This is a genomic window from Ruminococcus sp. 1001136sp1 (genome assembly GCF_039841815.1).
Classification (GTDB): Bacteria; Bacillota; Clostridia; order Lachnospirales; family Lachnospiraceae; genus Blautia_A; species Blautia_A faecis.
In genome coordinates this window covers 1-56,821 of sequence record NZ_JBDPGY010000025.1, presented here as the reverse complement: position 1 = coordinate 56,821, position 56,821 = coordinate 1, and the positions used below count along the sequence as shown (strand labels likewise).

At 43.0% G+C, this 56,821-nt stretch carries 53 protein-coding genes, 1 rRNA gene and 2 pseudogenes; 8 read left to right on the top strand and 48 right to left on the bottom strand.

The genetic code is table 11. The features are described from left to right. The 6 genes from ABHC48_RS17835 to ABHC48_RS17810 form a co-directional block, all read right to left on the bottom strand. A 16S ribosomal RNA gene (locus tag ABHC48_RS17835) occupies window positions 1–153 on the bottom strand; the annotation flags it as partial. Between the two features lie 594 nt (window positions 154–747). Continuing rightward, a complete protein-coding gene (locus tag ABHC48_RS17830) occupies window positions 748–1,293 on the bottom strand; it encodes a hypothetical protein (protein WP_347505900.1) in 546 nt (181 codons plus the stop codon). 194 nt (window positions 1,294–1,487) lie between these two features. Further along, complete coding sequence (gene sigE / locus ABHC48_RS17825) at window positions 1,488–2,216, bottom strand: RNA polymerase sporulation sigma factor SigE (protein ID WP_195700292.1); 729 nt, start codon at window positions 2,214–2,216, stop codon at window positions 1,488–1,490. A gap of 15 nt (window positions 2,217–2,231) precedes the next feature. Continuing rightward, window positions 2,232–3,077, bottom strand: coding sequence for a sigma-E processing peptidase SpoIIGA (locus tag ABHC48_RS17820; protein WP_195700291.1), 846 nt, complete (start codon window positions 3,075–3,077; stop codon window positions 2,232–2,234). 251 nt (window positions 3,078–3,328) lie between these two features. Continuing rightward, window positions 3,329–4,057, bottom strand: coding sequence for a type I 3-dehydroquinate dehydratase (aroD, locus tag ABHC48_RS17815; protein WP_334285813.1), 729 nt, complete (start codon window positions 4,055–4,057; stop codon window positions 3,329–3,331). Then, window positions 3,951–4,334, bottom strand: a complete 384-nt coding sequence (locus ABHC48_RS17810; RefSeq protein WP_334285812.1) for a DUF6783 domain-containing protein — start codon at window positions 4,332–4,334, stop codon at window positions 3,951–3,953. Before ABHC48_RS17810 ends, aroD begins: the two co-directional genes overlap by 107 nt. Between ABHC48_RS17810 and ABHC48_RS17805 the strand changes: the two genes are divergently transcribed. Together ABHC48_RS17805 and ABHC48_RS17800 are read left to right on the top strand one after the other, a co-directional pair. Next, on the top strand, window positions 4,254–4,454 hold the full coding sequence (locus tag ABHC48_RS17805) for a DUF6783 domain-containing protein (protein ID WP_306467801.1): 201 nt from the start codon (window positions 4,254–4,256) through the stop codon (window positions 4,452–4,454). The two genes, ABHC48_RS17810 and ABHC48_RS17805, sit on opposite strands and share 81 nt — an antisense overlap. Further along, window positions 4,451–5,320 carry a shikimate dehydrogenase gene (locus tag ABHC48_RS17800; protein ID WP_195700289.1) on the top strand — a complete coding sequence of 290 codons (870 nt, stop codon included), beginning with the start codon at window positions 4,451–4,453 and terminating at the stop codon, window positions 5,318–5,320. Before ABHC48_RS17805 ends, ABHC48_RS17800 begins: the two co-directional genes overlap by 4 nt. Window positions 5,321–5,492: 172 nt before the next feature. Here ABHC48_RS17800 and thrS read toward each other — a convergent pair whose 3' ends face one another. The 12 genes from thrS to ABHC48_RS17740 all read right to left on the bottom strand — a co-directional run bounded on the left by thrS (window position 5,493) and on the right by ABHC48_RS17740 (window position 22,185). Continuing rightward, entirely contained in the window at window positions 5,493–7,430 is a 1,938-nt protein-coding gene (thrS, locus tag ABHC48_RS17795) for a threonine--tRNA ligase (protein ID WP_334285811.1), read from the bottom strand. Window positions 7,431–7,926: 496 nt separating this feature from the next. Further along, window positions 7,927–8,673, bottom strand: coding sequence for a YdcF family protein (locus ABHC48_RS17790; protein WP_195700287.1), 747 nt, complete (start codon window positions 8,671–8,673; stop codon window positions 7,927–7,929). A 207-nt stretch (window positions 8,674–8,880) separates the two neighbouring features. Beyond that, window positions 8,881–9,396: an SEC-C metal-binding domain-containing protein gene (locus ABHC48_RS17785; protein WP_118578503.1), complete on the bottom strand. Its 516-nt coding sequence runs from the start codon at window positions 9,394–9,396 to the stop codon at window positions 8,881–8,883. A gap of 347 nt (window positions 9,397–9,743) precedes the next feature. After that, on the bottom strand, window positions 9,744–10,565 hold the full coding sequence (locus ABHC48_RS17780) for an HAD family phosphatase (protein ID WP_118578516.1): 822 nt from the start codon (window positions 10,563–10,565) through the stop codon (window positions 9,744–9,746). A gap of 250 nt (window positions 10,566–10,815) precedes the next feature. After that, on the bottom strand, window positions 10,816–12,096 hold the full coding sequence (locus ABHC48_RS17775) for an adenylosuccinate synthase (RefSeq protein ID WP_118578517.1): 1,281 nt from the start codon (window positions 12,094–12,096) through the stop codon (window positions 10,816–10,818). A 61-nt stretch (window positions 12,097–12,157) separates the two neighbouring features. After that, window positions 12,158–13,591, bottom strand: a complete 1,434-nt coding sequence (gene purB, locus ABHC48_RS17770; RefSeq protein ID WP_195700286.1) for an adenylosuccinate lyase — start codon at window positions 13,589–13,591, stop codon at window positions 12,158–12,160. Window positions 13,592–13,686: 95 nt separating this feature from the next. Further along, window positions 13,687–14,379: an amino acid ABC transporter ATP-binding protein gene (locus tag ABHC48_RS17765; RefSeq protein WP_195700285.1), complete on the bottom strand. Its 693-nt coding sequence runs from the start codon at window positions 14,377–14,379 to the stop codon at window positions 13,687–13,689. Between the two features lie 70 nt (window positions 14,380–14,449). Further along, window positions 14,450–15,100: an amino acid ABC transporter permease gene (locus ABHC48_RS17760; RefSeq protein ID WP_173716412.1), complete on the bottom strand. Its 651-nt coding sequence runs from the start codon at window positions 15,098–15,100 to the stop codon at window positions 14,450–14,452. Between the two features lie 394 nt (window positions 15,101–15,494). Further along, entirely contained in the window at window positions 15,495–16,382 is an 888-nt protein-coding gene (locus ABHC48_RS17755; protein WP_195700284.1) for an amino acid ABC transporter substrate-binding protein, read from the bottom strand. 132 nt (window positions 16,383–16,514) lie between these two features. Further along, window positions 16,515–17,297 carry a hypothetical protein gene (locus tag ABHC48_RS17750; RefSeq protein ID WP_195589044.1) on the bottom strand — a complete coding sequence of 261 codons (783 nt, stop codon included), beginning with the start codon at window positions 17,295–17,297 and terminating at the stop codon, window positions 16,515–16,517. A 12-nt stretch (window positions 17,298–17,309) separates the two neighbouring features. Beyond that, window positions 17,310–18,587, bottom strand: a complete 1,278-nt coding sequence (locus ABHC48_RS17745; RefSeq protein ID WP_148461294.1) for a DUF5716 family protein — start codon at window positions 18,585–18,587, stop codon at window positions 17,310–17,312. A gap of 4 nt (window positions 18,588–18,591) precedes the next feature. After that, complete coding sequence (locus ABHC48_RS17740; protein ID WP_243284592.1) at window positions 18,592–22,185, bottom strand: DUF5717 family protein; 3,594 nt, start codon at window positions 22,183–22,185, stop codon at window positions 18,592–18,594. A 309-nt stretch (window positions 22,186–22,494) separates the two neighbouring features. Between ABHC48_RS17740 and sigK the strand changes: the two genes are divergently transcribed. After that, a complete protein-coding gene (gene sigK / locus ABHC48_RS17735; RefSeq protein WP_118578536.1) occupies window positions 22,495–23,124 on the top strand; it encodes an RNA polymerase sporulation sigma factor SigK in 630 nt (209 codons plus the stop codon). Between the two features lie 89 nt (window positions 23,125–23,213). Here sigK and ABHC48_RS17730 read toward each other — a convergent pair whose 3' ends face one another. The 9 genes from ABHC48_RS17730 to mtaB form a co-directional block, all read right to left on the bottom strand. After that, window positions 23,214–24,440: a U32 family peptidase gene (locus ABHC48_RS17730; protein WP_118578538.1), complete on the bottom strand. Its 1,227-nt coding sequence runs from the start codon at window positions 24,438–24,440 to the stop codon at window positions 23,214–23,216. Then, entirely contained in the window at window positions 24,433–25,089 is a 657-nt protein-coding gene (locus ABHC48_RS17725) for an O-methyltransferase (protein WP_173735245.1), read from the bottom strand. The genes ABHC48_RS17730 and ABHC48_RS17725 overlap by 8 nt, the downstream gene beginning before the upstream one ends. Further along, window positions 25,086–25,634, bottom strand: coding sequence for an endolytic transglycosylase MltG (locus tag ABHC48_RS17720; protein ID WP_195700283.1), 549 nt, complete (start codon window positions 25,632–25,634; stop codon window positions 25,086–25,088). The genes ABHC48_RS17725 and ABHC48_RS17720 overlap by 4 nt, the downstream gene beginning before the upstream one ends. 9 nt (window positions 25,635–25,643) lie before the next feature. After that, entirely contained in the window at window positions 25,644–25,982 is a 339-nt protein-coding gene (locus tag ABHC48_RS17715; RefSeq protein WP_195700282.1) for a YlbF family regulator, read from the bottom strand. A gap of 11 nt (window positions 25,983–25,993) precedes the next feature. Next, the gene (locus ABHC48_RS17710) at window positions 25,994–27,856 is read right to left on the bottom strand and encodes a ribonuclease J (protein WP_226815527.1); all 1,863 of its coding nucleotides are present in this window, start codon (window positions 27,854–27,856) and stop codon (window positions 25,994–25,996) included. 198 nt (window positions 27,857–28,054) lie between these two features. After that, complete coding sequence (locus ABHC48_RS17705; RefSeq protein ID WP_118578546.1) at window positions 28,055–28,309, bottom strand: DUF1292 domain-containing protein; 255 nt, start codon at window positions 28,307–28,309, stop codon at window positions 28,055–28,057. After that, window positions 28,296–28,745, bottom strand: a complete 450-nt coding sequence (ruvX, locus tag ABHC48_RS17700) for a Holliday junction resolvase RuvX (RefSeq protein WP_118578548.1) — start codon at window positions 28,743–28,745, stop codon at window positions 28,296–28,298. Before ruvX ends, ABHC48_RS17705 begins: the two co-directional genes overlap by 14 nt. Window positions 28,746–28,747: 2 nt before the next feature. Further along, on the bottom strand, window positions 28,748–29,020 hold the full coding sequence (locus tag ABHC48_RS17695; RefSeq protein ID WP_021925017.1) for an IreB family regulatory phosphoprotein: 273 nt from the start codon (window positions 29,018–29,020) through the stop codon (window positions 28,748–28,750). 265 nt (window positions 29,021–29,285) lie between these two features. Then, the gene (mtaB, locus tag ABHC48_RS17690; RefSeq protein ID WP_195700281.1) at window positions 29,286–30,617 is read right to left on the bottom strand and encodes a tRNA (N(6)-L-threonylcarbamoyladenosine(37)-C(2))-methylthiotransferase MtaB; all 1,332 of its coding nucleotides are present in this window, start codon (window positions 30,615–30,617) and stop codon (window positions 29,286–29,288) included. 295 nt (window positions 30,618–30,912) lie between these two features. Here mtaB and ABHC48_RS17685 point away from each other — a divergent pair, with 295 nt between their 5' ends. Then, window positions 30,913–31,149: an HPr family phosphocarrier protein gene (locus ABHC48_RS17685; protein ID WP_021925019.1), complete on the top strand. Its 237-nt coding sequence runs from the start codon at window positions 30,913–30,915 to the stop codon at window positions 31,147–31,149. Window positions 31,150–31,240: 91 nt separating this feature from the next. Here the strand turns inward: ABHC48_RS17685 and thiI are convergent, their stop codons facing one another. Next, window positions 31,241–32,422 carry a tRNA uracil 4-sulfurtransferase ThiI gene (thiI, locus tag ABHC48_RS17680; RefSeq protein WP_118578552.1) on the bottom strand — a complete coding sequence of 394 codons (1,182 nt, stop codon included), beginning with the start codon at window positions 32,420–32,422 and terminating at the stop codon, window positions 31,241–31,243. Between the two features lie 82 nt (window positions 32,423–32,504). Beyond that, on the bottom strand, window positions 32,505–33,659 hold the full coding sequence (locus ABHC48_RS17675; RefSeq protein WP_118578554.1) for a cysteine desulfurase family protein: 1,155 nt from the start codon (window positions 33,657–33,659) through the stop codon (window positions 32,505–32,507). 47 nt (window positions 33,660–33,706) lie between these two features. On the opposite strand from ABHC48_RS17675, the pseudogene ABHC48_RS17670 reads away from it, so the two are divergent. Next, window positions 33,707–33,877: pseudogene (locus tag ABHC48_RS17670) on the top strand (DUF6783 domain-containing protein); the annotation flags it as partial. Here the strand turns inward: ABHC48_RS17670 and ABHC48_RS17665 are convergent. The 10 genes from ABHC48_RS17665 to ABHC48_RS17620 form a co-directional block, all read right to left on the bottom strand. Then, entirely contained in the window at window positions 33,874–34,620 is a 747-nt protein-coding gene (locus ABHC48_RS17665; RefSeq protein WP_195700280.1) for a 16S rRNA (uracil(1498)-N(3))-methyltransferase, read from the bottom strand. The pseudogene ABHC48_RS17670 and the gene ABHC48_RS17665 sit on opposite strands and share 4 nt — an antisense overlap. 2 nt (window positions 34,621–34,622) lie before the next feature. Beyond that, window positions 34,623–35,576 carry a 50S ribosomal protein L11 methyltransferase gene (gene prmA, locus ABHC48_RS17660; RefSeq protein WP_195700279.1) on the bottom strand — a complete coding sequence of 318 codons (954 nt, stop codon included), beginning with the start codon at window positions 35,574–35,576 and terminating at the stop codon, window positions 34,623–34,625. Between the two features lie 145 nt (window positions 35,577–35,721). Next, complete coding sequence (locus tag ABHC48_RS17655) at window positions 35,722–36,402, bottom strand: phosphatase PAP2 family protein (RefSeq protein ID WP_243284591.1); 681 nt, start codon at window positions 36,400–36,402, stop codon at window positions 35,722–35,724. Between the two features lie 160 nt (window positions 36,403–36,562). Then, window positions 36,563–37,750: a molecular chaperone DnaJ gene (dnaJ, locus tag ABHC48_RS17650; protein WP_118578560.1), complete on the bottom strand. Its 1,188-nt coding sequence runs from the start codon at window positions 37,748–37,750 to the stop codon at window positions 36,563–36,565. Window positions 37,751–37,901: 151 nt separating this feature from the next. Continuing rightward, on the bottom strand, window positions 37,902–39,785 hold the full coding sequence (gene dnaK, locus ABHC48_RS17645) for a molecular chaperone DnaK (RefSeq protein WP_195700278.1): 1,884 nt from the start codon (window positions 39,783–39,785) through the stop codon (window positions 37,902–37,904). Window positions 39,786–39,900: 115 nt separating this feature from the next. After that, a complete protein-coding gene (grpE, locus tag ABHC48_RS17640) occupies window positions 39,901–40,563 on the bottom strand; it encodes a nucleotide exchange factor GrpE (protein ID WP_226815526.1) in 663 nt (220 codons plus the stop codon). Between the two features lie 16 nt (window positions 40,564–40,579). After that, complete coding sequence (hrcA, locus tag ABHC48_RS17635) at window positions 40,580–41,620, bottom strand: heat-inducible transcriptional repressor HrcA (RefSeq protein WP_173716405.1); 1,041 nt, start codon at window positions 41,618–41,620, stop codon at window positions 40,580–40,582. Window positions 41,621–42,063: 443 nt separating this feature from the next. Next, window positions 42,064–42,606: a TIGR00730 family Rossman fold protein gene (locus tag ABHC48_RS17630; RefSeq protein WP_118578562.1), complete on the bottom strand. Its 543-nt coding sequence runs from the start codon at window positions 42,604–42,606 to the stop codon at window positions 42,064–42,066. Window positions 42,607–42,698: 92 nt separating this feature from the next. Further along, the gene (locus ABHC48_RS17625) at window positions 42,699–43,268 is read right to left on the bottom strand and encodes a chromate transporter (RefSeq protein WP_173769825.1); all 570 of its coding nucleotides are present in this window, start codon (window positions 43,266–43,268) and stop codon (window positions 42,699–42,701) included. Beyond that, on the bottom strand, window positions 43,265–43,840 hold the full coding sequence (locus ABHC48_RS17620; RefSeq protein WP_187564997.1) for a chromate transporter: 576 nt from the start codon (window positions 43,838–43,840) through the stop codon (window positions 43,265–43,267). Before ABHC48_RS17620 ends, ABHC48_RS17625 begins: the two co-directional genes overlap by 4 nt. A gap of 250 nt (window positions 43,841–44,090) precedes the next feature. Here ABHC48_RS17620 and uvrB point away from each other — a divergent pair, with 250 nt between their 5' ends. Then, a complete protein-coding gene (gene uvrB / locus ABHC48_RS17615) occupies window positions 44,091–46,079 on the top strand; it encodes an excinuclease ABC subunit UvrB (protein WP_173716404.1) in 1,989 nt (662 codons plus the stop codon). A 319-nt stretch (window positions 46,080–46,398) separates the two neighbouring features. Here uvrB and ABHC48_RS17610 read toward each other — a convergent pair whose 3' ends face one another. The 6 genes from ABHC48_RS17610 to ABHC48_RS17585 form a co-directional block, all read right to left on the bottom strand. Continuing rightward, complete coding sequence (locus ABHC48_RS17610) at window positions 46,399–47,988, bottom strand: glycoside hydrolase family 43 protein (protein ID WP_195700277.1); 1,590 nt, start codon at window positions 47,986–47,988, stop codon at window positions 46,399–46,401. A 536-nt stretch (window positions 47,989–48,524) separates the two neighbouring features. Next, the gene (locus tag ABHC48_RS17605; protein ID WP_195700276.1) at window positions 48,525–49,664 is read right to left on the bottom strand and encodes a site-specific integrase; all 1,140 of its coding nucleotides are present in this window, start codon (window positions 49,662–49,664) and stop codon (window positions 48,525–48,527) included. 56 nt (window positions 49,665–49,720) lie between these two features. Beyond that, the gene (locus ABHC48_RS17600) at window positions 49,721–49,918 is read right to left on the bottom strand and encodes a DUF6462 family protein (protein ID WP_195700275.1); all 198 of its coding nucleotides are present in this window, start codon (window positions 49,916–49,918) and stop codon (window positions 49,721–49,723) included. Window positions 49,919–49,992: 74 nt separating this feature from the next. Beyond that, on the bottom strand, window positions 49,993–51,486 hold the full coding sequence (locus ABHC48_RS17595; protein WP_195700274.1) for a hypothetical protein: 1,494 nt from the start codon (window positions 51,484–51,486) through the stop codon (window positions 49,993–49,995). Window positions 51,487–51,591: 105 nt separating this feature from the next. Further along, entirely contained in the window at window positions 51,592–52,092 is a 501-nt protein-coding gene (locus ABHC48_RS17590; protein WP_195700273.1) for a hypothetical protein, read from the bottom strand. A 735-nt stretch (window positions 52,093–52,827) separates the two neighbouring features. After that, window positions 52,828–53,922 (bottom strand): sel1 repeat family protein, encoded by a 1,095-nt coding sequence (locus ABHC48_RS17585; protein WP_195700272.1) that lies wholly within the window; start codon window positions 53,920–53,922, stop codon window positions 52,828–52,830. Between the two features lie 356 nt (window positions 53,923–54,278). Between ABHC48_RS17585 and ABHC48_RS17580 the strand changes: the two genes are divergently transcribed. Together ABHC48_RS17580 and ABHC48_RS17575 are read left to right on the top strand one after the other, a co-directional pair. Beyond that, a complete protein-coding gene (locus tag ABHC48_RS17580; protein ID WP_195700271.1) occupies window positions 54,279–54,551 on the top strand; it encodes a hypothetical protein in 273 nt (90 codons plus the stop codon). Beyond that, window positions 54,536–55,045, top strand: coding sequence for a relaxase/mobilization nuclease domain-containing protein (locus tag ABHC48_RS17575; RefSeq protein WP_195700270.1), 510 nt, complete (start codon window positions 54,536–54,538; stop codon window positions 55,043–55,045). The genes ABHC48_RS17580 and ABHC48_RS17575 overlap by 16 nt, the downstream gene beginning before the upstream one ends. A gap of 52 nt (window positions 55,046–55,097) precedes the next feature. Here ABHC48_RS17575 and ABHC48_RS17570 read toward each other — a convergent pair whose 3' ends face one another. From ABHC48_RS17570 to ABHC48_RS17560, 3 genes and pseudogenes are all read right to left on the bottom strand, one after another. Further along, the gene (locus ABHC48_RS17570; RefSeq protein ID WP_195700269.1) at window positions 55,098–55,271 is read right to left on the bottom strand and encodes a helix-turn-helix domain-containing protein; all 174 of its coding nucleotides are present in this window, start codon (window positions 55,269–55,271) and stop codon (window positions 55,098–55,100) included. Window positions 55,272–55,368: 97 nt separating this feature from the next. Continuing rightward, window positions 55,369–56,106, bottom strand: a complete 738-nt coding sequence (locus tag ABHC48_RS17565; RefSeq protein WP_195700268.1) for a recombinase family protein — start codon at window positions 56,104–56,106, stop codon at window positions 55,369–55,371. An 87-nt stretch (window positions 56,107–56,193) separates the two neighbouring features. Then, window positions 56,194–56,821: pseudogene (locus ABHC48_RS17560) on the bottom strand (Rpn family recombination-promoting nuclease/putative transposase); the annotation flags it as partial.

Here is a 56,821-nt window from a genome sequence, read left to right as displayed (position 1 = left end):
GTATAAGGCAGGTTACCCACGCGTTACTCACCCGTCCGCCACTAGAAACAGATCAAATCCGCCGAAGCCTCAATGAAATGTTTCCCGTTCGACTTGCATGTGTTAAGCACGCCGCCAGCGTTCATCCTGAGCCAGGATCAAACTCTCTGATAAAATGTTTGATTCACTCAAGACAACCAACTAGCTTAGTTATCTCTCGTCATTACTGTTATAAAAAGTTCATTCATTTGAATGATGATTCGTTAAGAATTTTCGAGAATCGTATGTGTTTCACTGTTTAGTTATCAAGGTTGTTTCGCTGTCATCTCTTTGCGACATCCTGTTTACTTTATCATATCTTTCAAATCTTGTCAAGCACTTTTTTCAAAAGTTTTTCAGATTTTCAAGACCCTGTCTAAAGTTGTTGGTTTCTGTCGTTCTGTTCAAACGACTTGGTTACTTTATCATAAGTTTAGTCATTTGTCAACAGTTAATTTAAATTTTCTGAAAATTATTTTATTTTTCAGTATTTCAGAAGCAATTCCTTGCGACAGATTATTTACTATACCACTGCCGCAAGGAATCGTCAAGCACTTTTTACAAAAAAGTTTATATTTTTTTGTTCAAATTATTTGTCGAATCATGTCGAACTCTTTTTCTTGCAAAGCAGCCCATGAATAATTGTAATTTCATAGTATCCTTGCACAAAACTAGCGGAGGATAAAATACTTTCCTCATCTGGAAGCATCTCCCCCGCCACCTTATTTCCTACAGAAATTCCTTCAATTTTTCCACATTCTCCTCTTCAAATTCCTGCAGCCGTTCCATCAGCTTTTTGATGTCTTTCTCCACATCATTTTCGTACTGATGAAGCTTTTTCACGGCTTCGGTAATTCCCATGCTGCTGCCCTGGATCAGCATTTTGGCGATGTGGGAGGTGGAGTCGTCGGCCATGGTCTGGAGGTTAACCATAAGGTAGGTGCGGATTTTTTCAAAGGTGCCAAGACCTTTTTCGTCATATCCGCTCCGATTCAGAATATCCCTGGCTTCATTATGAAACTTTCGATAGCCCTCGATTTGCTTTTCCAGATATGTCTGCAATTTTTCGTCTTCCGTAATCTCAAGCAGCTGCTCCAAGGTGTCTATACCCATCTGGGAATTCTGATACACATAGTTTAGAAATTCTACATCGGCATTCATAAGCGTGTCTCCTTTACTGTAAATCCATTTCTTTACATATGAAATAATAAAACTATCCTCTATGTCTATTGTAGAATTCCCATTTTTGCCGTTATTATTCCAATACACGCCCATATTCTGCCCTTCTTTTCGTTAAATATAGTTTCCAAATCAGCCTCATAGCCTGCTTACTCCATTTTATTACTTTGATATAAAATTTCATTCAAACCATGCTTCCATGGGCAAAGAGGCCACGAATATTTAAGAGGCTGGACAGTATGGACAACAGAAGCAAATCATGCAAAGCTTCAATTTGCAACTACTCACTTTTACTCATACTTTACAATTTCCTTCTTCAGCCTCTTCATGATCCTTTTTTCCAGCCTGGAAATATAAGACTGTGAAATCCCCAGAAGGTCCGCCACTTCTTTCTGTGTTTTTTCCTTTCCCTCCTGTCTTCCAAGCCCGAACCGCAGTTTGATAATCGTCTGCTCCCTTGGAGAAAGTTTGGAAATTGCTTTTCCAAGAAGCTTGATCTCCACCTCGTTCTCCAGCCTCTGGGAGATCACATCATCATCCGTTCCCAAAATATCGGAAAGCAAAAGCTCGTTTCCGTCCCAGTCCACATTCAGAGGCTCATCTATGGAAACCTCCATTTTCGTCTTACTATTGCGTCTGAGATACATAAGAATTTCGTTTTCAATACATCTGGATGCATACGTAGCCAGCTTAATATTTTTTACCGGGTTAAAAGTATTGATTGCCTTAATCAACCCGATAGTGCCAATGGAGATCAGATCCTCCACACTCACACCTGTATTATCAAACTTTTTGGCTATATAGACCACCAGCCTGAGATTGTGCTCGATCAAGGTAGACTTAGCTTCTTTCTCCTCTGGTGTACCCAGTTTTTCAAGGATCCTCGCTTCTCTTTGTGTTTCCAGTGGCGGCGGCAGAATATCACTTCCACCAATATAATAAACCTCTCCCTGTCTGCCGAGCAGGAATCTGGGCATTACCTGAAATGGATAATACGCTGCACTTGCTGATCTGTTCATGAATAAGTCCCCCTCCTAATGCAAAATTCTGGAATTCAACAGTACCTGGTACTCTTTTCCCAAAGCAGAGGGTTCCACGGCCAGCGCCAGCACCGGATTTGCCACATGAATCACCTCCCTGGGAGTGTGAATACAAAGGTCATCTAACACCACTGCCAGCAGCACGCCTTCCTCCCCGATTGTCTTATAGGGCAAAAAGTGCGGATGCAAGTCAGCCGGCTCTGTACCTTCCAGCTCCCCTGGGTTCTCCTTAAGGTGTTTCAGCCTGTCTGCATTTTCCTGCGGAAGCAATGCTTCCAGAACCTCCGGTTTTATAATAAATACCTCCTTCTGGCTGATGGGGTCTACAAGAAAATTTCCTGTATCCCAAAGCCCGAAAAACGGTTGTACATTTCCCCGATAGGACAGGGTAACTGGATAAATATTTTTCCATCTGGCACGGAAAGAATCGCTAAGATAGATCAGTGCATTAAGTCCCATGTAGGCTCCTGCGGCAACAATCAAAAAACGTATGGGTGTCGCCTTTTTTACAGGTGCCGCTTCCATAAGACCTCCCATGAAAAAAGCCATCAGGTAAACAGTCACCAGAGCTTTTACCAGAAGTCCGTTTTTCTTAAGATCCAGTCCAAGAACCAGCATGCCCCAGGCACAGCCGCCATGGAGCAGTACCTTTGCAGGAAAAATCATATCCGGCAGTACATATAAAATGAGGCAGGAAAACAGAGCGCCAACGGCTGCCGCCAGCAAAATCCTTCCACGATTTCTTTTTCGCAGGAAAAGCTTTCCTACAATGCGAAGAAGAACGTAATCCATTAAAAGATTCGTCAGAAAGACGATGTCTATGTATACGTCATAATACATAAAAAGCCCCCTGTGGCCTGTCGTCCGTTACCTTTTGCGGTAACGTCAATCCTTCACTTTGGTAAGTGAACCCATTATACGGTCACAGAGGGCGCAGATTTTGTCAAAAAGGGGCGGGAAATCCTAAGAATTTCTCGCCTCAAATCGACAGCATGATCTTTCATTTTTCGTTATTTTGTTCTAAATTAATTCTGTCAATATTATTTTCAATTAAAGCAATTCATTTTTTCATGCTTCGTGCAAAATTAATTCTACTGCTTTAATTCGTCTTCTTCATTTTTCTCATGTAAAGCATCCAGAAGACTTCTCAGTTCTCCAATCGGAAACTGTCCCGGTGCAGATGCGGCGCCAACTGTTCCAAAGGTAATGCCAGAGCCGAAGTTCTCTCCGGAAATTCGGGTAATAGAACCAATACTTCCCATTGCCATGGATACCAAAGGCTTTTCGCACTCCTGTCTCATAGCATTTGTTGCCTCCATAATTGCTGCCACGTCTTCGAAACCATGAGGCATTACCGCCATTTTCAAAATATCAGCGCCTGATTTTTCCATTTCGCGGAAGCGGTTTAAAAGAACCTCCTGACTGTCTGTTTTGTGGAAATCATGGGAAGAAGCGATCACTTTGACTCCTTCTTTTTGAAGCTCTGCCACCAGCTTTTTCTTCTCTTCCGAATTACTCATAACTTCCACATCAACCAGGTCTGCCTTTTTGCCTTTTGCAATATTTATATTGCAGGCAGCGTAATCCTCCAGAGAAATGGTAATATTTCCGCCTTCCTCACTTGTCCGGATTGTAAAAAGCAGTGGTGTTTCACCAAGAATTTCTGCCAACGCTTCAAGCACATTCTGGCAGGCTTCCGGATTCATCAGTTCTTCAAAGAAATCTGCACGCCATTCCACCAGATCTGCAGCTGCTTTTTGGGCATCCTCTGCTTCCTGGCAGATTTTTTCTCTGGTGGTTCCAGTAAGAGGAACGCAGATTTTCGGGATTCCTGCTCCAATGGTCAGGTTCTTTATCTGAATAGGTTTTGTCATTTCTTGACATCTCCTTTCTCATAGAATAATATATACTTAGTAACGCTTTAATGATTTCCAGTTTTAAACTAAATGAAAGTTCATATTCCAATATCTTAAGGCTGTTCATACTAGAGCGTGTTTGAAAAAGGCTTTCTGCAAGATGTGCGTCACAATTTGTGGGAGATTTCGCTCGGATGAGGGCGCCGTAGCGGGCTACGGCAACCGAATTCGGGTGAAATATACCGCAAAGTGGGGCGTGCAGATTGCGGGAATGATTTTTCAAACACGCTCTACCCCGGATCAGTCACTGCTATTGCCTTGGACTTTCAAAATAATAGAAACTTCAGGAGGTACCTTATGATCACAATTACCGGTCACACACAGCTTACCGCACTTCTTGGAAGTCCGGTGGCACACAGTATTTCACCACTTATGCACAATGAAGCATTCCATCTTCTTGATCTTGATTACACTTATCTTTGCTTCAATGTAAACGAGGAAAATCTGGAAACTGCTGTCATGGGACTGAAAACTTGCGGAATCCGTGGCTTCAACCTTACCATGCCAAACAAAAACAAGATCGTGGAGCTTCTGGACGAGCTTTCCCCTGCTGCCCGACTGATCGGCGCTGTGAACACCGTAGTCAATGACAATGGACGCCTTACCGGCTATAACACTGACGGTGTAGGATACATGCAGGCTGTCAGAGATGCAGGATATGATGTGATCGGAAAAACCATCACCATCATGGGGGCCGGTGGTGCAGCTACTGCCATCTGTGCACAGGCTGCCCTTGACGGGGTAAAAAAAATCCATATTTTTGCCCGTGAGACCAGTCGTTTCTGGAACCGCACACAGAAGCTGGTGGAAAATATCAACGCCACTCTTCCCTGCCAGGCCATTCTTCACGAAAACAAGGATAAAGAAGAACTGGCACAGGCTATCTCCGAGAGTGCGCTTCTTCTCAATGCCACCTCAGTGGGGATGGCTCCTGATACAGAAGGGTCCATTATTGAAGATACCAGTCTTTATCATCCGGATCTGATCGTGTCAGATGTGATCTACAATCCCCGTGAGACGCGCTTCTTGCGCGAAGCAAGAGAGGCTGGTTGCCGCACCTTCAACGGTATGTATATGCTGCTTTACCAGGGGGCTGAAGCGTTCCGTCTGTGGACAGGAAAAGAAATGCCAGTGGAGGAAATTAAGGCGAAATACTTTTCCGAATAATGCATTCATCTGCTATAATTCACAAGATTATATATTTTTTCACCTAATCCAGCTATATTTTATAACAATGTTAATATTTTCAAGAAAGGCGCCGCATCTCACAGCAGCGCCTTTCTTTTATATGGAAATCACGTTCCTATTTATTCACTTAAAACTTTTCGGAAAATCCGGCTTATTTCTGCTCTTCCTGAACCTCTACCTTACGGTTCTCTCTGCTCTTGATCTCAGCTTTGATAGAAGTAATGAACTCTCCAAGATTCTTCGCTCCTTCATCTCCCAGGAAACGGCTTCTTACAGAAACTTTGCCCTCTTCCTCTTCTTTGGCACCAACAACCAGCATATAAGGAATCTTCTGAAGTCTTGCCTCACGGATCTTGTAACCGATTTTCTCAGCACGGGTATCAATTTCGACACGAATACCAGCCTCTTTCAGCTCGTTTACAACCTTTTCTGCATAATCCATATATTTATCAGAAATCGGAAGCACCTTCACCTGTACAGGAGCAAGCCATGTTGGGAATGCACCTGCAAAATGCTCGATCAAAATACCGATAAAACGCTCGATGGATCCAAAAGCAACACGGTGGATCATGATCGGACGATGTTTCTCGCCGTCAGCACCAACATATTCACAATTAAAACGGAGCGGAAGCTGGAAATCAAGCTGGATAGTACCACACTGCCAGGTTCTTCCGATGGAGTCCTCAAGATGGAAGTCAATCTTCGGTCCGTAGAACGCTCCGTCTCCCTCATTTACTACATAATTAAGCCCGAGGTCGTCAAGAGCTCCGCGAAGAGCGTCTGTAGCCATCTCCCAGTCCTCATCACTTCCCATGGAATCTTCCGGACGTGTGGAAAGCTCTACGTGATATTTGAAACCAAACAGCTGATATACCTCGTCAATCAGTTTTGCAACCCCTTTGATCTCCTCACGGATCTGCTCCGGCATCATAAAGATATGGGCATCATCCTGTGTAAAGCAGCGTACACGCATAAGTCCGTGAAGCTGTCCGGATTTTTCATGACGATGTACCAGACCAAGCTCACCCATACGAAGCGGCAGATCACGGTAAGAACGTGGTTCTGACTGGTATACAAGAATACCTCCCGGACAGTTCATTGGCTTGATTGCAAAATCCTGATCGTCAATTACAGTTGTATACATATTTTCTTTGTAATGATCCCAGTGTCCGGATGTCTCCCAAAGATGACGTGCCAGCATGATCGGTGTGGAAATCTCAACATATCCTGCTTTCTGATGGATTTCTCTCCAGTAATCAAGAAGAGTATTCTTCAGAACCATTCCCTTAGGAAGGAAGAACGGAAATCCAGGACCTTCGTCGCTCATCATGAACAGACCAAGCTCTTTACCAAGCTTTCTGTGGTCACGTTTCTTAGCCTCTTCCATACGGGTAATATATTCGTCCAGATCTGCTTTCTTTGTGAAAGAAGTTCCGTAGATTCTGGTAAGCATTTTATTCTTCTCGCTTCCTCTCCAGTAAGCACCTGCAATACTGGTAAGCTTAAATGCTTTTACCGGTTTGGTTGTCATAAGGTGAGGTCCTGCACAAAGGTCAACAAACTCACCCTGCTGATAAAAGCTGATCTCGGCATCTTCTGGAAGATCTTCGATAAGCTCCACTTTATATGGCTCATTTTTCTCTTTGAAGAATGCGATCGCTTCTTCTCTGGATTTGGTAAAGCGGGTGATCGGAAGAGCTTCTTTAACCACTTTCTTCATCTCTGCTTCGATCTTTGCAAGATCCTCTGTGGTGATCGGGTTCTCGCTGTCAATATCATAATAAAATCCGTCTGCAATAGATGGGCCGATTGCAAGCTTTACATCCGGGTACAGTCTCTTGATCGCCTGTGCCATAATGTGGGATGTGGTGTGACGGAAAGCGCCTTTTCCGCCCTCATCCTCAAATGTCAGGATGCTTAACTCGCAGTCCTTGTCAACTACATGTCTAAGGTCAACAACTTCTCCGTCAACCTCGCCTGCACAGGCAGCTCTTGCAAGGCCTTCGCTGATATCAGATGCAATGTCGATAACGGATTTTGCTTCTGCGTATTCTTTTTTAGAACCGTCTTTTAATGTGATAATCATGATTCGTGTCTCCTTTTCTTTTTCTGAAACTGTATCCGGCAGAAAACTGTCTGATACGAAAAAACGTATGGTAACGTTTGACTGAGCACTGAAAACAAAGCATTTCCTGTACTCCCATGCAGGGACGAGACGAGCGGAAGTCACCAAGGTCACACACAAGCGTGGACTTTAACTCATTGCTCGTGAAAAACAAAAAGCCCCTTACAATGCTTTCACACTGTAAGGGACGAATATACTCGCGGTTCCACCCTGCTTGCCATAGCATACGTATCTGTAAACCAGGCCACTTATTTGATGGTAACGGAATCACCGGACCGGATTAGGGCCACTCGGAGGTAGTTTTCAACTGTTTCCTGATAAGGCATTTCCAGCCGCCTGCCTCTCTCTGAAACATTCCACAGTTTACTCTTCTCGTCAACGTGTTTTCTTATCACTGTGTCCCATTATAGCCTTGGGTTTTGGGTTTGTCAATAATCTGCAAAATAAAGATGATAAAAAATTAGATATTTCCCCGAAGTTTTTCTTTTACAAGTGCTGCTACTTCCCGCACCACATAATGCACCTGCATAATAGGATCTGATACCGCCGCAATTCCATAAGGATGTTTATATCCCAGCTTTTCCGCCAATTTTACTGCCCGGTACACGTGAAAATTATTTGACAATATTCCCGTATTTTTCTTACTGCACCCGGTAAGCTCATCGGAAAATTTCAGATTTTCTTTCGTGCTTGTAGACTTCTCTTCCAACACCAGCCGCTCCTGTGAAATACCATGCGCTGTCAGATAATTCTCCATACATTTTGCTTCCGTAATATCCTCCCCCAAGCCCTGTCCGCCGGAAAGGATCAGCGTGGTATCTTCATTCTCCCTGGCATATTTCAGTGCCGCCTTCAGACGAAGTTCCAGGGCCTTGGATGGTACATCTCCTTTTACATGAGCGCCTAACACAACTACATAATCCAGGTTCTTTTTCCCGGAAGACTTCATTCCGGAAATTACACGGCTGCAGATAAATCCAAAACAGACACTTCCGATCAGCACAGCCACCATGATCACAGTTCCCAGCCATCCAGGGAAAATTCCCGGATGATTTCTGCCATAGCGGATCAGTACTGCGCTGCCTTCCAGAACCGCTGTAAGCAGTACCCAGAACCAGGCAAAATCAGCTGTAATGCCAGCATATACCACGATCAGCACATAATAAGCCAGGCTTAAAATCCCGGCGCAAAAACAAAATAAACTCAAATTCTCTTCTCTCTTTCTAAATTCAAATCCACTCTGCGTGTTTCACTCATTACTCGCACAAAGCAAACTGATTCATACTTGTAGAACTCATAAATCAACTAATTTTCCTATAAATATACACGAAACGGATTGCCTGGCAGTTATCCACCATTGCAATCCGTCCCCACAGCCGGAATCCACCGGATACCGGTCAGTATTCACATTCTCTTATTTATTTCTTCCGCAGCAGAATTTATATTTCTTTCCGCTTCCGCATGGACACGGATCGTTACGTCCGATCTTGTGTGCCTTAACAACAGTACCGGATTTCTTCTGCTCAAGATAAAGCTCTTTACGTTTCTCCGGGGTAAAGATCTTGTCCCACTGTGGAAGATTATAAAGCCAGTCAGCCTTAGCGTCTACCATATTCTTGTAAAGAAGCTCTTTGTCAAAGCAAAGACTTACGGTAGTATTCTCATCCATAGTCTCGATCGGATTCTGAACCTTAAGGCTGTCATTGATTCCATCAAGGAAACCAACCATGGTGAGCACTTCCTGATTATATTTCTCAGCCAGCTCTTTAACTGTACCAGTAACTACTTCGTCCGGATTCTCAAGAAGCTGTGCATAAATGTTCTTCTCAATGTTAAAATATTTTGCCCAGAACTGCTGAAGTTTATTACGATCTGCCTGCTGGTCATAGGCAATGGCACGCCACTGCTCTAAAATGGTCTTGTCGCTCATTTCTTATTCCTCTTTTCAACAAAATTTCGTAATTATGCCGTTTTACAGCTGAAAATTATTATACCATCTTTTGCTGAAAAACACAAATCTTATTTTTTCTCCAAAATTTTCTTGCAGATTTTTCATAAAATTCATACTATTTTTCTGTAACATATGTATAAAAAGACTGCAACAGGTTCATACTATGAGTGTTCAGTAAAATGAACCAACAAATTCATTGAACCCCCTTCAATGATGATGCAATACAAAAGATAAGCGAGATTAACTTATATCCTCCCCGAAACGCCCCGGCTTCTGAAGTACTAGCTGAAGCCGGGGCGTTAACTTTCCTGTTTTGCTGTTTTTTTCTATTTTACTCCAAGCTTCTCCAGTTCCTTTGCAGCCTGCTTCAGATCATGGAATTCAATGGCATGAATACCAAGCTTTCTTGCAGCCTCGCAGTTCTCCGGGCGGTCATCCAGGAAAACGCTCTCCTCCGGTTTTAAACCGAATCTGGAAAGAAGTGTCTCATAAATATCAGCCTCCGGTTTGATCTGCTGAACCTCACAGGAGAAAATCACACCATCCATATTTTTCAGAAAAGGCATTTTACCTGGTCTTGTCTGATCCAGCATGAATTGGCTGTAGTTTGACAGAATGTACAGATGATAGCCCTGGCTTTTCAGATAGCTGGTCCAGGTTTCGGCGTAATCCTTAATTCCAATTGTTTTTCCTGATTCTTCGATCACACGCTTTACATCCGCTTCGTACTCGGCCGGAAGTTCTGCGATAAACTGTTTCCGGTATTCTTCTTCAGGAAACAGGCCACGGTCACGCTCATTCCAGATCTGGCTCTTAAAAACCTTCTCAGCAATCAGCTTCTCTTCTTCTGCCGAAAAGTGGAACGCTTTCAGATAGCTTTCCCAATCATAGGAAACCAATACCTGTCCCACATCAAAAATTATGTTTTTCACTTCGCCTGCGACCTCCTTTTCCTCTTTCTTCAAAAGTTTATAAACCATAAGAAATACATAAGCCAGCACTGGCACCAGAATTACAGTACCTACTGCTGCCTTAAAATTCCCCTGTGCGTTGTCGCCGCTGCCAAAAGCAAAGATCATAGGCAGACAGCAAACTGCCAGTAAGACTACCACTCCCAGAATGGCAGCTGCACGTTTAAAATTTTTCATTCTTTATTCCTTTATAAAATCCGTTTTCTTTTTTGTCATCTAGAGCATCGAAAATTAAGTTTCTGCTATATTGGCGCAACAAATAAAAATCAGACAAGTCAATATGGCAGTTACTTAATATTCGATGTACTAGATACAAGATACGCCGGAGAGAACCTCCGGCGCAGTCACATTTCAATTACCGATCACTCTGTAACCAGTAATGTATTCTTACTTACAAGCGTCTGATACGCAGCCGCTTTTTTCCCAATTATTTATTTCTGTAAATAATATCGTTTCTTCCTGGTCCGTTGGAAACCATGGTGATCGGGTATCCGATCTTCTCCTCGATGAATTCGATGTATTTTCTGCAATTCTCCGGAAGATCCTCATAGTTCTTTATTCCACGGATATCGCATTTCCATCCTGGAAGCTTCTCGATCACCGGTTTTGCTTTCTCAAGTCTGGCTGTGGTCGGGAAGTCTGTGGTAATCTCTCCGTCGATATCGTAAGCAACACAAACCGGGATCTCATCCAGATAGCCAAGTACGTCAAGTACTGTAAATGCCACATCTGTAGCCCCCTGAAGACGGCAGCCGTATTTAGATGCAACACAGTCATACCATCCCATACGTCTCGGACGTCCAGTGGTAGCGCCGTATTCTCCGCCATCACCACCGCGTCTTCTAAGCTCGTCAGCCTCTTCTCCGAAAATCTCGGAAACAAATGCACCGGCACCTACTGCGCTGGAATAAGCCTTGCTTACAACAACAATCTTCTGGATCTCATATGGAGGCACACCTGCTCCGATTGCACCATATGCTGCCAGTGTGGAAGAAGAGGTAACCATTGGGTAAATACCATGGTCAGGGTCTTTCAAAGTTCCAAGCTGTCCCTCAAGAAGGATCTCCTTGCCCTCTTTCAGTGCATTATTCAGATACAAGGAAACGTCGCATACATATGGTGCAACCATCTTCTTGTATTCCATCAGCTCTGCAAAAAGCTCATCAACGTTCAGAAGCGGTTTGTGGTATAAGTGCTCAAGAAGAACGTTCTTAGTTTCACAAACGCTTGCCAGTTTCTCCTTCAGGCGATCCTCGTCAAAAAGCTCATTTACCTGAAAACCGATTTTTGCATATTTGTCAGAATAGAAAGGTGCGATACCGGATTTAGTAGAACCGAAAGATTTGCCTCCCAGACGCTCTTCCTCATACTGGTCAAACAGAATGTGGTACGGCATAACCATCTGTGCTCTGTCAGAGATCAGAATCTTCGGTGCCGGAACACCTTTGCTTACAACCTCATTGTATTCTTTGAAAAATACAGGGATATTCAGTGCAACACCGTTGCCGATCACACTTGTGGTGTGTCCATAAAATACACCTGACGGCAGAGTGTGAAGTGCGAATTTACCATAGTCGTTTACAATGGTATGTCCTGCATTTGCACCACCCTGGAATCTAACGATAATATCAGCTTTCTCAGCGAGCATGTCGGTAATTTTCCCCTTACCTTCATCTCCCCAGTTTGCTCCAACTACTGCTTTGATCATAACTCAAATTCCTCCTGTGTCTGATCTGAATTTCATAAAAAAAGAAATTAACAACCTTTTATCATACATTAATCTCAGCTGTCATTCCAAGCATTTCCTTGTGGGAATCCAGAACCGGATTTACAACTTTTGCAATAAAGCTTTCGGTCTGCTCTTTGGCACGTCCCACATATTTCTTCGGATCCATGGTTTTCTGAAGCTCTTCCAGAGTCAGGTTAAATGCCGGATCGGCTGCGATCAGCTCAAGAAGGTTGTTGTCCTTACCTTCTACCTTAACATTCCTGCCTGCTTCCATGGAAAGCTCACGGATGCGCTCATGAAGCTCCTGACGGTCTCCACCTGCTTTTACTGCGTCCATCATAATGTTCTCAGTTGCCATAAATGGCAGCTCAGCCATCATGTGTTTCTCGATAACCTTCGGATAAACCACAAGGCCATCTACAACATTCAGGCACAGATCCAGGATTCCGTCAATTGCAAGGAAGCCTTCCGGTACGGAAAGACGCTTGTTGGCGGAGTCATCCAGGGTTCTCTCAAACCACTGGGTAGCAGAGGTGATGGCTGGATTCAGGGCATCTACCATCACATATCTGGAAAGGGAAGCAATACGCTCACTTCTCATCGGGTTTCTCTTATAAGCCATAGCGGAAGATCCGATCTGGGATTTCTCAAATGGCTCCTCTACTTCTTTCAGATGCTGAAGAAGACGGATATCGTTTGACATCTTGTGTGCACTTGCTGCAATTCCTGCCAGAACATTGACAACACGGGTATCAACTTTACGGGAATAGGTCTGTCCGGATACCGGATAGCATTCCTTGAATCCCATCTTGGCAGCGATCATCGGATCGATCTTGTCGATGGTCTCCTGGTCTCCTTCAAACAGTTCCAGAAAGCTTGCCTGTGTACCTGTAGTACCTTTAGAACCAAGAAGCTTAATGGTGCCAAGAACATATTCAAGATCTTCAAGATCCATCATAAATTCCTGTATCCACAGTGTGGCACGCTTTCCAACGGTAGTTGGCTGTGCAGGCTGGAAATGGGTAAATGCAAGTGTAGGCTGATCTTTATATTTGTCAGCGAACTTGGAAAGCTCTGCAATTACGTTTACCAGTTTCTTCTGAACCAGTTTCAGAGCTTCTGTCATAACAATAATGTCTGTATTATCTCCTACATAACAGGATGTTGCTCCCAGGTGGATGATTCCCTTTGCTTTCGGGCACTGCACACCGTAAGCATATACATGGGACATAACATCGTGACGTACTTCTTTCTCACGTGCCTTGGCAACATCATAGTTGATATCGTCTGCATGAGCTTTCAGTTCATCAATCTGTTCCTGGGTGATGTTCAGTCCAAGCTCCTTCTCAGTCTCTGCCAGAGCGATCCAGAGTCTTCTCCAGGTGCGGAATTTCATATCCTGTGAAAAAATGTACTGCATTTCCTTGCTGGCATAACGCTCAGACAAAGGGCTTGTATATCTGTCTGTACTCATTCTTTCTCTCCTGTTTCTAAGTAAGTTTTTATCATTTACTTTGCGGATCAACTGTTTTTTCCACATACAAGGGGATTATATAACATCCAAAGATTTTAAGCAAGACCCTGATGGAATTTCCCAAGGAATTCCTTCATTCTTACATGTTCTGATGAAAATACCTCTTCCGGGGTGCCTTCCACTGCGATCAGACCGTCATCCATAAAGATAATCCGGTCGGAGATGTCACGGGCAAAGCTCATCTCGTGGGTAACAATCACCATGGTGATATGCTCGGCTGCCAGGTCTTTGATTACTTTCAAGATTTCGCCAGTGAGCTCCGGATCCAAAGCAGATGTGGGCTCATCGAAGAAAAGAATATCCGGGTTCATGCAAAGGGCTCTGGCGATGGAAACTCGCTGCTGCTGTCCACCTGAAAGCTGGTATGGATAATAGTTTTCTTTATCTGAGAGTCCCATTTTCTTCAGCAGTTCTCTGGCCTGAGCGTAAACTTCTTTTTTGTCTCGTTTCTGGACTTTGATAGGAGCGTCTGTAATATTTTTAATCACAGAAAAATGGGGAAAAAGGTTAAAATTCTGGAAAACCAGTCCGATTTTTCCGTTTTTGATGATTTCGCCGCCGTCTGGTGTCTCCAGACCAGTGGCACAGCGAAGCAATGTAGACTTACCCGAGCCGGAGGGACCGATAATACTAAGAACCTCGCCCTCGTCTACTTCCAGGGAAATGTCACGGAGAACGTCCAGGGCTCCGAAACTTTTCTTTATGTGTTTCATTTCAAATAATTTCATATAGTGACTCCTTCTGGTTACCCGCACACGGTTTTACAATGTATATTCACTGCAGGTTGATGATAAATTATTAGCGGTAATAGTTCAGTTTTTTCTCTACTTTATCCATAATCACTGCTACCAGCAGGTTAAATACATAATAAAATACAGCCGCTACCACAAACGGCACCATCGTGGTCTGAGAGCTGGCAATCTGTTTCGCCAAAGTGAACATTTCAGCTACCGCTACAACAAACGCCAATGAAGTATCCTTTACCAGAGTGATTACTTCGTTGGTAATAGATGGCAAAATCCGTTTAAATACCTGGGGAAGAATGATGCGGAAGAAGGTCTGTGCTTTTGAGTAGCCAAGGATTCTGGCTGCTTCATACTGACCTACTGGCATGGATTCAATTCCACCACGGTAGATTTCTGCAAAATAAGCGGCATAATTAATTGCAAAAGCAATAAATACAGCGATCAGGCTGTAACCCATGGAAATTCGGATTCCAAAAATAAAATATGGTCCGAAATATACTACCATCAGCTGCAGCATAAGAGGTGTTCCGCGCATAATGGAGATATAAGCAGAAACGATCCATCTGATTATCTTTATTTTGGACATTTTACCCCAACAGACCAGAAGGCCAAGTGGCAGGGAAAATATAAGGGTTACAAAGAAAATTTCCGTAGTTACGGTCATTCCCTTTGCAAGCTGGCTTAACATTACACTAAAACTCATAGTTACTGTGTTCCTCCTGTTGATACTTGTGTTCTAAGGGATCGCATTTCACGTTTCATTTCATTCCATAATTCATATTATGATATGAGTGTCAAAAGGTCTTTTGACACTCATTTGATACCCGGATTGCTACGCAGCTACGCTGCTCCCGCAATCCTCCAAATATTCGAAATCCGCTGATTTACTGCGTAAATCGCTACTTTCTCATATTTGGCGTGTCCCAAGTTCAAAAGCCTTATCGTGCAAGCACGAACAGCTTTTTGACCTTTTGACACTGGTATCATATTATGCGAATCAAGCTCCTTCTTTTGGAGCAGACCCCTTCTCGCTAAGAAAAGAGGGTGCGCCAGGTACCCTCTTTTTTACATATATTCTTGTTTATATTCTATGTGAATTATTCAGCCTCATCCTCAGCAGCCTCAGCTGTCTCATCAGAATCTGCATTTTCTTCTGCCGCATCTGTGCTCTCTTCTGTCTTATCAGCTGCTTCCTCATCTCCCAGGCAAAGCATGTCAGCTACACCATACTGCTCAGCCAGTTTATCAATCTCGCCCTCATCATACAGCTTCATAACCTCGGTCCATACGGTATCACGAAGCTCCTCGTTTCCTTTGGCAAATCCAATACCGTACTGTTCGCTCTGAATCGGCTCGTCAAGGATCTTATATTTACCCTCTTCTCTCTGAGCCAGCTGATATTTGGCAACTCCGATATCAACAGCAACAGCATCAGCTGCGCCAGAATCAATATTCATAAATGCGGTATTGTAATCCGGATTCTCTGTAAGGGATGCAAAACTGTCTGTCAGTTCTTTGTTATCCTCGCTGTTCAAAGCATCAAGTGCTGCAGATGCAGCCTGTACTACAACATTCTTCCCTGCCAGATCTGCCAGTGTCTCAATTCCGGAATCGGAAGTGACTACCATAACCTGCTCGTTATTCAGATATGGATCAGACCATGTATAATCATCCTCACGTCCATTGATGGTAAAGCCATTCCAGATACAGTCAATATTTCCGGAATTCAGCTCCATATCCTTGGAATCCCAGTTAATTGGTTTCTTTACAAGCTCCCATCCAAGATTATCACATACCTTCTGTGCCACATCCAGGTCAAAACCAACATATTCGCCACTTTCATCCATATAACCAAAAGGCGGATACTCTGCATCAAATCCAACAGTCAGTGTCTTACTGTCGGCATCTGCATAAACCGTTACACTAGAGCAGATACCTGCTGCCATCAAGGCACTCATCATAATCGCCAGAATTCTTTTTTTCATAATATCTATCCTCCTGAAATCTAATTCTCATTATTTTAGTGCGTTTTCACTCTACCATGTTAAAGCATGGTTGTATGGTAGCATACGAAAGTAATTCTGTCAATATAGTTTTTTAGAAAAAGCACAGGTTCATCACGAACCTGTGCTCCTATGATACTCTCCAGTCAGCTTCTCCAGCATTTCATCCGCCTTCCCTGGTCTTATGCTGACCTCCTTTTTCTGCGCAAACTCATCCAATGCCTTTTTTAAAGTATCCTTCACTTCATCCGATACATTTAGCTCCTTCAGCCTGTTCTCATACTCCTGCGGCTTCTTCACGCTGCGATAAGCAAGCAGATAGCAAACCAGCTCCTTAGGATCGCTCTGGGTAAGGAACGCCTCCCAGAAACACTCCATTGCTTTCTCCATCTGAAAAAGATAGCTGTACGCACATCCAAGGTTATGCCACACACTCATGGTCAGTCCCGGTCTTATCTGCTCCAGCCCTTCTTTTTTCAGAAGCTGCTGATACACCTTGATGGCACTTACATACATCTTATTCGCTACCAGGGCATCCCCTTTTCTCTTTTTTCGAAGAAGAGGTGCCTCCTGATCCAGCTTGGCAAGCTTTACATTCAATGCCTTCAGCTCATCGTAAGTAAGATAATTGATCTCCTTAAATACCGGATAAAGCACATCCTCCGCGCTGGCAAATTTACCAAGATGAGGACGTAGCTTGGCTGCCAGCCTTGGCAGATCCAGTTCCTCGCTGATCCAGGTACAGAGATTTTCATTTATAACAGAAGAATCCACCAGATAAAGATTGTGGTACAGAAAGTAGCAAAGCTCCTCCAGTGAGTAAATATTGGTATTGATACTCTCCACAAAAAACGGCTTGTCCGCCTTTTTTGTCTGACATAAAATATAACCGCTCATTTCCAGCCTCCTTTACCACTCTACCAGTTCGTCCCAGACCTTGCCGCTGGAAGGGAACATTTCTCCAAATCCAAGATCTTTTACAACAACGCGGCATTTCTTCTGTGACACATATGCAAGGGCCAGAGACAGTCTTGTAGTCTTATTGGGACGCTCAGGAAGTCCGGGCAGTCCCATAATTACTTTCTTCTTGTGCTTCTCGCCGAAGGTTCCAACAACAAAAACGAGCTCTGTTATATCATCCAGGATCAGCTCACAGCCAGCTTTACACTCATACCAGTTCTTACCAGCCTCAATAAGCGGGTAATATGCCGGTGCACCCATCACCCGCATTTCCATTCCCACATCTTTCAGCACAAGAGCAGGACTCATATAACGGTACCCCTTCAGGATCTTATCCTCAAGGCGCTCCTTTCCAGCTGCACATGCACCTTTTGCAAAAAGGTTATTTCCATAATAAACCTTTCTTCGCTGCATGCAAAGGCTTCCAATGGATATTTTCGCCCAATCCGGGCTGAATCCATATCCTGTGATCTGAATGCTGGAAAAAAGACCGGTTCCAAGAGTCTCCTTAATAAAATCACGGAAAGCCTCATCTCTGGCTTCCACGGCCTTCTCTCCCTCTTCTTCAGGTGCTGTAAGAGATGGGAGGACCGTCTTCTTCGGCTCCTCAAGGCGTACCAGCACCGGCCTTGTGCTGCTGTCCATAGTCAGCTGCTGAAACTTCACTTCATCCTGGTGAAAAGAATACCAGCCGATACTCCGGTTCCAGGTCTCTCTTTTCTGGGTAAGGGAATAATAATAAAAGCTCTCTCCATGGTCTATCAGCATGTACTGATTCTTCGAAAAACCAATGGCCTGGCAGGCTTTTTCCATATTTTTCACCTGGGGGTCCTCAAGCTCAGGACTTGTGATCACCAGGCATTTTGTATTTTTTACAAGATCTGCAACTCCCAGAAATTTCAGCATACCCTCCAGAAAAACCTGAAGCAGCTCCCATGGCTCCACCTGTTCTCCCAGAATCTGCACACTGTCTTCTTTCTTACAGATTCCATACAGGTCATCCACCATCTGTCCCCCTTTTTCCCGGGCAAAATAAACTGCCTCAAGACCAATGGTGTACTCTTTATGCTCTCCGCGCCTGCAAATACAGGTAGGTGCTTCAAACTCCTGGGCACCAACTTTCATGGACACAGAGCAGGGTTCCTCCCCTTTCCGGTCATAATAGCAGATCTGGGAATAATCTTTTCCAAAATCAATTCCTATGATCAAATCACGAATTTCATTCATATATTCAGTCCTCTTCTGTAATGACAAACATTTCTTTTACATACTGTTCCTGGCGGAAATACTGCTTCAGTCCCTGTTTCACCTCATGATGCTTGTCCAGTTTCCGCGCAGACAAAATCTGATTAATCATCTGGTACTTGCTGAATGGTGTACCTTCCACCTTACTCATTCCAAGTACCCGCTCTGGCGTTCTTTTGGTCTGTCCATTACATTCCTCTGAAAAATAATAATGCAAAGTTTCCCCGTAAAACATGGTAAACGGCTTGGTAAAAATACCCTCATATACATTCTTAAGAGGCTCTGTCTTATATTCCAGCGCACGTCCAAGTCCGGTATCCAAAGCATATACAAGGGTTACCTTCGCCTCCGGGCTGGTGTGATATTCCACACATGTTTTGTCATCCATCTGATACAGGCTCAAAATTTCCGGTGGAAGTCTGTGGAAGAAAGAAAATACCATTTCTTTGTCCATGCACATTTTCAGAAGCTCTTTTTCTATGGTAAGAAGAGCCTCTTTTCTGCTCTTTTCCCTGGAAAGCTCTTTAAACAAAGCCAGATAGCAGACTTCATTTACCATCCATTTCTGCATATATGCATTCAACAGACAGTTTTTCACAAAAGGACTCATGGTGTATTCTTTTACAAAAATGCCATAGGAAACATGGGTCAGATATCCGCTTACGATCCACTCCCTTCCGGAATGGCGAATGTAGGATTCCAGAACATGCTCTCCCTCCTTGCGGTAATCCGTGGTAAACATAAGAAGCTGAAGGATTTTTTCCTCCAGATCATAGGTATCCATTTCAAATCCCACAGCACTTTTCCAGATGGAAAACATTTCATCCACAGGTCCAAAACGATATTTCATAAGATATGTGAGGATCACCTCATCATAAAATCCATTTCTGTAAACATCAGATGCCAAAGCCAGAAGTTCCTCATCTTCCAGCATGTCGCAGCGCACGATCATGCGGCTCACCAGTTTCAGAAGGCTTCGCATGTCCACACCCTCATAGCCGAATTCCTCCACAATGGCCTGTGCCTGGGAAAAAAGACCGCGGCTTATAAGAACCACCAGAAGCTTCTGCCTGTCCACACGGGCGTATTCCTGGTAATCCATCTGCTTTAAATATTGATCCAGATCTTCGCCAAATACATGCTCTGCATAATAATCCAGAATCCTGCGACGTACCTTCTGCTTATACTCCATGCAAAAAGCATCGGATTTGACCAGTCTTTGAAAAATATCCAGATTATCTTTGTCCAGTTCATGGCTTTCGCAATAATGAAGAAGCACACCTGGCTCGTCCACGCCAAGGGCAAGAACTTTTCTCACTGCCCCATCCTCATCCATGGTCTTCTTCAAGCTGTAATCTACAGTAGCACTGTATCTGCGCTGCTTGTCATCCTGAAAAAGGATAGCAGCATCTTCTGTATAAATTCTTGGATAAGCTACGCCCTGAACACAGGTATAAGTCTCCTCTGATTCCATCTGACTGTGACGAACGATCACATAGCGGACTTTTTTATCATCAAAATAAAGGCGGTGGGTAAACATTTTCTGCGCAATGGAATCTGCCGCCTCTTTTGTGCGAGGCTCCATCAGAAACTCCTGATATAAGACAGCATAGCTCTCATTCATTTTGCCCTCAGCCAGTTTTTTCCTGGCGAAATCCCGCATACCTGACATATAGCGCTGGTATGCTGCCGGCTCTTTTTCCTTATTTGCAATAATGCAGGAATAAATAAATGCCCGCTTGGAATCTCCAAGGGAATCGCTGTTGTAAGTAAAATACATGAGAAGAGCCTTTGGAAGCTCAATCCGTCTGGAAGTGTCCATAGTCTCCACATAATACTCATAAAGTCTTGTAAGACGCAGCCCATGCTCCACTGCCAGGGAAAACCAGCGGAAATATTCGGTCTTTCTTGGGTTTCCCTTCATCACATATTTGCAGATGGCTTCCAGGGTATCCTCTGAAGAATACTGATCATAGCCCTTTGCCAATGCCTGATAAATACTTTCGTTATAATCTTTCTCATATCCGGAAAGATATGCAAGGCGCATTACCAGCTCCTCTGTAAGAAGGTTTCTTCTTGCCGCGAAGCGGAATACCTGCCCCCAGAAGCTGTTCAGTCTGTGAAGAAGAGTCATGTCCTTGCAGATGATCTTCCATGCTTCCAGATAGAGGAACGGACTCCTGCAGCCCTTGCCAAACTGCTCTTCCAGCACAAATAATGCCTTGGACGGAGTCTCCTTGTATGCAGGATCCAGCTTCAGCAGGATCCATAAAAGCGGAAAACTGTCACTTTTCTGCATGTAAAAATTGCGGATTCTGGACAGGGCGTGAACCTTGTCCTTATATAAACCGGTAAGCGTGCACAGATACAGATAAATTCCAGCAAACTCCAGATCATCTCTTGTATAGGATTTATCCTGATAGCTTTCCAGAAGAACTCTTGCTTCCTCATGATGGTTCTCCATGTAAAGAAGAAAGGCCTCATACATCTGGTATTCCGGATAATCACATCCGGACTGGTGAAGCTGGTTCAGAATATAGTGGCTGCTTGCACTCCAGGTGGAAAAATCCATCCAGCTGTTGACCCCTGGATTCTCCTTTCCCGCAAGACAGCTTGCCACAGCAGTCTCATAGCACAAGTAGGCCAGACAGTCTTTTTGAAGATCCAGTTTACTCTTCTCCTGAGTCAGACGGATATCTACATCCAGTTTACCACTTGTGGATGCAACAACGGTATAAGTAATCTCCTGATAAGGGCTTTTTACTATAATTTTGCCAAACTGATTGCCTTGTCTTAATTTCTCCTTGTGTACCAGATATTCCACTTCATAATGGCTGCCAATAAAATCTTCGTCTGTTACCACCTTGCGGGGAACTTCCAGAAACTCTCCAACAGCTTCCACATCAAGGCGCAGATGCCCCCATCCGCTTCTCTGAATATAAAAAGATTCTTTCAAAGAGTCTTTCAACTCATAGTATTCTTTGCCCACCTCTCTGGCACTTATGGTTACTTTTTCCTTCTTGCCTGCGGCAATGAGAAATTCTTCCAGATGCTGATATGTCACCGGCTGTCTGGACAGACCATAATAAAGTGTCTGGATCTTTTGATCCTCATTTTCCAGAATTCTGGTGAAGCTGGCATCTTTAAAAATACGGAATGCCTCTTTAAAATCATCCCGGGCAACTTTTACAAATTCGTCCAGATTCCCTACCACACCTGAAAAACTGCGTATTTCCTCTTTTTCGATCTCAATTTCAAAAGGAAGACGGGCCTCTCCAATATTTGTAGTAAAGCACAGCCATCCCTTCAGGTTTTCTCCGGGAGCAAGTCCTACCGTATCAATTCCAAGCGGGAGACGCACAGTAGTTCCTGAAATATGGTCCATTCCCGGTACCACCCGGCGGCTGGAGGAAGTAACATAACCGCGGATCTTCTGATTATCCTCTGTTCCAACGTACACTTCCCCTCTCTTCGTCTCCCCTGCTTTCATGGTCAGGGAAATCTTCTCCTTGGAAAAAAGGAGCTGGGGCTGTTCATATTCAAACTTTCCGTTTAAAAGCTGTTCGATCTTTTTTTTCAAAATCATTCACCTTACGTCTTTCGTGTTCTTGTTACTGTCCACAAACTTCACAGCAACACGCTTCTCAGAACATTGCTGCGGAACAGTAATCCTGTTACTCGCTGTCACTGCCTCTTTCGAACCAGAGCCTTTTTCAAACACGCTCCAGGCAGTTACTCTGACATTATTATAATGATTTTCACCCTTTATTTCAATGTAAAATATAAAAAGAATCCTGCCACGATTTTTTCGCAGTAAAAAAAAGGCAGCCAGGCACTTAAAGCCTGTATTTTTCATAGACTATATAGAAATCCCCTTTGAGGTAGCGATTTGAAGACATTTTTGAAACCTTTGACAATGGCCGAGGAGCAGTATTATCTTCAGCAGTACCAAAGGGGCGATATGGAAGCAAAAAATATTCTCATAGAACGTAACCTGCGGCTTGTTGCCCATGTAGTAAAAAAATATCAGGGAACAGATGTAGAACTGGACGATCTGATTTCCATTGGCACCATTGGATTAATGAAAGCCATCTCCACATTTGATTCCACAAAAGCAGCCCGGCTGTCCACATATGCTGGAAAGTGTATCAACAATGAACTGCTTATGTTATTCCGCTCCCGCAAGAAGCATTCCCGGGAAATCTCGCTGTATGAACCCATTGGTACAGACAAAGAAGGCAATGAGATCAGTCTTCTGGATGTAATGGAAGGACCGGCAGTGGACGTTGTGGAAGAGTATTCCACCAGAGAAGATATCCGTCATGTACTGGATTCCATGAAGTCTGTACTGTCTTCCAAAGAATATGAGGTGATCTGCTGCCGTTTCGGTCTCTTTGGGCAAAAGGAACAGACGCAGCGGGAAATCGCCAGGCACCTTCACATCAGCCGCTCCTATGTATCCAGAATTGAAAAAAACGCCCTGCAAAAATTGCGGACGCTTTTTCCTGAAAACGGGTAAAACACGCTCTGCGAGTTTTACCTCTATGATTATTTGTTACTGTTCATTCCGTGACCAGTAACGATTATTTTTCTGAATTACTCTCAGACTTATGCTTCACTACGGCGGAGGATATCATAAACCTCTGCCTCACCGCCAAGATCTACAAACAGCTTCTGCTGCGGATGGGGAGCGCTTTCTACGGAATTGCCCTCCTCATCATAGATAGCTTTTACAGGAACCAGAAGATTGGTTCCATCCGGTTTCATGATCTCGATCATCTCTCCTACTGTAAACTTGTTTCTCTGTGTAATCTGCACATAGCCTCTCTCATCTACAGCTTCTGCAAATCCCAGATACGTATACCCCTTCTCATAGGTATTATTGTCATAGATCTGTGCTTCCTCGCTTGGTTTGCCATAAAAGAAGCCAGTTGTAAATTTACGGTAAGTGCAGCCTGCGATCTGCTCCTGATACCAGGACATGTTTGCCTGATATTTGGCCGGATCTTCCAGATAATCATCAATAGCCTTGCGGTAAGTACGTGCGACAGTTGCTACATAAAGAGCTGTCTTCATACGACCCTCGATCTTCAAACTGTCGATTCCGCTTGTGAGAATGTCATCCATGTGCTCGATCATGCAAAGATCCTTGGAATTGAAAATGTAAGTACCACGCTCATTCTCATAAACCGGCATATACTCCCCGGGTCTCGACTCTTCCACAATGGAATATTTCCAACGGCACGGATGTGTGCAGGATCCCTGATTTGCATCTCTTCCTACCAGGAAATTGCTGAGAAGACAGCGTCCGGAATAGGAAATACACATCGCTCCGTGAATGAAAGTCTCAATCTCCATATCATCTGGAATATTGGCACGGATCTGGCGAATCTCTTCTAAAGAAAGCTCACGGGCAGTTACCACACGCTTCGCTCCAAGCTTGTACCAGAAGCGATAGGTTTCGTAATTAGTGTTATTTGCCTGGGTACTGATATGACGCTCAATCTCCGGACAGATTTCCTTGGCATAGGTAAAAATACCAGGATCAGCGATGATCAAGGCGTCCGGTTTTAATTCCTTAAGCTCTTTCAAGTACTCTCTTACACCAGCCAGATCATAGTTATGCGCAAGAATATTCACTGTCACATAGACTTTTACACCATGCTCATGGGCAAATGCAATTCCCTGCGCCATCTCTTCTTTTGAAAAATTGCGGGCCTTGGCACGAAGCCCAAAAGCCTCTCCTCCGATATAAACAGCGTCTGCTCCGAAAACCGTGGCAATCTTCAGAACCTCAAGACTGCTTGCCGGAACTAATAATTCTGGTTTACGCATATGACTCCTCTTTCTTTACACTGATGGAGGCTCCGTCTCCTAACGGAAGGATGGAGGTCTCCAGCAGCGGATTGTGCTTCAGTTCATAGAGATACTGACGCATACGCTTATAAATGGTACGATTGCGTCTCTCTACAAGATAATGGGATTCGATAATGTCCCCTTCTTGAAGAACATTATCAGAAACAAGAACGCTGCCCTTATGCATTAATTGAAGCACATCCGGCAGCCAGTTCATATACTGCCCCTTGGCAGCATCCATAAAAATAAGATCATAAGTTCCAGTAAGTTCTTTCAGGATCTCTCCTGCATCCCCGGTAAGGAACTCTATCTGGGATTCCCGTCCTGCCTTCCTGAAATTCTCTCTGGCAATAGGGATCCTTTTTTCATAATTCTCAATTGTTGTTATTTTCAGATTCTCAGGTCCATATTCGCACATCAGCAGAGTGGAAAAACCTACTGCAGTTCCGACCTCCAGTATTTTCATCGGCCGGGTTGCTGCAAGAAACATTTTCAGAAAGCTCTGCATTTCCTTGCGGATAATGGGCACCCTTCCTGCAAGAGCTTCTTTTTCCAGTTCTTCCAGAAAAGGAGTATTCCCCATATCAAGAGAATTGATGTAAGTGCGCATTCTCTCCTCTACGATCACTGTCCGGACTCTCCTTCCCCTGCAGTTCCATCAGCTGCCTGAGTATCCGCTGTACCATCTGCACTCTGGGTATCAGCTGTATCAGTTCCTGCATCTGTAGTCTGAGTATCTGTCTGGGCCGCTGTATCAGCCGCTGTGGCAGTATCCTGCATAACACCAGTCTGCTCCTCATCACCAGCAAGAATACCCATAATACGTGTAGGAGTGTAAGCTGTACTTAACAGATAGGTTCCAGCCTGCATCTGTCCCTTATATGTAGAAAGTTTCTCCTGTGCAAAGAACACCAGACTGTCGTCGATCAGTCCCTTGCTTTTCAGGATCTTGGCTACATCATACGTGGATGAGCCTTCCGGAATCACAACTGTCACTTCCTGACCTGCTCCCGGGCTGACTGCCTGCTGGTTAAAAACATTGTAGCCAAACTGATAGGCCGACTTGCCAATCCAGAAAATCAGCACTGCAACACAGACGTAAAAAGCAGTACGAAAAATTCCACCAGCTACAAAAAGCCCTGCTTTTCCCACCTGATCTCTTGTATTACCCATGTTTCCTCCTTATAACTCAGGAATGTCCAGATCGATTCCCTCTGTAAGTGTCCTGCATATCTTCTGCATAAGTTTACAAAGAGCAAGCTCCGCATCAAGAAATGCGTTTACAAGGGGATCTCTGCGCAGCTCCCTGGATTCTCTGTTGAGCTGCTCCGTTCCCCGGAACAGCTCATCTCTGTTTGCTTCATTCTGTAGTCTGAAATTGTTTCCTCTGAATGCATTCACACGGTCCATAAGCTCCGGGTTCTCCTTCAGAAGATCTCTGTATTTCTCAAATTTCTGATATTCTTCACTGTTCTGTACAGCTGCAAGAAGTGCATCTATACAGTCTTTTATCTCGTTCATCGCGCCTCTGCTTATGCCTCCATAATGATTGGAAGGATCATCGGACTTCTCTTGGTACGTTTCCATACGTAGTCGCTGAGTGCATCCTTCACTGCTGCCTTAATCTTACTCCAGTCTGTGATACCTTTATCCAGACATCCGTCAAGAGCCAGCTCCACCACTTCTCTTGCATGATCCATAAGGTCTTCTGACTCTCTTACATACACAAAACCTCTGGAAACAATATCCGGTCCTGCCAGTACCACATTGCTGTGTCTCTCTAATGTCATGACAACAATCATAATACCATCTTCGGAAAGATGCTGTCTGTCGCGAAGTACAATATTACCAACATCTCCGACTCCAAGACCGTCTACAAGAATTGCACCTGTGTGTACGGAACCAGTAACAGCCGCACTATTCTCATCAATCTCCAGAACATTTCCGGATTTCAGAATAAAAATATTGTCCTTGGAATATCCAAGTTCCTCTGCAACAAGCTTCTGGGCAGTCAGATGACGATATTCACCATGTACCGGAATTGCATATTTCGGCTTCACAAGGGAGTAGATCAGCTTAATCTCCTCCTGGCAGGCATGTCCGGATACATGTGCATCCTGGAAAATAACCTTTGCACCTTTCATGGAAAGCTCGTTGATAACCTTGGATACAGCCTTCTCATTACCTGGAATCGGATGAGAGCTGAAAATAATTGCATCATTAGGTTTAATGGTAATCTTCTTGTGGATATTAGCAGCCATACGAGAAAGAGCAGCCATGGACTCGCCCTGACTTCCTGTAGTGATCAGAACAAGCTGCTCATCCGGATAGTTCTTTACCTGGTCGATCTCGATCAGAGTCTGGTCAGGAACACGCAGATAGCCAAGTTCTGCGGCAGTGGTAATAACATTTACCATACTGCGGCCTTCTACTGCCACTTTACGTCCAAAGCGGTATGCGGTATTGATGATCTGCTGTACACGGTCTACATTGGAAGCAAACGTTGCGATAATGATTCTTGCAGTCTTATATTCATTAAAAAGATTGTCAAAAACATGACCAACTGTGCGCTCAGACATGGTAAAGCCCGGACGTTCCGCATTTGTAGAATCACACATAAGGGCAAGAACGCCTTTTCGTCCGATTTCCGCAAATCTCTGCAGATCAATGGCATCTCCAAATACAGGGGTATAGTCCACCTTGAAGTCACCTGTGTGTACCACGATTCCCACAGGAGAATAAATAGCCAGTGCAGATGCATCCTGGATACTATGGTTCGTCTTAATAAATTCAATAGCAAAATCACCAAGATTGATCACCTGACCGTGTTTTACTTCTTTTAACTTGGTAGTCTTAGTCAGATTATGCTCTTTCAGCTTGTTGCTGATCAGCGCAAGAGTCAGTTTGGTGGAGTAGATCGGTGCATTTACTTCCTTCAGTACATATGGAAGCGCACCAATATGATCCTCATGACCATGGGTGATCACAAATCCTTTCACCTTGGAAATATTCTCTTTCAGGTAGGTAATATCCGGAATTACAAGATCGATTCCCGGCATATCATCTTCTGGAAAAGCAAGTCCGCAGTCTACTACCACTATACTGTCTTCATACTCAAAAGCTGTAATATTCATTCCAATCTGCTCCAGACCACCAAGTGGAATGATCTTCAGCTTGGAGCCATTGTTAGTTTTACGTGGTCTCTTTAAGGCAGGCTTGCCCTGACCGCGGAACTGAGGTTTATAATTCCCCTTAGTCTGCTTATCCTGTCCTTGTTTCTGACCATCTTTTCCTTCCTTTTTCGGCTGTGCCTTATATCTGTAATTTTTATGTCTGAAATTTGGTTTTCTTGTTCCGTTTCCGGCTGCCGGAGTCCTTTGCCCGTTGTTGTTCATTTCATTTTCCGTCTTCAATCAATCTATCCTCCATTTTGCGCACTTTATCCTCCAAACTCACGCTACCAGGATAAAGCGACTTTATTTTGTTTCGGCTGGTAACTGTTCAGTAACTTCACAGTTACACGCTTCACGATGCACAAAATAACATGCAAAGCATGATTTCGCATCACTGTTCACGATCTGCCCAGCAAATTATTACATTTCAAGATCTACGTCGTCCAACATCTGTTCAAATACTTTGGAAATTGCCACCAGTTCTTCATCATCTTCTACCATCTCATAGCTGGCTTCTTCGCTTCCCTCTTCTGAAACATCTTTCATAATATAGGCATTTGCCTCATCGTCCTGTGAATCGGAAACCAGAAGATAAGTGATTCCTGCAACTGTAGTCTGTTCTTCCACAAAAAATTCTATAATCCCATCCTCAGATTGAAATTTAATTTTCTCCATTATTTTCGTCCTTATTCATATTCATTCGGTCTAAGTATCCCTGTAAGATCAAAACCGCAGCCATCTGATCGAGAAACTGCTTCCTGTTCTCACGTCTGACACCGGTCTCCATCAAAGTACGCTCCGCTTCTGCCGTAGTCAGTCGTTCATCCCACATCACAACAGGCAGGCCAGTCCTCTTCTCCAGCTTTTCTTTAAACTCAAGAGATTTCACCGCCCGCTCGCCTACAGTATTATTCATGTTCTTCGGATATCCAAGTACAATACGCTCTACCTGATACTCCGAAATCAGTTCTTCAATCCGTGCCATCGTCTGGCGAAGCTTATTCTCCTGCTTGCGCCAGACAGTCTCCACACCTTGTGCGGTAAGTCCCAGTGGATCACTGACGGCAACGCCCACCGTCTTGGAACCGTAGTCTAATCCCATTAATCTCATAATCAGTATTCCCAGGATCTGTTCTTAATATACTCGGTCAGCAATTCCTCAACAAGTTCGTCACGCTCAACCTTCATGATCATGCTTCTGGCACCCTTATGGCTGGTAATATAAGTCGGATCACCGGACATAATATAACCTACGATCTGATTCACAGGATTATAGCCTTTTTCTTCCATTGCGTTGTAAACCAGGTCCAGGATTTCTTTTACTTCAAGCTCCTGATCTGGTTTTGTTCTGAAATATTGTGTACTTCCCAGATTATTTTCTGCCATTTTTCTCACGTCCTTACGATTATTTCTTTTTTATTTTAATATAATTACGTGTAAATTACAATCCTAATTTTGCATTGCCTGTCATTTCCGCAATTGTGTGGTTACTGGTCACGACCTGCCCAGTAACCCGCTTCGCGATGCACAGAAATCATGCATTCGCATGATTTCGCGCTGAGATTCTCGGGTTTTCTGTGAACTTCGTTCACAAAAAACATCTCGCGGAACGTTACCAGTGAACAGTAATAATTATGTTACTGGTCACGCCCTACAGAACCTGTATTTCTTCTCCCTGCAGAATATGTGGCTGCAAAGTTTTTTCCACTTTCACCGCCAGAATATCATTTACACCGTATTTCTCCGTTTTCAGCACCGCCACTTTCACATATTCTCTGGAATGTCCCAGATAATATGCTTTTCCATCAATCTCCACTTTCTCCTCCAGAAGTACTTCCAGAGTCTTTCCAAGAAGAGAAGTCTCATATTCTGCAGCACGCTTCTGGTGCAGCTCCAGCATTTTGTCACTTCTCACAGCTTTTTCTGCCTCTGTCAGCTGACCGGACATAGCCGCAGCCTTAGTTCCATGACGACGGGAATATTTAAAAATATGGGTTTCATAAAAATGAATATCTTTCACAAAATCATAGGAAGCCTGAAAATCCTCTTCTGTTTCCATTGGAAAACCAACGATCACATCTGTTGTCAGTGCTGGATTTCCGAAATATTTGCGAAGAAGTTCACATCTTGCTTTATACTCCGCGCTTCTGTATCGTCTGTTCATTCTCTCCAGAGTCGTATCGCATCCGCTCTGCAGGGAAAGATGAAAATGAGGGCAGACTTTTGACATAGAAGACAGCTCTTTTGCAAATTCTTCTGTGACAATTCCCGGTTCCAGGGAACCAAGGCGGATTCTCTGAATTCCTTCCACTTCATTTACTGCCTGAATAAGAGAAAGCAAAGTTTCTTTTTTGTCCTCAGGAAAATCCACTCCATAGGAACTGAGATGAATTCCTGTAAGCACCACTTCTTTGTAGCCGGCTTTGGCCAGCTTGTGCACTTCATTTAAAATATTCTCTTTTTCCCTGCTTCGCACGCGGCCTCTTGCGTAGGGAATGATACAATAGGTGCAAAACTGGTTGCAGCCATCCTGCACCTTAATATAAGCACGTACATGCTCAGCTGTGTGGCTGATTTCCAGTTCTTCATATTCCTTTGTCTGATTAATCTTAATAATATGAGCCTGACGCTGGTGTTCCCTTTCAAAATCAGCCAGAACTTCCACAATATTTTTCTTCTGGTTATTTCCAAGTACCAGATCCACTGCTTCGTCCTTTTCCAGTTTTCCCTCGTCAGTCTGTACATAACATCCTGTTGCTACTACCACCGCATCTGGGTTCATCTTTTTCGCCTTGTGAAGCATCTGACGAGATTTACGGTCTGCAATATTTGTTACCGTACAGGTATTTATTACATAAACATCAGCACCTGGTTCAAAAGGTACGATTTCATACCCTGCCTGTTCCAGAAGCTGCTGCATAGCTTCCAGCTCATAAGAGTTTACTTTACATCCAAGATTGTGTAATGCAACCTTTTTTTTCATTTTTTCCTCCAAAACTAGTACTGTCCACACCATGCAGGATAATTTCTCCGCGGTGCACAGAATTCATGCAAATACGTGATTTCGTGCCGCACTTCCCGGATCTTCTGTAAATTTCATTCACGAAAAGCATCCCGCGGAATATTACCAGTACACAGTAATGTTGTAAATTTTTTATACATTTTCACTAATTCTGCTGCCATTTTTTCTCTTTTTTCACCTTGACTTTTATCCTGCCTACAGGTAATATGAGTACTGTAAAGCAAACTACTAACAATCCAAGGGAGGTTATATCACAATGAAAACAGCAAAAATCTCACTTAACTCTATTGATAAAGTGAAAGCATTTGTAAACGAGATCAGCAAATTTGACTGCGACTTCGACCTGGTATCCGGAAGATATGTGATTGACGCTAAATCTATCATGGGTATCTTCAGCCTGGATTTATCCAAACCGATCGACCTGAATATCCATGCTGACGGAGCTGCTCTTGACAGCGTTATGGAAATCATCGACAAATATACAGTTGAATAATTAAATATTCGATTGTCAGAGGAACTGTTCACAGTTCCTCTTTTTGTTTTTTCGATGACTTCATGCAGCCTCTGAGTACTTTTCCACTTTTTTACTGGATTTCAATCACTTCTGCAGTGCTAAGTGCCGCTTCCATCAGTTCATCAATTTTCTCAGCCAGTTTCTCCTCTGACTTGCGGATCACATTCAGATTCGGCTTTGTAACCGGATGCTTTGCGACAAAAATAGTACAGCAATCTTCATATGGAAGAACAGAAGTGTCATAAGTTCCAATCTCCCAGGAACGCTCTACAATTTCCTGTTTATCAAACCCAATCACCGGACGATATACCGGTAATGTACACACTTCATTCGTTGCTGCAAGACTCTGCAGGGTCTGGCTTGCAACCTGTCCAATGCTTTCACCGGTAATAAGTCCAAGACAGTTATCCTTCTTTGCAAAATGCTCTGCAATTCTCATCATATAACGACGCATAATGATAGTAAGCTCATCATGTGGACACTGATCGTAAATGTACAGCTGAATGTCTGTGAAATTTACTACATGAAGCCTGATCGGTCCACTGTATTTTGCCACCAGCTTCGCCAGGTCCACAACCTTCTGTTTCGCACGCTCGCTGGTATACGGCGGAGCATGGAAATAAACGGCTTCAATCTTAACTCCTCGCTTTGCGATCATATATCCGGCCACTGGGCTGTCAATTCCGCCGGAAAGAAGCAGCATTGCCTTTCCATTGGTTCCAACCGGCATTCCGCCAGGTCCCTTGATGCTCTTGGAATATACATAAATTTTCTCACGGATCTCAACAGAAACGGTAAGTTCAGGCTGATGTACATCCACCTTTGCCTCCGGAAAAGCATCCAGAATGCTTTCACCGATTCTTGCACTTACTTCCATGGAATTTACCGGATAGGACTTCTTTGCACGTCTTGTATATACCTTGAAGGTGCCGTGATAATCCGGATGTACATTCTTCATGTACTCCACAACGTCAGAGCGCATCTGCTCAAATCCTTTGTCCTCGTAGATCACTACCGGACAGATATAAACAATACCGAATACTGTTTTTAATGCAGCTACAGCCTCCTCAAAATCGTATTCCTCCGGACAGAATACATAAACACGGCCCTGCTCCTTCACAACGCGGTAATCGCCCTCTATCTTAGAAAGAGCAATATTCATCTGCTTCACAAGGGCATCTTCAAACAGATATCGATTTTTACCCTTGATAGCTATTTCTGCGTATTTTATTAAAAATGCGTGAAATATCATTTGATTTCCTCCTGTTTCTTTATTTTATGCGGCTGCCGGACTTTCCCCGGCGCTGCATTTCATTCTTCTTTTCCTCACTGCATCAGTGTCTGGAATATCTCCGAAGCATAGGCAGTACCTGCCCGATCACTTCCAATGCATAATCCACTTCTTCAAATGTATTTTCCTCTGAAAAACTGAATCTCAGCGTACTTTCTCTTTGGGCTGCTTCCATTCCCATTGCACTTAAGGTTCCGGCAGCTTTTCTTTTGTGGCTGGAGCAGGCGCTTCCGGCTGAAACATAAATGCCTTTTTCTTCCAGAGTATGAAGCAGCACTTCGCTTCTCACGCCCAGAAAGCTGGCGCTTAAGATCTGAGGTGCACCTTCTCTTATCTCCATTCCGTTGAGACGAACATCAGGAAGTTTCAGAAAACCTTCTGCAAGGCGTTCCTTCAGCTGATACATATGCTCAATTTTCTTATCAAAATCCGTGTAGACCATCTTTGCAGCAACACCCAGTCCTGCAATTCCAGGTACATTATCTGTACCGGACCGCATACCGGCCTGCTGGCCGCCGCCTAAGATCTGAGGCTGAATCCTGGCTTTCTCATTGATATATAAAAATCCTACACCTTTAGGCCCGTGAATCTTATGGCTGCTCACAGAGAGCATATCAATTCCTGCCTTTTTGGGATAAATACGGTATTTTCCAAATGCCTGGATCGCATCTACATGATACAGAGCCTTCGGGCTTTTCTCATGAACCAGTTTTGCAATCTCTTCCACTGGCATCACAGCACCAACCTCATTGTTTACATACATAGTAGATACCAGAATCGTATCCGGGCGCAAAGCTTTCTCTAACGCCTCCAGCTGAACCACACCCCTGTGATCTACAGGAACTATCGTCACCTCATATCCCATCTGTTCCAGGCGCTCTGCAGGCTGTCCTACAGCTGCATGCTCCACTGAAGTGGTGATAATATGGTTTCCGCTTCTTTTATTTGCATCCGCTCCGCCAAACAAGGCCAGATTATTTGACTCTGTTCCGCCAGAGGTGAAAATGATTTCTTTTTCATTTACCTTGAGAATTTTGGCAAGTATCTGTGCAGCTTCACGGACATACTTTTCCGCTTCCACACCTTTTAAATGCATGGCAGAAGGATTTCCAAAATCCTCTGTCATTGTTTTTACTACAATCTCTGCCACCTCAGGATAACATCTTGTGGTAGCAGAGTTATCAAAATATGCTTCCATTTCTTACTTTTCCTCTTTTTTCCAGAGCATGTTAAAAAAAGGCTTTCTGCAAGATGTGCATCACAATTTGCGGAAGCCTTTACCCGGATAAGGGCGCAGCAGCGAGCTGCGGCAGCCGAATTCAGGTGAAGCATACCGCAAAGTGGGGCGTGCAGATTGCTGAAATGATTTTTCAAACAGGCTCTGGCACGTCTTGCAGATTGCTAAAATATTTTTAAACAGACTCAAGCGTATACATCAGAATAGACAGCATGGTCATACCTGCTGTCTCTGTGCGCAGGATTCTTTTTCCCAGGGTCACCGGTTTCCCTCCGGCTTCCATGGCATCTCTCACTTCTTCCTCCTCAAAACCGCCTTCCGGTCCAATAAAAATCCCCACAGATTGTCCAGGCTGAATTGCCGCCAGGATTTCCCGGGTCTCTTTCATACCTTGGGCAAGCTCATAAGGAATCAGAACCACATCCAGTCCTTTTGCAAAGGCAAGTGCTTCTTTCCAGTTCATTACATTTTTCACTTCCGGGATCAGCATACGCTTAGACTGCTTGGCTGCACTCTCGGAAATCTGCTGCCATCTGCTAACCTTCTTCTGCGCTTTCTTTGCATCCAGCTTCACCACACATCTCCTTGTTTCAACTGGAACAACAGCGTAAGCGCCAAGCTCCACAGCCTTCTGAATGATCAGTTCCATTTTATCCCCTTTAGGAAGTCCCTGGAACAAATAAATCCGGCTTGGGAGCTCATACTGGGATTCCTGGGCATAAAGGATATGAAGAACTGCGCTGTCCTCCTGAAATTCTTCTATGGTACAGTGATATTCCTTCTCACTGCCATCGCTGATCCACACATCCTCACCAATGCGCATGCGCAGAACATTTTTCATATGGTTCAGATCCGGACCTGTAAGAGTGATCCTGTGTTCTTCCTCCAGGACCTGATAAGGCTCCACAAAAAAGCGCTGCATAATTATTCCTTTCTGGCTGTGACAGATACCCATTCTCCCTGATGGGTTACCTCAACCAGCTGAAGCCCGGCGTCTTTCACTGCCTTTACCACTACTTCTTCTTTCACATCCAGAATTCCAGAGGTAATATAGTAAGCACCCTTTTTCATCTGATTTACGATAACCGGTGTGAGAGGCACCAGTACATCTGCCAGGATATTAGCCGTTACAATGTCATATTTCTCATATCCAACAGTATCCTGAACTTCTTTATCATCAATGATATTTCCAATGAGCATGTCAAAAGTCTCATCCTTAATATCGTTAGCTTCTTTATTGTCAGCCACTGCCGGAATTGCACAGGGATCAAGGTCAGTTCCCACAACATGAGCAGCGCCCAGCTTCAAAGCTACAATTCCAAGAATACCGCTTCCGGTTCCAACATCCAGCATCTGGGTGTCTTTTGTCACAAATTTCTTCAGCTGACGAATTACCAGCTGGGTTGTCTCGTGCATACCAGTTCCAAAAGCTGTACCTGGATCAATGTGAAGGATCATCTTATCTTTATCTTCTTCCTTCACTTCTTCCCAGGATGGAACAATAAGAATGTCATCTACATAGAACTGATGGAAATGTTCCTTCCAGTTATTGATCCAGTCTTTGTCCTCTGTCTGGGATTCTGTGATGGTGCCTTCGCCGATATCCATGTATCCGCGTACTTCTTCAAGGACAGCACGTACTCTCTCGAGAACAGGCGCAGTTTCTGTGTCCTCTTCCAGATAAAAATTCAGATAGGCGATTCCATCATCCGCTGGACCTTCCGGCATAATATCCACAAACATCTGCTCTTTATCTGTCTCGGTAAGGGGCTGTTTGTCCTGAATCTCTACGCCCTCAACTCCAACGTCTGCAAGGGCAGAGATGATAACGTCTTCTGCTTCTGTTTTTGTTTTGATGGTAAAGCGATTCCACTTCATACTATTTCTCCAATCTTTTTATTGAAAGCTGTTTCTTCATAATCACAATATGGTATTTTTTAACATCTTTCGAAACGGTTGTTATCTGTTACTTTATTCTGATTTTTCAATTCACCTGACCAATTACTGGTTTTTTATGTCCATGTTACTTCTTTTTATGTGCAAAAACATGCACAACCCACTTATGTCGCTGCCCTTTCTGATAAAATCTCCAGAAAAACTCTACCAGAAGCAACGCCGCTGCTGCATCCACAATGTAATGCTGTTTCAGCACCTGGGTAGAGATAATGATCAGAATTGCAAATACCAGAGAAAATCTCTGATACCATTTCGGCACCTTCTCTGAGCCTTCCACACCTTTCCAGCACATCCAGCTCACATAGCAGTGGATAGAGGGAAACAAATTAGAAGGACTGTTCCCGCCATCCAGGGAATATACCAGAGCGAGAATCTTTTCCGAAAGGGTATTTCCTGGGATCTCCGGTCTTATATTGGTGGTCGGTATTAAAATAAAGCAGATAAAGCAAATAAAATGTATGGTCAGATCTGTGGCAACAAACCGGTAAAACATATCCTTACCACGCCTTGCCGCCAGCAAATACCCCACCGCCCAGAATGGAAATGCCAGAATATAAAACCACACAAATACAGGCAGTAAAGGAACTTTCCTGTCAAATGCCATCGTAAAATCATAGTGATACCTGCCAGCTGTAAGCGCACTGCTTCCCCAGTAAATCAGGCAATTCACTGCCATGATGGTCACAAGAGGTGCAATAGACCACAGAGGAATATATCGGTTTAACAAATCTCTTTTCTTTGTTTTCAAGGCAAAACTCCTTTCCGGACTCTTGCGATGTTACTGCTCACTTCCTGACCAGCAGCACGGACAGTAACGTTGCGGCTACCCTTTAATATACAATAAGTAACAAAAAAAGAAAAGAGGATATCTCCCCTTTTCTTTATTCTTTTATGGAAAAACTGATTTTTTACTCTTCAAAGGTCTCTTTTAATTTGTCCATGAAGCTTTTTTTCTTCTTTTCGGACTTTTCTGTGCTATCGCCGGCACTGCCTGCAGGACGATTGCCGCATGCCTCGTCAAATTTGCGGAGAGCTTCTTTCGCGTCCTCATTCAGGTTGGTTGGTACCTGAACAACCAGAGTTACGTAGTGATCACCGCGAACATTCTTGTTTCGAAGGGACGGAACACCTTTTCCCTTCAGACGGATTCTGGTATCTGTCTGAGTTCCTGGTTTCACTTCATAGAGAACTTCTCCATCTACTGTATTCAGTTTGACTTCGCCGCCAAGCGCTGCCTGTGCATAAGTAATCGGTGCAGTAGAGTAAATATTCATATCCTGTCTCTGGAAAATCGGATGGCGTGCTACATTTACTTCTACCAGCAGATCGCCTCTCGGACCTCCATTTGTGCCAGGTTCACCTTTATCACGGATACGGATACTCTGACCATTGTCAATACCAGCTGGAATAGATACCTTAATTTTTTTGCGATTGGAAATGTAGCCGGTACCACGGCAATCCGGACATTTATCTTTGATAATTTTGCCAGTACCATGACAATCCGGACACACCTGAACGTTACGAACCATGCCAAACATGGACTGCTGGGTGTAAACGATCTGTCCTTCACCATTACATTTCGGACAGGTAACCGGTGAGGTACCAGCCTTAGCTCCAGAACCGTGACAGGAAGTACATTCATCTTTCAGAGTAATCTCAAGTTCTTTCTCACAGCCAAATACAGCATCCTCAAAGGTGATATTCACGCGTGCACGCAGGTTTGCACCCTTCATAGGTCCATTATTGGCACGTCTGCGGCTTCCGCCGCCTCCAAACAGATCTCCGAAAATATCTCCGAAGATATCACCCATGTCTGCGCCGGAGAAATCAAAGCCGCCGAAACCGCCTGCTCCGCCACCGCCGCCGTTTTCAAAAGCGGCATGACCAAACTGATCATACTGTCTTCTCTTGTCCGGGTCACTTAAGACGCTGTAAGCCTCTGTTGCCTCTTTGAATTTCGCTTCAGCTTCCTTATCTCCCGGATTTACATCGGGATGATACTTCTTGGCAAGCTGACGATATGCTTTTTTTAATGTAGCGTCATCGGCGCTCTTATCAACGCCTAAGACTTCATAGTAATCTCTTTTATCAGCCATGATTTCTTTTCCTAACTTTTTGTATTTGGTTATCTTATGGAAGACGCCAGCGGCGCAATTCCTGTAATATGTCTTTCACCACCACTGCCCGGTCATGAATCATGACCGGGCTGTAGTTTCATGTTCCGAAATATTGGAACTTATTATTCAATTAAACCTCTTTGTAGTCAGCATCTACAACATCATCGCCGTAACCTGCCTCGTTACCGCCCTGGGAAGTTCCTCCCATGTCCGGTCCCGGGCCTGCCTGACCAGCACCGCCCTGTGGGTTCTGTGCTTCATACATCTTTGCGAAAAGCTTCTGAGCACTTTCCATCATCTTCTCCTGAGCAGCTTTGATCTCAGCGACCTGAGCATCTCCGATCTCATCTGTATTTGCATATTTAGCAAGGATATCTTTTAATGCATTTAAGTCAGCCTCTACGGAAGCTTTGTCATTTTCATCCAGTTTATCACCAGCTTCTTTCAGTGCATTCTCAACCTGGAATACCATGGAGTCTGCATTGTTCTTTGTATCAATTGCCTCTTTACGTTTCTTATCCTGAGCTTCGAACTCAGCAGCTTCTTTAACAGCCTTGTCAATATCAGACTCGGACATGTTAGAACCAGCTGTGATTGTAATGTGCTGCTCTTTACCTGTTCCAAGATCCTTAGCAGATACATTTACAATACCGTTGGCATCGATATCGAATGTAACCTCAATCTGCGGAACACCACGACGTGCTGGTGGGATTCCATCCAGACGGAACTGTCCAAGGGACTTGTTGTCTTTCGCGAACTGACGCTCGCCCTGTAATACATTGATATCTACAGCGGTCTGATTATCAGCTGCTGTGGAGAAAATCTGGCTCTTCTTGGTCGGAATAGTTGTATTTCTCTCGATCAGACGTGTTGCAATACCACCCATTGTCTCGATGGACAGGGAAAGTGGAGTAACATCAAGAAGAAGGATGTCACCTGCACCAGCCTCACCGGAAAGCTTACCACCCTGGATAGAAGCACCAAGTGCAACACACTCATCTGGGTTCAAGGCCTTGCTTGGCTCTTTGCCAGTTAACTGTCTTACTTTATCCTGTACAGCCGGGATACGTGTAGATCCACCAACCAGAAGCACCTGTCCAAGATCAGAAGCAGTAAGACCTGCATCAGAAAGTGCACGGCGAACCGGCTCTGCTGTTTTCTCAACAAGATCGTGTGTAAGTTCGTCAAATTTAGCTCTTGTAAGGTTCATATCAAAATGCTTCGGTCCTTCAGCTGTTGCTGTGATGAATGGCAGGTTGATATTGGTTGTTGTTGCGGAAGAAAGCTCTTTCTTAGCTTTCTCAGCAGCTTCTTTCAGTCTCTGAAGAGCCATCTTATCGTTGCTTAAGTCAACGCCCTCTGTTCTCTTGAACTCAGAAAGCATATAGTCTGTAATTCTCTGGTCAAAGTCATCACCACCAAGACGGTTGTTACCAGCTGTTGCCAGAACTTCGATAACGCCATCACCAATCTCAATAATGGAAACATCGAATGTACCACCACCAAGGTCATAAACCATGATCTTCTGCTCTTTCTCATTGTCAAGACCATATGCAAGAGCTGCTGCTGTAGGCTCGTTGATGATACGTTTTACATCGAGACCTGCAATCTTACCAGCATCCTTGGTTGCCTGACGCTGAGCATCATTGAAATATGCCGGAACAGTGATAACTGCTTCTGTAACAGACTCTCCAAGGTATCCTTCAGCGTCTTTTTTCAGTTTCTGAAGAATCATAGCGGAAATTTCCTGTGGGGAATATTTCTTATCATCAATTGTTACACGGTAATCTGTACCCATCTCTCTCTTGATGGAAGAGATTGTTTTCTCTGCGTTTGTTACTGCCTGACGTTTTGCAGGCTCACCTACCAGACGCTCACCTGTCTTTGTGAATGCTACAACAGATGGTGTTGTTCTGGATCCTTCTGTATTTGCGATAACGGTTGGCTGTCCACCTTCCATAACAGCTACACAGCTGTTTGTTGTACCTAAGTCAATACCAATGATTTTTCCCATGATAATTTTCCTCCTGTTTAAAAATTCATGGTTGCTGTCCATTACACGAACAGTAACATTTATACTTTGTTTTTAGAAAATGTCGATGAAGTTTGATTCTCCAAGCTGCTTTCTGTTAATTAGCAACTTTTACCATACTGTGTCTTACAACGAAATCCTTGTAGGTATATCCCTTCTGAAATTCCTCTACGACGATGTTCTCGCCAACGGATTCGTCCTCCACATGCATCACTGCATTATGCAGATTCGGATCAAATTCCTTACCTACAGCTTCGATTGGCTTCACACCCATCTCATCAAAAGCTGTCATCATCTGCTTGTAGATCATCTTCATGCCTTCTGCAAATGGATCATCCTCCGGTGCCTGTGCAAGACCTCTTTCGAAGTTATCCACGATCGGAAGCATTTTTTCAACGATGTCCCTGGCGCCGATGATGTACATGCTGGATTTCTCTTTCTCCGTTCTTTTACGGTAGTTATCAAATTCAGCCATGCTGCGCTTCAGTCTGTCTGTAAGTTCCTCGACCTGCTGTTCGAATTTATCTTTCTCTTTTTTCTTCTTGCCGAAGAAAGAAGTTTTTGTCTTGGTTTCCGGTTCCTTCTGAGATTCTGCTTCCTGATCTGACTGCTCAGTTTCTTCTGTCTGTGCTGGTTCCTCGGAAGTCTCCTCTTCTGCTGTCTGGGCTGTATCTGCTGCCTCTTCTTCGCTTCCGTCTGTTACCGGAATGTCAACTGCTTCTTCCTGTACTTCGGCTTCTTTATTCATTTCTTCTGACACGCTTTCAACCGCCTTTCTAGGTTTTCTTATTTACCATTTCGTCAAGCTGGACTTTTAATTTCTTTAAGCTGTCCACTACATTCTCGTAATCCATTCGCTTGGGACCGATGATTCCAATAGTTCCACGCATTCCATCTCCCAGCTCGTAAGTAGCTGTGACCACACTGCAGTCTTTCATGGTACGTACCGGAACTTCATCCCCGATGTATACCTGAACTCCTGTGTTCTCCGGATCTCCCATTTCCTCACGGACCATATCCGCAAGTTCCTGCTTATCCTCGAAAGTGGAAATCAGCTCACTGGCTCTGGATGTATCTGCAAGCTCTGGATACTTAAATATGTTGGTTGCTCCCGATGTATATACTTTCATATCTTCTTCGTCCACGTGAATTGTAGCTGCAACTGCGTCCAGCACATCTGCAACCACACCGCTGTGGCTTCCCGCCTGTTCTTTCAATCTGGCGATCATGCCCAGATTAATGTCCTGGATGGGTACACCGTTCAGGTTCGTGTTAAGAAGAAGATTCAGCTTCAGGATCGTCTGGTCATCCATCTCCTCATCAATATTAATGATCTGGTTCCGAATAACATTACCCTCACATACAACTACGGCAATCAGCTGCCGCTCATTGACTCGTGAAAGCTGAATGAACTTCAGGGTGCTTCCCTTATACTGGGGAACCGCAACCATAGCCGCATAATTGGTATTCGTGGCAAGAACCTTCGCCACCTGCTTGAGCACCTTATCCATCTTATCTGACTTCTCAATCATCAGATCACGGATTTCTGCGATCTCGGCTTCCTTCTCCCTGGTAAGCTCATCTACATAAAGGCGATAGCCTTTATCTGATGGAATTCTTCCGGCTGAGGTGTGGGGCTGTACGATGTAGCCCATATCCGTCAGGTCGGACATCTCATTTCGGATAGTAGCAGAGCTGACATTCAGATCCGGATATTTGGAAATAGTTCTGGAACCTACAGGCTCACCTGTTTCCATATAAGTTTTGATGATTGCTTTCAGTATTTTCCGTTTGCGCTCATCTAATACTTCATCCATGAAATATCTGCTCCTTCCTGAAAAGCAGACGGTCAAACCTGATTCTGATTTCCGTCTGGCTTCTTCGAATTCCTTTGTTAGCACTCATTATTTAGGAGTGCTAACATCTATGCTCTTAAGATACACCTCAGTATTCCTTTTGTCAATATTTTTTACAAATTTTTTTCATCTTTTTTGATAGTTTTTACCCTATACTTTACCATTCTGGCTAAATTCTCCTTACTGCAATACTTTTTTTGGGCAGCAAGGATACTATCAGGTATCTGCCAACGCAGTCTTATGTTTGCTGCCGCATAAATGAAAAAGATGCCTTGAGAAAATTTTCCCTGGCATCTTCTTTCCTATATAGGAATACCGCCCATAGGCGACATGTCCGTTTTGTAACTGTTCAGCACCTTCACAGTTATATGTTTCGCAAAACAGCCCCTGCTGAATAGCAGCCTCTATTTTTTATAATTTTCCAGATAGTCAAGAACTGCTGTCGGCTCATCCAGAAAGACTACCAGATCCAGCACGGAAAAATCCATGAATTTCTCTTCTGCTGTGTACTCCAGCAATGCTTTCATCTTGTCATAATATCCGTCAATGTTATACAGCACAATTGGGCGGTCAATACGTTTCAGGCTTTTCAAGGTAAAAATCTCAAAAAATTCCTCGTAGGTACCAATTCCGCCAGGTGCTACGATCGTAGCATCTGATTTTTCTTCCAGAAGTTTTTTGCGCTCTCTCATATTCTCTGTGAAAATAAATTCCGTGCATTTCTCATACAGAACTCCAGGCTGGTCAAAAAATCGGGGAGCAATTCCAAGTATGTAACCATTTTCTGCTGCCACGCCTCTGGCTGCTGCTCCCATCATTCCGGTAGCCCCGCCGCCAAACACCAGACCGTGACCTCTTTTTCCCATTGCTCTTCCAAGCTCTTCTGTTTTTTCATAATAAATGTTTTTAAGCAGTGCACTTGAAGCGCCATATACACATATGTTCAATCTGTTATCCCCCTTATTTTTTCTTCTAAACACAGGTGCAGCCTACCTGCGGCAGCACCATATACGAAAGTCAGCTGGCATATCTTTTCCAGTCAGCTTCCGGCAGCCGCGCAAAACACCATATTTGCCACACCGCACAAAACCATCACCAGAATAGGATTCATTTTAAATTTTCTTAAAAGCACCAGTGCGGCAGTAAAGAACACCACCATTCGAATGCATATGTTTTCCCGAAACAGTTCCACTGCACCATTTATAAAAAAAGATGATACTAAAATGGTAACTCCTGCCTTGGCGATCATGGCCACAACCGCCGGGCGAAGGGATGTAAGAGTTCCCTGGAGAAGGGACATTTTCCGGTATTTCGTGTAAATATATGCCAGCAGGGTTACAATTATACAGGAGGGTAAAATACAGCCAAGAGTAGCCACCACTGCGCCACCAGGACCAGCAATCCTGGTTCCTACAAAGGTTGCGGAGTTTACTGCAATAGGACCAGGAGTCATCTCTGCAATGGTCACAAGATTCGAAAAAGTTTCCATGGAAATCCAGCCATGCATAGTCACTACCTGTTCCTGTATAAGAGGCATTGCTGCATATCCACCTCCAAAGCTTAATGCACCAATCTGAAGGAAGCTGAAAAAGAGCTGAAGATAAATCATTTTTTGCTGCCCTCCTTCACAAGTGTACGCGCAAATCCAAATACAGCCACAATAAGTATTATATAAATAATGTTTACCTTCAGAAAATAGCTTACACAAAAACTGATGACCATAATAACCACATTTACCCAGTCATTTGATTTCGCCACGTTTTTCCCCATGTCGTATACCACAGAAATGATCACAGCACCTACGCCGGCAGTCATGCCTTTCAAAAGAGCTGCTATATAATAATTAGAGCAGAATGCATCATAAAACAAGGAAATCAGGGACAGGATCACCATTGGCGGAATAATAGCCCCCAGAACCGACAGCAGCATTCCCGGTATTCCCCCAAGCTTGTATCCCACCACAATTGCTCCGTTTACTGCAATTGCTCCTGGAGATGACTGTGCGATTGCCACCAGATCCAGCATTTCTTCCTCATCGATCCAGTGATATTGATCCACAAATTTCTCTTTCAATAAAGTAACGATCACATATCCGCCGCCAAAAGTAAACGTACTAAGATATAACGAGGCAAAAAAAAGCTTCCTCAGCACATATCTTTTATTCTTTTGTTTTTCTTCCATTTCCGGCACTCCTAATAATTCTGCATGATTTCTGCGCATCGCGAAGCGTGTTACTGGTCAGGTCGTGAACAATCACGCTTTTCTTTTTTAAGATAACGCACTATAGGTATGTCTGTCAATTAAAGTTTTGGAATGCTTCTGACATTTCAGAGGGCAGAACAAATATTCGATTCTGCTGTACTTTTATAAAAAAGGATGCTATACTGAAAACAGTTAAAGCGTGTTTGATTTTATAAAAGAAAGGACTCATATGGATCATTTTGAATTACATTCCGAGTATAAACCAACCGGCGATCAGCCACAGGCTATTGAGAAACTGGTAAAGGGATTTAAAGAGGGAAATCAGTTTGAGACGCTGCTTGGTGTCACCGGCTCTGGTAAAACTTTTACTATGGCAAACGTTATTCAGGCGCTGAATAAGCCTACTCTGATCCTGGCCCATAATAAAACTCTGGCAGCACAGTTATACGGTGAGTTTAAGGAATTCTTCCCGGAGAATGCGGTGGAGTATTTTGTCTCCTATTACGATTATTACCAGCCAGAAGCATATGTGCCTTCTTCTGACACTTATATTGCCAAGGACTCTGCGATCAATGATGAAATTGACAAGCTCCGTCTTTCTGCCACTGCCGCCATGTCAGAGCGAAAAGATGTTATTATCATCTCTTCTGTGTCCTGTATCTATGGATTGGGTTCTCCTCAGGAATTTCAGGACATGATGATTTCCCTGCGTCCTGGCATGACTAAGGATCGTGATGAGGTTATCCGGGAGCTGATCGACATTCAGTACACCCGAAATGAAATGGACTTCCACCGAAGTACCTTCCGCGTCCGTGGCGACACTCTGGAGATTTTTCCGGCTAACAGCTCAGATACCGCTGTCAGAGTGGAGTTTTTCGGAGATGAGATTGACCGTATCTCTGAGATTGATGTGCTCACCGGAGAAATCAAATGCCAGCTTGCGCACATCGGTATTTTCCCTGCTTCCCATTATGTAGTACCAGCGGAGCAGATTCAGAAAGCAGCCATTGCCATTGAAGAGGAATTAAAAGAACGGGTAGACTACTTTAAAAGCGAAGACAAGCTTCTGGAAGCCCAGCGTATCTCCGAGCGTACCAACTTTGATATTGAAATGATGAAAGAAACCGGCTTCTGCTCCGGTATTGAGAACTATTCCCGTCATCTTTCCGGACTGGAGCCAGGGCAGCCGCCTTATACTCTGCTGGATTATTTCGGGGATGATTTTCTTCTTATTATTGATGAGTCGCACAAGACAGTCCCACAGGTTGGCGCTATGTATGCTGGCGACCAGAACCGTAAACAGACATTGGTAGACTATGGTTTCCGTCTGCCCTCTGCTAAGGATAACCGCCCTCTGAGCTTTGAAGAATTTGAGAATAAACTGGACCAGGTTTTGTTTGTATCTGCTACCCCGGGAGATTATGAATACGACCATGAGCTTCTCCGCGCCGAGCAGATCATCCGTCCTACCGGTCTTCTGGATCCGAAGGTGGAGGTGCGCCCTGTAGAGGGACAGATAGACGACCTGATTTCTGAAATAACAAAAGAAACCTCCAGGAAAAACAAAGTGCTGATCACAACTCTCACCAAACGAATGGCCGAGGATCTTACCCAGTATATGAAAGATGTGGGAATCCGGGTCCGTTATCTTCATTCGGATATTGATACCCTGGAACGTGCAGAAATCATCCGCGACATGCGTCTGGATGTATTTGATGTGCTTGTAGGCATTAACCTTCTGCGAGAAGGACTTGATATTCCTGAGATCACTCTGGTTGCTATTCTGGATGCAGACAAGGAGGGCTTCCTTCGTTCTGAGACTTCCCTGATCCAGACCATTGGCCGTGCTGCCCGAAACAGCGAAGGACACGTTGTCATGTATGCAGACGTGATGACGGATTCCATGAGAAATGCCATTGAGGAAACCAACCGTCGCAGGGAAATCCAGAAAGCCTATAATAAGGAGCATGGAATTACTCCTACTACTATTAAGAAGGCAGTCCGTGATCTGATTGCAGTTTCCAAGGCAGTTGCTGAAACTGAAGTGAAGCTGAAGAAGGATCCGGAATCCATGAGCAAAAAAGAGCTGAAGAACTTGATCTCCCAGTTGGAAAAACAGATGCGCCAGGCTGCTGCAGACTTGAATTTCGAGCAGGCAGCAGAGCTGCGTGATAAAATGATAGAATTGAAGAAAAATCTTGCAGATGCGGAAAAGTAATCTTTCGATTTCCCCATGCATTTTGCCAGTCAGATTTGGCACTATTTATCAGCTTCAAGAGAGCGCTTCACGATCTGATTAAAGCGTGTTTGAAGAGTGAAAAGCCTAATTTTCAGGCTCATCACCCTTGCATATCATAGAAGAATCTTATTTACAGACTTTTTCCCACAGTCTTTGTTTGAAAAGGATTTCTGTAAGATGTACGTCACAATTTACAGGATTCTCTGCCTGCAGCGGATCGCCTCCGGCCACATTTATATTTGCGCCGCAGTGCGATCCCGCCCGGCAAGGGGTTCCGTTAACCTTGATTATTCAGCAATTAATTTTTATTTATCTTCACTGAAAAATTTCTAAAATGCCCTTCCGCATTTTCTGAGAACATTCCGATATAAGTTCCGGTAAAGCTCATGTACATAGTTCCTTCTGTAGCCAGCCCTGCAGTAGAACCGCAGCCCAGCTTCTCATAGTATTTTCCATCTTCGCTGTACCAGAAATCATATTCCAGAGGATTACCGATAATACGAAAATGAATATTTTCCCCAGAGGATACTACCTTCTCAGCTGTTCTTGCAAACATATCATGAATATGCCTGGAAAGACAAACCTTGTACTGTCCATCCTCTCTGGTTAAGTAAATTTCATAATGATAAAATTGATTGTAGAATGTACCCAGTCCCACTCTTTTATTTAGCCCTTTGACGTTGCTGTCTTGGGAAACCGGACAGGCATCTGAAAAATTTCCTTTCAGACTCACCACAACATCTGCCTCAACATCAAATTCCTTCTGCCTGATCCCGACCCATGTCGGAGTATCCGTGTCATTTAAAGTTACGCTTGTTCCTTTCAAAATAAGCCGTCTGGCAGCGGTATCACGCACATAATTTTCCATATGCGGAGTTCGAACCCAGTTATAATGCAGGCTGAATTTCTCTTCCGAAAAATCATCTGTAAAATCCCGGCATATCGGCTGCACCTGGTCGCCTGGAAGTGGTCCCTTCATTTCCAAAGCGATTCTGCCATCGTTTCCAACAACCGGCCAACCCTCTTTATCCCAGATTACAGGGCTTAAAAAGGTCTCTCTTCCAAGATGATGAAGTTTCAGACCTCGCTGCGGAGTGCAAGAAGGCCGGATTCCCAGACAAACCAGCCACCAGTTTCCATTCTGATCTACTTCCAGATCAGCATGTCCAGTGCAGGAAATAGAGCCATCCGGATTATCCCGGTGACTGAGAATCGGATTATGGGGACACGCCTCATACGGTCCAAATGGAGAATCTGCTCTTTGCATGGTAACCATATGTCCATATTCTGTGCCACCCTCTGCAAGAAGCAAATAATATTTTCCATTCAGCTTGTAAATATGAGGTCCCTCCGGACAGATTCCGCCGCATCCATGACTGATACATACACTTTCGGACAGCTTTTCTCCTGTGTATGGATTGATTTTACACATAAAAATTCCATCCCTGTCATCTTTATCTCTGGAAGTAGAGGCGAAGTAAACATCTTCACCATCAAACAGCAAAGTAGGATCAATCCCTCCCTGATCAATCCATACCGGCTTTGACCATTTCCCATAAATATCGCTGGTATGTACAATCAAATGTCCCTTATGTGACACATTGGTAGTGGTCATAAAAAACTCACCGTTATGGTAACAGAGCATCGGCGCATAAATTCCGCCTGACGGCCGAACACCGTCCAGATAAAGCTGCTCTTTATCTCTCAGACAGTAATTGATCAATTCCCAGTTCACAAGATTCTTACTGTGGTAAACCGGCACTCCAGGATAGAATTCAAAAGTTGAATTTACAAGATAAAAATCATCCCCGACTCTGCAAATCGACGGATCTGGATTGTAACCGGAAATAATGGGATTTTTGTATTTTTGTATTCTGATATCTGACATATTTTCCTCCTGACCTGCAAACCGACAAATGCGGTTCTCTTCATAAGATATCTACAGATTACTATGATTCAGAAGGAATAACAACCCTAAAAACTTTTGCTGTATTATAGGAAAAATTGTATAAACGGCACTGCAAATATGGGAAAATATGGGTATGCTCCGAACATTTTGGGAATAACCTCTTGAAAACCGGAATTCTATATGTTATACTGATGCCCGTTGAAAAGCCCAGAAAAATAAGGTCTTAAGCGGCTTTTCCGCCGATTCCCGGCGTAGGCCATATACCTTCCGGTATATGCCTCCGCGGCATTCGTCAAATGTCCATGCAAGCATGGCCGCTTGACTCATTGCAGCGCGAAAATGAATCGAGTGTTCGTGACCTTCCACTCGTAAAACAAAACTTAAAAAAATAAGAATTTATCTTCCACAAAACCATACGAATACCGCAGAAAATCAGCGTTTTCTGCGGTATTCCTTTCTGTCTGTATTTGTCAGATTTAAAGCGAAATGGGGTAGAAATGGGGTGCGTACCCCATTCATGAAATCTTGAATGCACCCGAAATAGCTTCCATCTCTTCAGCTTTGGTGCTCGGTAATACATGAGAATATAAATCCATCGTCATACTCAGTGTAGAATGCCCCAGAATTGTTTTCAGCGTCTGTGGCTGCATACCAGATTCTATAGCTCTGGTGGCAAACGTATGTCTGAATCCATGACAGGTAAAGCGTTCGAAATTAATTCCATCTTCTCTTATCAATGCAATCACCCGATCAATCTCGCTCTGTACACAGTCTCTGCTAATAGGTCTTTTATCTCCCTGGTGAAATACATATTCATTTTTATTGATAATTTTGGATATCCCCCAAAATTTTTTCTGGTTTTCAATAATCTGAAGCATATCTTCTGTCAGCGGAATGTCTCTCGTAGAACTGGCAGTTTTCGGTGTATCCTCGTATAAGCCTCTGCCTTCTTCATACTTCAAAGTTCTAACCACATGGATTACCATTTTCTTTTTGTCAATATCAGAATACTTTAATCCACGCAGTTCTCCGTTACGCATTCCTGTCCGCAATGCCAGAGCAAAGAAATTATATAAGTAGCTATTCTTGGCTTTTGCATACTTAAGAAACAATGTCTGTTCTTCTTGAGTTAGCACCCTACTTTGCTTTTTGGCTCCTGCTTTCGGTAAAATTGCCAACGGTACTGGGTTTCTTTCTATTAACCCATTTTTTAAAGCCTGCTTCATACAGCCACTGAGTACAGCGGAAACAATTTTAATAGTCGAAGTTGCAATTCCATCTTGTTTCAATTTGTTATAAAGGTGCTGTATGTGTTCGCCCCGCAGATCCCGGAGTTTTCGCATTCCCAACTCATCCTTTATGTAATACTTGTAGTAATTTTTATATGAGAAAACAGTACCACTTTTTACACTGTTTTTCTTGTACTCTTCCAACCAGGTATTGAACCACTCATCAAATGAAATATTGCATTGATCTACATAAATGCCATGTTCCATCTTATACTTGGTCTCAGCGATTTTCTTTTTCACCTCTGTCACTGTATTACCATAAACACTAACTCTCTTTCCATCCACAGCAACACGGCCCTCAAAGGTTCCATTATCCCGCTGTCTGATTCCCTTTGGAAGCTCTCGTCCTCTTGCATCTTTTGCCATTCTATCTACTCCTTTTCTGCCCACCCAGCCATAACAGCTGAGTGAGCGCACCTATGTCATTCTGCCAGCTTATTGATATAGTCATCAAGCTTACCTACCAGATATACTTTTCTACGCCCTATACGGACTATCGCTTTCGCATCACCAGCAACCTTGTCAATCATATAAGTTCCCATATTATAGCGTGCCTTTGCCTGTTCCTGGCTAATTGCCAGTGGTTCCATTTCTGGTGTTTCAATTTTTATTTTTCTCATCTTACATTACTCCTTTCGTTCACATCGTGAGTTGTTTTATTCAATTCATCCAGATAATATATCGCTTGTTTTATTTACTTTGCATTTTGAAGCTGGCAGAAGTATTTCAAACGTTTATAATCAATTTCATAGAAACGTTTTCCATTCTTTTTCTTGGTATTAGCCTTTGAATTATCTACCAATAATATCGCTTCTGTCTTTAAAGCTTCAATTATCTTCTTTTGGTAGGTTCTCGCCTCTTTTATTTTCCCAGGTTCATTACCCCAATATCTTTGGATGCCTGCAAGAAGTGTTAGCTCCGCAACATAAATAATGTCTCCAAACGAATAAATATCTTGCTTATTATCATCGGAATGCTCTTTCATAAGTTCTCCTGGGACTCTCCGAAAAACACGTTTATCATTGACCATTCTGAAAAATAGCGTTATAAAATCTATTCCATTCTCATTTTCCTTGAGGCATATCATATACCGATTCTGTCGGTTTTCTATTTCATCCAGCAACCGATACCAACGTTGTCCCATGGTGGTGTCCCTCATTTTCTTTTCCAACATGTTGCCAAGTGGCGTTCTATTAAGCACGAATTCTAAAATATCCACCACTAATTTCATGGTTTCTATATAGTATGTAATACGGAAAGTTCCTGCTTTATGCCTGGTATTATTGACGATCAGCGTCATTATTCCTCCTTGGTTTGCATATATTTCTTGACATACGATATATAAAAGCTTCTCAAACTGAATAATATTCTGCTGGACATATGCAAATTTTTCCCAGTTTACCTCTGTATCACTGATTTCAATTTGAATTTCACGATCTTGGAGCGAAAAACATCCTTCACGAATCTCAGCAGTTGAAACAGCAAGTGCCTTTCCATTACAATCCGTTTGGCGTGCAAGCAAATCCATTACTGAATTTTGTTTCTTTTTTCTGTAATCGGAAGCTTCTGGATGATAATCATCAATGAGCACTGTGTCACCTTGATAATATTGAAGCGCTTTTTCCACATCCATTTGGCTGTCCATTTTGAAATTCTTATCCTGTCCAGGATCTTGAACAAAGAACAGCTTTGCCAGCACTGTCTTACCGACTCCCGAATGACCATACAGAAATATAAAAAAATTCATCGGATGGTTTGCTTTTTCAAATAATGGCTTCATAAGCGCAGCCATCTTGCACAGAAAAAGTACTTCCGTTTCCTTTCCCTTTATGGTCAGTAAGTTTACTAAATAATCAGCCAATTCGAACCAAGCGTTTTCCCGCATTGCAGAAGTTTCCTGACAGGTGATTCTGTTAAAACATTCCTGTTCCCTTTTAGGTGCCCGGCTTCCCAGCAAGTACAGGTATTCATTCAGTAGCTTTTTCTGACGTTTAGATAGATTATCGCTTCCTGCACATTCCTTCCAATGCTTGTGAAAAGAAATGTTTTGCAAAGAATCAAATACCCGCTCCTGCCCCATCTCACAGTCTACCGTTTTTATAGAAACATGATATTTGTATGTGTAGCTGTCAGTTACCCGATTGTGGAGTACTTCTACAAAACTTATCACAGGAATAAAAGTTGCCACCAGTTCATTCTTATAATAAAGGAAGCTATCCTGTTCCTTGAATTTGTCCATCTTGGCACCTCCTAGTCCTGGTGGCTGGGATTTTCCAGCCACCATATGTATTTTTTACTCATCCAAATCAGTAATTTTGAAAGGTACATCATCAACTATTGACTTGGATTTTCTGCCGTTGGAAGAACCGCCATGTTTCCAATACTTATCTACCAGTCCTGGCAGAGCTTCTTGTAACAACATCATTGTAATCTGATCACGATTTTTCATTTGTGCCTTCAGTTCAATGATCTGGTTCTCATACAATGATTGCATTTTCAGTTGCTGATTCTCCATCTGTTGTTTTGACAACTCGTTCTTCGTAGTATGCAAAACCTTTTTTAACGCCTTAACTTCATCCCGAAGCACTTTTTCCTGCTTTTGGTGTTTTAGAAGCTTCTTATTTACCTGACGCTTCTCGAAACCGCAGGAATCCTTTTTTGCCTTTTTTAGCTGCTTGATCTTGTGGCGGTTCTTTTTTAACTTTTTCTTCGTTTTTTTGTACAGTTTGTGCTGGTCACCGTAGGCATCCTCCCAGTTAGTTTCGGTCTGTATTAAAGAATTATTTTCTTCCATTTTGTATTCTCCTTTCAAAAAATTTTCAAGGTGCAAAACTTCTATTTCTGAAAATAATCTGAGCGCTCGTTATTTTCAGCAGAACTGAATTTACCTATATATAGAAAACCATCGCTCTGCCAATAATTTCTATGATAAGTCATTCACATCCTGCATGATCGGTTAAATACGAATATATTTCCTAGCTGTAAAACGCATGCTATCCAAATAAATTCGTTTCCGCTTCACAAGTACATAATACCTTCTCCCCTCCCTAATACCAACAATTTTAGATAAAACTGCTAAAACCACTGGCTTTAGCAATTATGGTATCGGCAAAGCCCTTTTTTAAGAAAGCTTTTTGCCCCATTTGTTTTTCGCTCTCATGCCAACTGACAAGGCTTTATAGAGTAAAGCGGATATTCGCAATCCGCTTCGCTACTTGCTCATAACCGAATGCTGCTTCGCAGTTATCAGGAGTGGCGCAAGCCACTCCTGATACAAGCAAGTCCCAACCCACTGCTTATTGTTTTGCGCAATTGAAGCAGAGGACTTGCTTGATTCGGTTAAATCTGTAAAACCTTTTTTATCCAACTCTCCCCATTTCTGGCAAACTTCTAATTTCATAGAATCTAAAATATGAGTTTGTCTACAATTCGACTGCTAAAACCACTAGTTTTAGCAGTTTATATGTTATATAAAACAAAAAACCTTTAGTTCCACCACCGTAGAACTAAAGGCTTAATCAAACAATTTCTATTCTATTTTATCTTTCCATGCAAGAATAAGTTCCCGAATTTTATAATCATCTTCTGTTTCTGGCACAAACTCTTTAAATTTTTTTCCATATTTTTTAGATAGTTTCACCTCTGGGTTCAAACTGATATCAACAACATCCTTGGGCTGATAATTAATTTTTCTGAGAATATTTAACAGCCAAGCTGCCTTCATATCACTTTTTTCAACACCATCCCCCTCAGTGTAGCATAATTTTAATTGGTAAACAGCATCATCAGAACCCATTTTTCCTGCTCTAAAAAAATATTCGACAGCTTTTTTGGAATTACGCTTCACACTATTTCCTTCGATATACGCAACGCCCAAACAATATGTAGCATACCGATGTCCCAACTTAGCTGCTCTCAATAAATGCTGAATATATTCTTCTGGATGTTCTTTTTCCACATTGCAAGCAGCTCTGAATTCGTTTTCAGCTTCCAAAATCTTTTGTGCATTTCTGTTTATAGATATTGCCTCTGATAACACTTTTGGATTATCACATCTAACTTCTTCCTCTGTTTCCATTTCGTTGCTTTGATTCTCCAGTTCAACAGCCTTACTAGACTTAGTTTTCAAATGATCCTTTTTATATTTCTCTACAGCCATTGGATATTTTTGTGATATATAACGACGTATGTTATCTCTTTCCTCATCATCCTTTCTTAATGACCCATTTTCTAATTCACAATATCTTTCCAGCATAATCTTCTTTGCTTTATTTATAAAATTATTTATATCATTATCGCTATATTGAATACCATCTGTTTCTTCACACTCTTCGCTTTCACCTTTTTTATCTTCACATTTTTCTTTTGCAGATAGCTCTTCACAAACACACTTTTTGAAGCTTTTTAAATCGTGTACTCTTTCTTCTCCAAAATATAATACTAAAAGAATTACCCTTGCATGACTCCAATTCCTCCCTTTAAATGTGCTATCCTTCATGTAATTTGATAAAGTTCCCTTAGATATACCTAGCTTCTCAGCCAATTCTCTAGCTTTTATTCCCAATCCATTCGTTACTTCACCTATTGCTTTAACAAACATATCTACAAATTCATTTTTTGCCACAATCATCATCCTCCTAACAAATAGCATAAGATATTTCCTATAACAATCCTATATTACCATAAATTTATACTAAATTTAATATCTCTTTCTTCAAAAAATGGGAATTTTCCCACCATTTCACACATATGTCTCTCAAATCCAAATAATTTGCTCCCTCTTTCCGATTCTGAATAGAATTTTATTTCCAGCTATTACATTCTACTAAAGCGAATGTATATACAAAAATTTTGCAACGTTTCCAACTCTGGCACGTTCCACATACACTCGCAGATAAAAAAACAGGATTTCACAGCAATTATTTTTTTGCGAATCCTGTTATATATAATACTATAAGTATATAGAAGGAGGATTTTATTATGAAACTCAAAAGATCTAATAAGACAGAACAAATCAACATACGAGTATCTCCAAAGGAAAAGATACTACTTCAGAAGAATGCTTCCGATATGAATATGGATATGTCGGATTATATACGTAAATGTACCATACTATCAAACAGTAAGAATATCTGCGGCTCGCTCCCCCAAATCCTATGCCAGGTTCAGGATATCCTAAATTACATACTGGAAGCCTACGATAACGATCCCGTTCTTGAACAGGAGGTCGACAAATTATGGGAAAAATTGTAATTCATATTAAACAGCATACTTATCCCCGTGACAAAGATATCGAACAACTAATTGCCTACATTTCCGGACATGGCAAACACCATAAACAAAAAGTCTATTATCGTAACGCTTATGGTGTCAGTACCAGTTACCAAAAGGCTCCACATCAGATGATACAGGTACAAAAGTACTATAAGAAAAATTCTAAACGAAGGATGTATCATATGATTATATCTTTCCCGAAAGACTACAGATTCAATCGCATTTGTGCAATAGAGCTTGCGGATTCTATCGCACAGCAATTTTCTAATGAATATCAGATATTTTTCGCTATTCATAATGATACTGACAATCTGCATATTCACTATGCAATCAATTCAGTAAGTTTTCAAACAGGAAAAAAATTGCATACTTCCAAACCAGAATTAAAAGAAATAAAACAAAACATTCTCAGTTTAGTAAATGCTATTCATAAGCATTACTATCCATATATACATCGTGACCTACAGCTTTAAACGGAGCCAGCTAAAATAAGGCAAGGAAACGCCTTCCCTTGCCTCAGCAACATCAACTATTTTTAATGTACTCCAGGATATCTTCCTTAAGGAATATCCATTTTCCACAGATCTTATGACCTGCGAGTCTGCCTTCGTTTACAAGCCTCAATGCGGAAGTTTTTCCAATTTGCAAAAGTTCTTCAAGCTCTTTCAATGTAAGTGTATCTGGTGTATTATCCAACATATTATCCCACCTTTCCAAAGATTATGTACATTATGAATCTGTTTTGAAGCCTTGGTACATCTTAGACCATATTGGAACACACTAGATTATGTTGGATTTATTCCCGAATACTTTTGGAAGTATCTGACATGTACATATTTTTCAGTTCACGCTTGTACTTGTAATAACTTCCTCTTGATATTCCAATAAGCTTGATACACTCTGCATCATTCAATCCACCAGAAAAGTCCCGACTATATTTTTGTATCATTTCCTTTGATTTCACGGACTTCTCAGTAATCAACTTTGTTCCGCAAGGCAATCCTATCTGCTTTCCATTTAGTTTCGCAGTCTGGATTCCTTCACGTGTTCTTTGGTGTAAATCGGTAACTTCTTTCTCTGCCTGTTCAAAGGCAAGCTGAATCTGCCTTTTTGCAAGATTCAGCATATATCGGTTAAGAGCACCGAATATACCAGACAATAATTCTTCAGAAGCTTGATCGCCTGTTTTTACATTTACGGACAACTGATTTTCCATTGCCTGTTGATAAGTGCTTGTATTTATATGAGGTTCTTTCAAAAATACCAGGGATACTCCTTGGTTATATAGTTTCTGGTACATTTCGTACCCCTCCTGTGCAGTACGGCTCATGCGAGATACCGAGTCAAAGACCAGCGTATCACCAGTAGAAACTATTTTGAGCAGCTTTTCAAATTCTTTTCGTCCCTGTATTTTCGTTCCTGTGTATGTTTCTTTTACAATAACTGCGTCTGGATATGCCAGCTTGATATTTCTGATCTGCCGCTCCATTGATTGCTTGGATGTAGAAATTCTACAATACCCATAGACTTTCATTTTATTATTTCCTTTCTGCTATAAACAAAATTAGAGCAGAACCGTTATAGATTCTGCTCCACATTCAACTCTGGCAATATTTTATGCCTACCAATATTTTTCTACATATTCCACTGCTTTCTCTTCTGGCAACGAAAATTCTTTTGCAATATTTTTAATTGTATCAGCTTTGCTGGCATTTAAATTTTTGCAGATTCTGATATTAGCTAAAATTCCTTCCTGTTTGCCACGTTCGACACCCTCGTTTACCAATTCCTCTAATGCACCACACATATAAATCTGCCCTCCTTTTTTCTCTGATTGCAAAGCATGGTTAATCAGTTTCTGGGATTCTGTGATTGCTCCGATCACGACTCCAAGTTCTGCTGGTATCGCCTTTTCTTTATACACTGTATTGATCTTCTGGAAGTCTTTCTCATAAATAGAACGGCTTACATCAAATACCGTGTCCACATCTGGATTATGGAATCTCAGCGATCCGCTTTTCCTTAACTGAAGCAGGTTCATTTTATAATCAGATACCAATGGTTTCAGCTTCTCCGGGATTTCCAGCATATCAGCCAGACAGAACGGTCCGTCCCATTCTTTCTCCCCATAATATACGCACAGGCTTATCACTGGATGAAGCCTGTCTGTCCTCTTTAAGTTGGAAAGGAATTCGTCAGAAGACTCAAACCCTTTCTCAGCCTTGTTCCTGGCTGCAATCTCGTTGTAT

What these genes read in the sequence shown, in the direction of transcription:
- ABHC48_RS17830 (WP_347505900.1), bottom strand. Translation starts at nt 1,293, where the DNA reads ATGGGCGTGTATTGGAATAATAACGGCAAAAATGGGAATTCTACAATA.
- sigE (WP_195700292.1), bottom strand. Translation starts at nt 2,216, where the DNA reads ATGAACAGATCAGCAAGTGCAGCGTATTATCCATTTCAGGTAATGCCC.
- ABHC48_RS17820 (WP_195700291.1), bottom strand. Translation starts at nt 3,077, where the DNA reads ATGTATTATGACGTATACATAGACATCGTCTTTCTGACGAATCTTTTA.
- ABHC48_RS17805 (WP_306467801.1), top strand. Translation starts at nt 4,254, where the DNA reads ATGTGCGTCACAATTTGTGGGAGATTTCGCTCGGATGAGGGCGCCGTA.
- ABHC48_RS17800 (WP_195700289.1), top strand. Translation starts at nt 4,451, where the DNA reads ATGATCACAATTACCGGTCACACACAGCTTACCGCACTTCTTGGAAGT.
- ABHC48_RS17785 (WP_118578503.1), bottom strand. Translation starts at nt 9,396, where the DNA reads ATGAGCGACAAGACCATTTTAGAGCAGTGGCGTGCCATTGCCTATGAC.
- ABHC48_RS17780 (WP_118578516.1), bottom strand. Translation starts at nt 10,565, where the DNA reads ATGAAAAATTTTAAACGTGCAGCTGCCATTCTGGGAGTGGTAGTCTTA.
- ABHC48_RS17775 (WP_118578517.1), bottom strand. Translation starts at nt 12,096, where the DNA reads ATGATCAAAGCAGTAGTTGGAGCAAACTGGGGAGATGAAGGTAAGGGG.
- purB (WP_195700286.1), bottom strand. Translation starts at nt 13,591, where the DNA reads ATGAGTACAGACAGATATACAAGCCCTTTGTCTGAGCGTTATGCCAGC.
- ABHC48_RS17765 (WP_195700285.1), bottom strand. Translation starts at nt 14,379, where the DNA reads ATGAAATTATTTGAAATGAAACACATAAAGAAAAGTTTCGGAGCCCTG.
- ABHC48_RS17760 (WP_173716412.1), bottom strand. Translation starts at nt 15,100, where the DNA reads ATGAGTTTTAGTGTAATGTTAAGCCAGCTTGCAAAGGGAATGACCGTA.
- ABHC48_RS17755 (WP_195700284.1), bottom strand. Translation starts at nt 16,382, where the DNA reads ATGAAAAAAAGAATTCTGGCGATTATGATGAGTGCCTTGATGGCAGCA.
- ABHC48_RS17750 (WP_195589044.1), bottom strand. Translation starts at nt 17,297, where the DNA reads ATGAGCGGTTATATTTTATGTCAGACAAAAAAGGCGGACAAGCCGTTT.
- ABHC48_RS17745 (WP_148461294.1), bottom strand. Translation starts at nt 18,587, where the DNA reads ATGAATGAAATTCGTGATTTGATCATAGGAATTGATTTTGGAAAAGAT.
- ABHC48_RS17730 (WP_118578538.1), bottom strand. Translation starts at nt 24,440, where the DNA reads ATGCGTAAACCAGAATTATTAGTTCCGGCAAGCAGTCTTGAGGTTCTG.
- ABHC48_RS17720 (WP_195700283.1), bottom strand. Translation starts at nt 25,634, where the DNA reads ATGGGTAATACAAGAGATCAGGTGGGAAAAGCAGGGCTTTTTGTAGCT.
- ABHC48_RS17715 (WP_195700282.1), bottom strand. Translation starts at nt 25,982, where the DNA reads ATGAACGAGATAAAAGACTGTATAGATGCACTTCTTGCAGCTGTACAG.
- ABHC48_RS17710 (WP_226815527.1), bottom strand. Translation starts at nt 27,856, where the DNA reads ATGAACAACAACGGGCAAAGGACTCCGGCAGCCGGAAACGGAACAAGA.
- ABHC48_RS17705 (WP_118578546.1), bottom strand. Translation starts at nt 28,309, where the DNA reads ATGGAGAAAATTAAATTTCAATCTGAGGATGGGATTATAGAATTTTTT.
- ruvX (WP_118578548.1), bottom strand. Translation starts at nt 28,745, where the DNA reads ATGAGATTAATGGGATTAGACTACGGTTCCAAGACGGTGGGCGTTGCC.
- ABHC48_RS17695 (WP_021925017.1), bottom strand. Translation starts at nt 29,020, where the DNA reads ATGGCAGAAAATAATCTGGGAAGTACACAATATTTCAGAACAAAACCA.
- mtaB (WP_195700281.1), bottom strand. Translation starts at nt 30,617, where the DNA reads ATGAAAAAAAAGGTTGCATTACACAATCTTGGATGTAAAGTAAACTCT.
- ABHC48_RS17685 (WP_021925019.1), top strand. Translation starts at nt 30,913, where the DNA reads ATGAAAACAGCAAAAATCTCACTTAACTCTATTGATAAAGTGAAAGCA.
- thiI (WP_118578552.1), bottom strand. Translation starts at nt 32,422, where the DNA reads ATGATATTTCACGCATTTTTAATAAAATACGCAGAAATAGCTATCAAG.
- ABHC48_RS17675 (WP_118578554.1), bottom strand. Translation starts at nt 33,659, where the DNA reads ATGGAAGCATATTTTGATAACTCTGCTACCACAAGATGTTATCCTGAG.
- ABHC48_RS17665 (WP_195700280.1), bottom strand. Translation starts at nt 34,620, where the DNA reads ATGCAGCGCTTTTTTGTGGAGCCTTATCAGGTCCTGGAGGAAGAACAC.
- prmA (WP_195700279.1), bottom strand. Translation starts at nt 35,576, where the DNA reads ATGAAGTGGAATCGCTTTACCATCAAAACAAAAACAGAAGCAGAAGAC.
- dnaJ (WP_118578560.1), bottom strand. Translation starts at nt 37,750, where the DNA reads ATGGCTGATAAAAGAGATTACTATGAAGTCTTAGGCGTTGATAAGAGC.
- dnaK (WP_195700278.1), bottom strand. Translation starts at nt 39,785, where the DNA reads ATGGGAAAAATCATTGGTATTGACTTAGGTACAACAAACAGCTGTGTA.
- hrcA (WP_173716405.1), bottom strand. Translation starts at nt 41,620, where the DNA reads ATGGATGAAGTATTAGATGAGCGCAAACGGAAAATACTGAAAGCAATC.
- ABHC48_RS17625 (WP_173769825.1), bottom strand. Translation starts at nt 43,268, where the DNA reads ATGATTTATCTTCAGCTCTTTTTCAGCTTCCTTCAGATTGGTGCATTA.
- ABHC48_RS17620 (WP_187564997.1), bottom strand. Translation starts at nt 43,840, where the DNA reads ATGGAAGAAAAACAAAAGAATAAAAGATATGTGCTGAGGAAGCTTTTT.
- uvrB (WP_173716404.1), top strand. Translation starts at nt 44,091, where the DNA reads ATGGATCATTTTGAATTACATTCCGAGTATAAACCAACCGGCGATCAG.
- ABHC48_RS17610 (WP_195700277.1), bottom strand. Translation starts at nt 47,988, where the DNA reads ATGTCAGATATCAGAATACAAAAATACAAAAATCCCATTATTTCCGGT.
- ABHC48_RS17605 (WP_195700276.1), bottom strand. Translation starts at nt 49,664, where the DNA reads ATGGCAAAAGATGCAAGAGGACGAGAGCTTCCAAAGGGAATCAGACAG.
- ABHC48_RS17600 (WP_195700275.1), bottom strand. Translation starts at nt 49,918, where the DNA reads ATGAGAAAAATAAAAATTGAAACACCAGAAATGGAACCACTGGCAATT.
- ABHC48_RS17590 (WP_195700273.1), bottom strand. Translation starts at nt 52,092, where the DNA reads ATGGAAGAAAATAATTCTTTAATACAGACCGAAACTAACTGGGAGGAT.
- ABHC48_RS17580 (WP_195700271.1), top strand. Translation starts at nt 54,279, where the DNA reads ATGAAACTCAAAAGATCTAATAAGACAGAACAAATCAACATACGAGTA.
- ABHC48_RS17575 (WP_195700270.1), top strand. Translation starts at nt 54,536, where the DNA reads ATGGGAAAAATTGTAATTCATATTAAACAGCATACTTATCCCCGTGAC.
- ABHC48_RS17570 (WP_195700269.1), bottom strand. Translation starts at nt 55,271, where the DNA reads ATGTTGGATAATACACCAGATACACTTACATTGAAAGAGCTTGAAGAA.
- ABHC48_RS17565 (WP_195700268.1), bottom strand. Translation starts at nt 56,106, where the DNA reads ATGAAAGTCTATGGGTATTGTAGAATTTCTACATCCAAGCAATCAATG.